Origin of the sequence: Pseudomonas sp. LP_7_YM (genome assembly GCF_004364435.1) — a bacterium.
Lineage (GTDB): Bacteria > Pseudomonadota > Gammaproteobacteria > Pseudomonadales > Pseudomonadaceae > Aquipseudomonas.
Window position 1 is genome coordinate 342,932 of sequence record NZ_SOCT01000004.1, and the last position, 57,671, is coordinate 400,602.

The following is a 57,671-nucleotide window of genomic DNA, read 5'->3' on the forward strand; positions in this document are numbered from 1 at the left end:
CCGGCGCGCCATGCGGCCGGCGACGAAGCTACTACGATTGCAGCGCAATCCGTCGAGATGGCGGCATCATCAGCCTTTTATACCGGGAGGCGGCGTCTGACACCGACTCACTCTTGTCCACCAGCGCCGCGTCTGAAACTAAGCGCTCAGAGGCGCTGCCCAGAGAAGAAAACCCACTGGTTTCGACACTTTTTTCCGCTCAGGCACTCGAAAAGCGGTCGCCGGGCGGGTAAAAAAGCTGTAAGCGACGTCACTGACACTGGATGCGACCCCCTCTGTACTGGTTACGACGCACCCTGTAGGCGTTTGTTTTTGCCTGTTACATGATCGTCGTCGACTCAATCGCCAGACGCAGTGATAGAGCTGTTTTCCCACTTGACTCGCCGACACCAAAAACGCGTCAGCCGCGGCTGATGACGAGAAGAAAACACCTAAGGAGTCCAACCATGAAAGGTTCACAAAAGCTGTTGCTGGGCGTTGCGCTGAGTCTGCCAATGCTGGCACAGGCCGCAGAGCCCGCAGCTTGCCAAACGGTCAATTTTTCCGATGTAGGCTGGACCGATATCACCGCGACCACCGCCGTCACCAGCGTCGTGCTGCAGTCACTGGGTTATAAAACCAAGACGACCATGATTTCCGTGCCCGTGACCTATAAGTCGCTGGCCGATGGCAAGAACATGGACGTGTTCCTCGGCAACTGGATGCCGACCATGGAAAACGACATCAAAGCCTATCGCGACGCCGGCACTGTCGAGACCGTGCGCGCCAACCTTGAAAACGCCAAATACACCCTCGCCGTGCCTCAAGAGCTGTACGACAAAGGCCTTCATGACTTCGCCGATATCGTCAAATTCAAGAAAGAGCTCGACGGCAAGATCTACGGCATCGAACCCGGCAACGACGGCAACCGCCTGATCCAGAGCATGATCGACAAGAACGCCTTCGGCCTGAAAGACGCAGGCTTTAAGGTCGTCGAATCCAGCGAAGCGGGCATGCTGTCCCAGGTCGATCGCGCAACCAGGCGCCACACCGATGTGGTGTTCCTGGGCTGGGAACCGCACCCGATGAACACTCGCTTCAAGATCCAGTACCTGACTGGCGGCGACGACTTTTTCGGTCCGAACTTCGGTCAGGCCACCGTTTATACCAACGCACGCAAGGGCTACACCAGCGAGTGCAGCAACGTGGGTCAGCTGTTGAAAAACCTGTCGTTCACCTTGCCGATGGAAAGCTCGCTGATGGGCAATATCCTCGACGACAAGATGAAGCCTGATGCCGCGGCCAAGGCATGGCTGAAGAAAAACCCGCAAGTACTCGACACCTGGCTGGCGGGTGTCAGCACCGTGGACGGTAAACCTGGCCTGGAAGCCGCAAAAGCCGAGCTGACGAAGTAACTCGACAGGCAGGCGGGCAAGCCCGCCTGTTGTCCTCTTTTCATCCCGCACGCGGACACCCGATATCATGCTGACTGATCATAAAATCCCTCTAGGCCAGTACATTGCAGGCTTTGTCGACTGGCTGACGCAACACGGCGCCAGCACGTTCGACGCCATTGCCTCGTCACTGGAAACCATGATCCACGGACTTACCTGGGGTCTGACCTGGTTCAATCCTTTTGTGCTGATCGGCCTGATTGCTCTGCTTGCTCACTACATCCAGCGTAAATGGGGGCTGACGGCATTCGTCGTGATCTCCTTTCTGCTGATCCTGAACCTGGGCTACTGGCAGGAAACCATGGAGACGCTGGCCCAAGTGCTGTTCGCCACTCTGGTCTGCGTGGTGATCGGCGTGCCGCTGGGGATCGTCGCCGCGCACAAACCGATGTTCTACACCTGCATGCGCCCGGTCCTGGACCTGATGCAGACCGTCCCGACTTTCGTTTACCTGATTCCAACCCTGACCCTCTTCGGTCTGGGCGTAGTACCGGGTCTGATTTCCACGGTGGTGTTTGCGATTGCCGCGCCTATTCGTCTGACCTATCTGGGCATCTGCGATGTCCCGCAAGAACTGCTCGACGCCGGCAAGGCCTTCGGTTGCTCCCGCCGTCAACTGCTGTCGCGGATTGAACTGCCCCACGCCATGCCCAGCATTGCGGCTGGTATCACCCAGTGCATCATGCTGTCGTTGTCGATGGTGGTGATCGCTGCCCTGGTGGGCGCCGACGGCCTGGGCAAACCCGTGGTCAACGCACTGAACACTGCTGATATCGCACTGGGCTTCGAAGCAGGCCTTGCGATCGTATTGCTGGCGATCATGCTCGACCGTATCTGCAAACAACCCGACGCTAAAGTGAGGGCTGACGCATGAGCATCATCAAATTCGATCAGGTCGACGTCGTCTTCTCCAAAGACCCGCGTGAGGCTCTCAAGCTGCTGGATCAGGGCCTGACGCGACCAGAAATCCTGAAAAAAACCGGCCAGATCGTCGGCGTCGAAAAAGCCAGCCTGGACGTCAACAAAGGCGAAATCTGTGTACTGATGGGGCTGTCCGGTTCGGGCAAGTCCAGCCTGCTGCGCTGCATCAACGGCTTGAACACCGTCAGCCGTGGCTCGCTGTTCGTCGAGCACGAAGGCAAACAGATCAACATCGCCAACTGCACCCCCGCCGAACTGAAAATGATGCGCACCAAGCGCATCGCCATGGTCTTCCAGAAATTCGCCCTGATGCCCTGGCTGACCGTTCGCGAGAACATCAGCTTCGGGCTGGAAATGCAGGGCCGCCCTGAGAAGGAGCGTCGCCAACTGGTCGACGAAAAACTCGAACTGGTCGGCCTGACCCAATGGCGCAACAAGAAGCCAGACGAACTCTCCGGCGGTATGCAGCAACGGGTGGGCCTGGCCCGCGCACTGGCGATGGACGCCGACATCCTGCTGATGGACGAACCCTTTTCCGCGCTCGACCCATTGATCCGTCAAGGTCTGCAGGATGAGTTGCTGGCGCTGCAGAAAAAACTCAGCAAGACCATTGTGTTCGTCAGTCACGACCTGGACGAAGCCCTCAAGCTCGGCACCCGTATCGCGATCATGAAAGACGGCCGGATCATCCAGCACAGCGTGCCGGAAGAGATCGTCCTCAACCCGGCGGACGAATACGTACGAACCTTCGTTGCGCACACCAACCCGCTGAACGTCCTGTGCGGCCGCAGCCTGATGCGCCCGATCAACGACTGCACACGCATCAACGGTTCGCAGGTGTGCCTGGATCCGGGCGATGATTCGTGGATCGATCTGGTTGACGGCAACACCATCAAAGGCGCCCGCCAGCACGGCGCGACACTGGATCTGCAAAGCTGGGAGCCGGGTCAGGCAGTAGAGAATCTGGGGCGCAAGCCAACCGTGGTGCACTCGGACATCGGCATGCGCGAAGCCTTGCAGATCCGTTATCACACCGGCAACAAACTGGTGTTGCAAGAGAACAATCAGTTGGTCGGCATTCTGGGTGACAGCGAGCTGTATCACGCTTTGCTCGGAAAAAACCACGGGTAAACAGCCGCCATAAGCTGCGAGTCCAAGCTGCAAGAGAAGGCGGTAGCGCCCCTTATCTTGCGGCTTGGAGCTCAAAGCTTATGGCTGTTTTTGCTCGTGCATCTTTTTTTGTTGATTGAACGTTCAATTAAAAAGCATTAGAGTGAAGGCCGTTTTCAGTCTTTCACCACACGCAGGCGAGCCAAGGAGACTCAAAGATGCCCAAGGTCGGTATGCAACCCATTCGGCGTCAACAACTGATTCAGGCCACGCTGTCGGCGGTCGATCAGGTCGGGATGGGCGATGCCAGCATTGCATTGATCGCCAAACTGGCAGGGGTCTCCAACGGCATCATCAGTCACTACTTTCAGGACAAGAACGGCCTGATCGCAGCGACCATGCGCCACCTGATGAATGCACTGATCATTAACGTTGCCGAACGACGTCAGGCGTTGACCGATGACAGCCCGAGGGCGCATCTGAAAGTGATCATCGAGGGCAACTTCGATGCCAGCCAGGTCAACGGACCGGCGATGAAAACCTGGCTGGCCTTCTGGGCCACCAGTATGCATTCGCCCACGCTGCACCGCCTGCAGCGGATCAACGATCACCGCCTGTACTCGAACTTGTGCTGCCAGTTTCGCCGCGTGCTGACGCTGGATCAGGCGCGCTCCGCCGCGCGGGGTCTGGCAGCGCTGATTGATGGCTTGTGGCTACGCGGCGCGCTCTCGGGCGATGACTTCGATACCGAACAGGCGCAACAGATCGCCTACGAATACATGGATTTCCAACTGGCAAAAGCGCCGCGCTGAAACAGCGGCCGCAAAAGGGTCGAGCAGCGCACGGCGCGCCCGATCAACGCCCATCACAGACAACTGCGAGGACACTATGGCCCGTTTCGAATTGCAAAAACTCTACATTGACGGCGGTTATGTCGACGCCAGCAGCGACGCGACCTTCGAAGCCATCAACCCGGCCAATGGCGAAGTACTCGCCAACATCCAGCGCGCCACCGAAGCAGACGTCGAACGTGCCGTGGTCAGCGCTGAAAAAGGTCAGAAAATCTGGGCAGCGATGACCGCCATGGAGCGTTCGCGCATCCTGCGTCGCGCCGTGGACATCTTGCGTGAACGCAACGATGAGCTGGCTGAACTGGAAACCCTGGACACCGGCAAGGCGATTTCCGAAACCAGGTACGTGGACATCGTCACTGGCGCCGACGTACTGGAGTATTACGCAGGCCTGGTGCCCGCCATCGAAGGCGAACAGATCCCGCTGCGCACCTCCTCGTTCGTCTACACCCGTCGTGAACCGCTGGGCGTGACCGTTGGCATCGGCGCCTGGAACTACCCGATCCAGATTGCCCTGTGGAAATCCGCGCCAGCGCTCGCAGCGGGTAACGCGATGATTTTCAAGCCAAGCGAAGTCACCTCGTTGACCACCCTGAAACTGGCCGAGATCTACACCGAAGCGGGCTTGCCTGATGGCGTGTTCAACGTGCTGACCGGCAGCGGTCGTGAAGTCGGCAGCTGGCTGACCGAGCACCCGCGCATCGAAAAAATCTCGTTCACCGGCGGTGTCGATACCGGCAAGAAAGTCATGGCCAGCGCCTCGAGCTCGTCGCTCAAGGAAGTGACCATGGAACTGGGCGGCAAGTCGCCGCTGATCATCTTCGATGACGCCGACCTGGATCGCGCCGCCGATATCGCCATGATGGCCAATTTTTACAGTTCCGGTCAGGTCTGCACCAACGGCACTCGGGTGTTCGTGCCGAGCGCCTTGAAGGCTGCGTTCGAGGCTAAGATCGTCGAGCGCGTCAAACGCATTCGTGTGGGTAACCCACAGATCGACGACACCAACTTCGGCCCGCTGGTCAGCTTCGCCCACATGGACAGCGTGCTGAGCTACATCGCCAAGGGCAAGGAAGAAGGTGCCCGCCTGTTGATCGGCGGCGAGCGTCTGACCGAAGGTGAATTCGCCAAAGGCGCATTTGTGGCCGCGACCGTTTTCACCGACTGCCGCGACGACATGACCATCGTCAAGGAAGAAATCTTTGGCCCGGTCATGAGCATACTCAGCTATGAAACCGAGGAAGAAGTGATCCGCCGTGCCAACGACACCGAAATGGGTCTGGCAGCGGGTGTCGTGACTCGCGACCTGAACCGCGCTCACCGCGTGATTCATCAGCTGGACGCCGGTATCTGCTGGATCAACGCCTGGGGCGAATCCGACGCGAAGATGCCGGTGGGTGGTTACAAGCAATCGGGCGTCGGTCGCGAGAACGGCATCAGCTCGTTGGCGCAGTACACGCGCATCAAGTCCGTCCAGGTTGAGCTGGGTGACTACGCTTCGGTGTTTTGACCCACTGCCTTGGTAAACACCGGCTGACGCCATCGTTGGAATGCCGCCCGGAATGAATCCGCTCCCACAGAGGGGAGGCGATCCCACAGGGAGAACACGTCCCCTGTGGGAGCGAATTCATTAGCCAGAGGCCAGTTCGGCTAGCGCACCAGCATGGGGTGCCCGGGGGTCGAACGGCCAACGTTCCCCCTCACTTCCCCCGCCAAAAACTTCTGAACGGAGGATGTCATGTCCCAAGAATTTGATTACATCATCATCGGCGCCGGTTCGGCCGGTAATACCCTGGCGACCCGTCTTACCGAAGACGCAGGCGTCACTGTTCTGCTGCTCGAAGCTGGCGGCCCGGACTACCGCGCCGACTTCCGCACCCAGATGCCAGCCGCGCTGGCGTTCCCGCTCCAGGGTCGCCGCTACAACTGGGCATACGAAACCGAGCCAGAGCCTCACATGAACAACCGCCGCATGGAATGCGGTCGCGGCAAGGGCTTGGGCGGTTCGTCGCTGATCAACGGCATGTGCTACATCCGCGGCAATGCGATGGACTATGACGGCTGGGCAAAACTGCCAGGCCTTGAGAACTGGGCCTACCTCGACTGCCTTCCGTACTTCCGCAAAGCCGAAACACGCGATATCGGTCCCAACGACTATCACGGCGGCGAAGGCCCGGTCAGCGTGACCACGCCGAAGGCGGGCAACAATCCGCTGTTCCACGCGATGGTTGAAGCCGGGGTACAGGCGGGCTATCCCCGCACCGACGACCTCAACGGTTATCAGCAGGAGGGCTTCGGCCCGATGGACCGCACTGTGACGCCCAATGGCCGTCGCGCCAGCACCGCACGCGGCTATCTGGATGAGGCCAAGAAGCGCTCGACCCTGACCATTGTCACTCACGCGCTGACTGACCGGATTGTGTTCGAGAACAAGCGGGCCGTTGGTGTCGCCTATATGGTCGGTGACAGCGACACCCGCATCGAAGCCCGCGCGCGCAAGGAAGTTCTATTGTGCAGCGGCGCGATCGCGTCGCCTCAGGTCCTGCAACGTTCCGGCGTCGGCCCTGCCGAACTGCTGAAAAAGCTCGATATCCCCGTGGTCCACGATCTGCCCGGTGTCGGTGAGAACCTTCAGGATCACCTGGAGATGTACCTGCAATACGCTTGCAAAGAGCCAGTCTCGCTCTACCCTTCCCTACTCTGGTGGAACCAGCCGGCCATTGGCGCCGAGTGGATGTTCCTCGGCAAAGGCATTGGCGCAAGCAATCAGTTCGAAGCCGGTGGTTTCATCCGTTCACGCGAAGAGTTCGAGTGGCCGAACATTCAGTACCACTTCCTACCGGTGGCAATTAATTACAACGGCAGCAAGGGCGTGAAAGAACATGGTTTCCAGGCCCACGTGGGGTCGATGCGCTCGCCGAGCCGAGGCCGCGTGCAGCTCAAATCCAAGAACCCGCGCGAGTACCCGAGCATCCTCTTCAACTACATGGCCACCGAGCAGGACTGGCAGGAATTCCGCGACGGCATCCGCCTGACTCGCGAAATCATGCAGCAACCCGCGCTGGACAAGTACCGTGGTCGCGAGATCAGCCCCGGCATCGAAGTGCAGAGCGACGAGCAACTGGATAAATTCGTGCGCGAGCATGCCGAGACCGCGTATCACCCTTCCTGCTCGTGCAAGATGGGCAATGACGAAATGGCGGTGGTCGACGGAGAGGGTCGTGTGCATGGCCTGCAAAGCCTGCGTGTGGTCGATGCGTCGATCATGCCGATCATCACCACCGGCAACCTCAACGCACCGACGATCATGATCGCCGAGAAAATCGCCGACAAGATCCGCGGCCGCGCCCCACTGCCGCGCAGCACGGCTCAATATTTCGTGGCTGGTGATGCACCGGTGCGTGGCAAACCGATGCGGGAAGTGAGTTCCACATAACCGCTGTGTAAGCCCCGAAGGTCAGGTCAGGTCAGGCGATGCATCTTCATCGCCTGAAACCTCCTGTTCGTCACGTCGTAACACCTGCGCAAGCTCCCACAGGGTTTGTGCTCGCTGATCAATCAGCGTCAGCACCCGGCCACTGTGAGAGCAACCGCAGGTTAGGACGGTCGCGCAGGGGCCAGGTCAGGCGATGCATTTCTTTGCCAGTCCCCCGCAGTAGAGCTCCCCGCGCTATGATCTGGACCGTTGCCCGTCCGATTGCCAAGGAGACATCCTGCATGTTCGACTTCTCCGCTCAACTCAAGCAGCGGTTCGCAGCCCTGCAGAGCAGTGCCCAGTTCTTCTCCCTGCGCTACGTCAAACAGACCAGCCAGCACCTCTCGGTGCGCAAGAACGTTCCCGAACCACCGCAATTGAGCACCGACGAAGGCGCCATGCTGACCGTTCGCGTCAACGGCGTGGAAGCCTATGCCGCGACCAACGATATTTCGCAACGCGGCCTGCAAGCGGCGCTGGAACGTGCCCAAGCCCAGGCGCGCCAGCTCGCTCCACATTCACTGCTCGACCTGCTCGACCACGCCGTCGCCACCAGTCGCGCGGATTATCTTTCGCCGAATCTGGGCATTCCCTTTCCTTCCCTCAGCGAATGCTACGCCTTGCTGGGTAGCGAATCGGCCTCCGTGCCCAAGGATGACCGCCTGGTCAACTGGCAAGTCAGCCTGGGCCTGGAGAATGTCGAGCAGATTTACCTCAACAACGCCGGTGCCGAGATTCGCCAAGCCCAGCGCTTTGTCTTTCCCGGCCTGAGCGTCACCGCTTACGACGGTCAAGGCAGCCAGACCCGCAGCCTGGGCCGCGAAAACTTCGGCCAGCAAGGCAGCGCAGAAGTCATCGCTGCCTGCGGCATCATTGGCGCCGCCGCCAAGGTCGCCGACCAGGCGCTGCAATTGATCATGGCGCCCAACACACCCACCGGCCCACGCGATCTGTTGCTGACCCCCGATCAGATGACGCTGCAGATCCACGAGTCCATCGGACATCCACTGGAACTGGACCGCATCCTCGGTGACGAGCGCAACTACGCGGGTACCAGCTTCGTCAAAACCAGCGACTTCGGCAGCCTGCAATATGGCTCGAAGCTGCTCAACGTAACTTTCGACCCGCAGATCCCTGAGCAACTGGCGAGCTACGGCTACGACGACGATGGCACGCAGGCCAGCAAACAGTTTCTGATCAGGGAAGGTGTGTTGGAGCGGCCTTTGGGCGGCGCGCTCTCGCAGTACCGTAGCGGCATGGAAGGCGTTGCCAATAGCCGCGCCAGCAGCTGGAACCGCGCGCCGATCGACCGCATGGCCAACCTCAATATCGAGCCGGGCGACAAGACCCTGCCGCAACTGATCGGCGGCATCGAGCGCGGCATTCTGATGAGCACCAACCGCTCATGGTCGATCGACGATGCACGCAACAAATTCCAGTTCGGTTGCGAGTGGGGTCAGTTGATCGAAAACGGCGAGCTCAAGGGCGTGGTCAAGAACCCGAACTACCGGGCCATCTCGGCTCAGTTCTGGCGCAACCTCAGCGCGGTGGGCGACCTCAGCACGTTCAAGGTGCTGGGCACGCCGAACTGCGGCAAGGGCGAACCCAATCAGGTGATACGCGTAGGTCATGCTTCGCCCTCATGCGTATTTGCCAATGTCGACGTTTTCGGAGGTGACGCCTGATGTCCCATCAAACCCAGTTCAAAGCGTTGGTCGAGTCACTGCAAAGTGCGATCACCGGACAGGAACGCTTCACCCTCAGTTACAACGCCGAGGCGTCGGACTTCATTCGCTTCAACCACGCCAAGGTCCGTCAGGCCGGTCACGTTCAGCAGGCCAGTCTGCACTTCAAACTGATCGAGGACGGCCGCCACGCTAACCTCAACCTGACGCTGTCGGGCGATGAAACCGTGGACCGGCAGCGTCTGGACGATGCCCTGCATCAGCTGCGCGAGACCCTTGAACTGGTGCCGGCCGATCCCTATCTGCTGCTCAACGATGAGGCCTGGCAGAGCAGCAACGTTCAGGATGTGCCGCTGCCCGACAGCGCGCATGTGGTCGATCGCATCGCGCAGTTGAGTGAAGGCCTGGATCTGGTGGGGATTTACGCCGCTGGCCCGATCTATCGCGGGTTCGCCAGTTCCCACGGCGCGCTGGGCTGGCATCAGGCGAACAGTTTCAACTTCGACTGGAGTCTGTTCCACGAAAACGGTCAGGCCGTGAAGGCCAGCTATGCCGGTCACGCGTGGAGCGATGAGGCATTCTCCAAACGTTTCGCCCTGGCTCGGGAACAGCTGGTGTTCCTCGGTCATCCAGCACACCCCCTCGCGCCCGGCCAATATCGCGCCTACCTGGCACCCGCGGCGCTGGAAGAAGTGGTGGGCATTATGTGCTGGGGTGGTTTCTCGGCGCAGTCCCTGGCGGACAAGACCAGCCCGTTGCAGCGGCTATACGATGGTCAAGCCGGGCTCAATCGGCTGGTGAGCCTTGATGAACAAGTCACCGGTTCACTGTCTCCGGCATTTTCAGACGAGGGTTACCCACGCTCGGATCTGTCCTTGGTAACGGCCGGCGCTGCCAAGGATCGACTGATCGGCTCGCGCAGCGCTGCCGAATATGGCCTGACGGCCAACGGCGCCGGCTGGGGCGAATCGCCGACTGCGCTGAGCATGAAAAATGGTTCACTGCCACTGGAAGAAGTGCTCAAGGAACTGGGCACCGGGCTGTACATCAGCAACCTGTGGTACCTGAACTTCTCCGACCGCGCAGCAGGACGTATTACCGGGATGACCCGGTTTGCAACGTTCTGGGTCGAGAACGGCCAGATCAAGGCGCCGGTCAGCACCATGCGTTTCGATGACAGCATTTTCAGCCTGCTGGGCGACTCGCTGGAACAATTGACCAGAGAAAGGGAACTCATCCTGTCGGCAAGTACCTACAGTCAACGTCAGACAGCGTCGAATCAGCTGCCGGGAGCATTGCTGAGCAAGTTGACGCTTACTCTCTGAAGCGAAGCCGCCTCCTTTGCAGTCGCGCGGCTCAGGCGCGCTCCTGCACAGATATCAGACAAGGCAACAAGACGGCACACGCGCTCAACGACCGAACGAGCACCCACAAATAAGGACCCCGACCCTCCCATGCCGACCACCACGCCGCCACTGGACGCCAGGACCCTGCGCTGGATGCCCTGGGTCATTGCCATCGCTTTTTTCATGCAAAGTCTGGACGGCACGATCCTCAACACGGCGCTGCCCTCCATGGCCGGCTCGTTGTCAGAAGATCCGTTGCGTATGCAGTCGGTGATCATCGCCTACATGCTGACCATCGCCCTGCTGATTCCGGCGTCTGGCTGGATTTCCGACCGCTTTGGCATCAAACGGATTTTCTTCAGCGCCATCCTGCTGTTCAGCTTCGGCTCGTTGCTCTGCGCGGCGGCCAACTCCTTGGGCATGCTGGTTGGGGCGCGTGTTGTGCAGGGCTTGGGCGGTGCGCTGATGATGCCGGTGGGCAGACTGATCGTGTTGCGGGCTTATCCGCGTACCGAACTGGTACGTACCCTCAGTTTCATCACCATGCCTGCCCTCCTCGGTCCGTTAATGGGACCGACGGTTGGCGGCTGGTTGGTGGAATACCTGAGCTGGCACTGGATCTTCCTGATCAACATACCGGTCGGCATCCTTGGCTGCTTCGCCGTGCGCAAGTTCATCCCCGATCTGCAAGGCGGCGGGCGCACACGCTTCGACATGGTCGGTTTTGCCCTGTTTGGCGCGTCGATGGTGCTGATCACCATTGCGCTCGAAGGCCTGGGCGAGCTGCATCTGCCCCACCTGCGTGTCGTGATGCTGCTGTTTGGCGGCATGGCCTGCCTGGCCGCGTACTGGCTACGCGCCGGGCATGTTGAGGCGCCGTTGTTTTCGGCATCGCTGTTCCGCACCCGCAGTTTTGCGGTCGGCATCATGGGTAACCTGTTCGCCCGTCTGGGCAGCGGCGCGTTGCCGTTTCTGGTGCCGTTGATGCTGCAAGTGGCGCTGGGTTATTCACCGTCGCATGCAGGCATGAGCATGATCCCGCTGGCGCTGGCGGCGATGTTCGCCAAACCACTGGCGACGCGCGCCATCGAGCGTCTGGGTTATCGCATTGTGCTGACGGGCAACACCCTGCTGCTTGGCGTACTGCTGGCAAGCATGGCGCTGGTGGATGCCGACACGCCTTACTGGATGCTGCTGATCCACCTGGCGTTCCTCGGCGGCGTGAACTCGCTGCAGTTTTCGGCCATGAATGCCGTGACCTTGATCGATCTGGACGACGCCAGTGCGGCCAGCGGTAACAGCTTGCTGTCGGTAGTCGCGCAGCTGTCCCTGAGTCTTGGGGTGGCCTGCGCGGCGGCGTTGCTGGGCGGTTTTACCGACGATGTTTCGACCGGCGATGTCAGCAGCGTGCTGGGGGCCTTTCAACTGACGTTTCTGTGTGTAGGCGTGCTGGCGATGTTTGCGGCGTCGATCTTCCTGCAACTGTCGCCGCGCATGCCCCCGGCAAATCCGCCACGCAAGCCGCAGACCGAACCTGAGATAGAGGCTTGATCTTGAAGCTCATACCGGCCAGTACGGGAGCAACTGGAGGCACGACGGTCGCGAAGAGGCCAAGGCAGGCGCCACATTTCAGCGTCTTACCCGTCGTATTCGCCACCGTCGTAACCTCCGCAAGCTCCCACAGGTTTGAGGCAGGCGACGTATCGGCGCCGGCTCACGGTTGCGCCCACAGGGGACCATCGTTTATCCGGGATTTTTAACGCCTGCTGCCATTTATCGCCCCCGCCCCCAAGGCAGGGGTCGTGACCTGATACACTGCGCGACATTTTGTTTTGCAGGCCCGTCCCGTGACTAACACCGCTTTTAACTCACTGCCCCTATCCGCCGCCATGCTGGCTAACCTGGAGTCCCTTGGTTATGCCCAGATGACGCCGATTCAGGCGCAGAGCCTGCCGGTGATGCTCAAGGGCATGGACCTGATCGCCCAAGCCAAGACCGGCTCCGGCAAGACCGCCGCGTTCGGCATCGGCCTGCTCAACCCGATCAACCCGCGCTATTTCGGTTGCCAAGCGCTGGTGCTGTGCCCGACCCGGGAGCTGGCTGACCAGGTGGCGAAAGAGATTCGTCGCCTGGCGCGCGCTGAAGACAACATCAAGGTGCTGACCCTGTGCGGCGGCGTCTCCTTTGGTCCGCAGATCGGCTCGCTGGAGCACGGCGCGCACATCATCGTCGGCACGCCGGGGCGCATCCAGCAGCACTTGCGCAAGGGTTCGCTGGTGCTCGACGGCCTGAACACCCTGGTTCTCGATGAAGCCGACCGCATGCTGGACATGGGTTTCTACGACGCCATTGCCGACATCATCGAGCAAACGCCCGAGCGCCGTCAGACCCTGCTGTTCTCAGCCACTTACCCGGTCGGCATCAAGCAACTGTCGTCCAAGTTCATGCGCGACCCGCAGACCGTGAAAGTCGAAGCGCTGCATGCCGACAGCCAGATCGAACAGATCTTCTACGAAATAGCCCCTGAGCAGCGTCTTGAAGCCGTGGTGAAAGTGCTTGACCACTTCCGCCCGCAGTCCTGCGTGGCCTTCTGTTTCACCAAGCAGCAGGTTCAGGAAGTGGTCGATCACCTGATCGCCAAGGGCATGTCTGCGGTCGGTCTGCACGGCGATCTGGAACAGCGCGACCGTGATCAGGTGTTGGCGATGTTCGCCAACCGCAGCACGTCGGTACTGGTGGCGACCGATGTGGCAGCGCGGGGTCTGGATATCGATGCGCTGGACATGGTGATCAACGTCGAACTGGCGCGCGATTCGGAAATCCACATTCACCGCGTCGGTCGTACAGGCCGTGCAGGCGAAACCGGTATTGCCGTCAGCCTCGTCGCGCCGTCGGAAAGCCAGCGTGCCCGCGCCGTCGAAGAGTTGCAGAAAGCGCCATTGAACTGGCAGCAGTACGACAGCCTGACGCGCAAGGAAGGCGGCAAGTTGCTCCCACCGATGACCACCCTGTGCATCGGCTCGGGCCGCAAGGACAAACTGCGTCCGGGCGATATCCTGGGTGCGCTGACTGGCGAAGCGGGCGTTCCCGGCACTCAGGTGGGCAAGATCGCGATCTTCGATTTCCAGGCCTACGTGGCCGTGGAACGCAGCATCGCCCAACAGGCGCTGGAACGCTTGAACAACGGCAAGATCAAAGGCAAGTCGTTGCGTGTGCGGATTCTCTAAGAACTCCTCATGATCGTTCCCACGCTCTGCACCGGAACATGATCGTTCCCGCACTCCGCACCGAGACATGATCGTTCCCGCGCTCCGCACCGAGACATGATCGTTCCCGCGCTCCGCGTGGGAATGCCGTGTTGGACGCTCCGCGTCCCGGGGGCGCAGGGCGTCACGCAATCCGTTCCCACGCAGCGCGTGGGCACGATCACCATCCAGTTTCTGTAAGAACCCCGAGGACACCGCTTTGCCCGTTACTGACGTTGTGATCATCGGCGCCGGCGCCGCAGGTTTGATGTGTGCAATCACCGCCGCCAACCGTGGACGCAAGGTGATGCTGATCGATCACGCGAACAAGCCGGGCAAGAAAATCCTCATGTCGGGCGGCGGACGCTGCAACTTCACCAACCTGTACACCGAGCCTGCCAACTTCCTCTCGCAAAACCCGCACTTCTGCAAATCCGCGCTGGCCCGCTACACCCAGTGGGATTTCATTGCGCTGGTGAGCAAGCACGGCGTGCCTTACCACGAGAAAAAACTCGGCCAGCTGTTCTGTGACAACAAGTCCAGCGACATCCTCGGGCTGCTGCTCAGCGAATGCGAAGAGGCCGGTGTGAGCCTGCACATGGACACCTCGATAGAGACCATCGGCAAGACTGAAAGCGGCTACGCGCTGCACACCACCCTGGGCGAGATCACCTGCGAGTCGTTGGTGATTGCCACCGGCGGGTTGTCGATCCCCACCCTGGGCGCCACCGGATTCGGCTATCAGGTCGGCAAACAATTCGGCCATACCCTGCTGCCTACACGAGCGGGGCTGGTGCCGTTCACCATCACCGACCAGCTCAAGGACCTGTGCACCGAGCTTTCCGGCACATCGGTGGATTGCCTGGTCAGCTGCAACGACACCAGCTTTCGCGAGAACATCCTGTTCACTCACCGAGGTTTGAGCGGCCCGGCGATTCTGCAGATTTCTTCGTTCTGGCAACCGGGCGATACGGTGGAGATCAACCTGCTGCCCGACCATGACGCGCACAGTTGGCTGACCGAGCAACAGGCCGAACGTCCCAATAGCGAACTCAAGACTCTGCTGGGCGAAATCTTCACAAAAAAAATGGCCAACCTGATCGCTGAGCAGTGGTTCGTTTCCAAACCGATGAAGCAATACACCCATGCCGAACTGGGCGGCATCGCTGACAAACTGGCAAGCTGGCAGTTGGTTCCCGCCGGTACAGAAGGCTATCGCACGGCCGAAGTAACGCTGGGCGGCATTGATACCAAGCAAGTGTCGTCCAAGACCATGGAATCCCTGAAATCGCCAGGGCTGTATTTTGTTGGCGAGGTGCTGGATGTCAGCGGGCATCTGGGGGGGTTCAACTTTCAGTGGGCCTGGGCCTCGGCGTATGCGGCTGCGCAGTACGTGTGACGCTCCCACAGCGATCTGAGCGGCCCGTCCCCGGAATAAATTTTGCTAACCGGATGTACAGCGCGCATCCGGCGCTGTACATATCCCTCAGCAAAATCAATCGCGAACAAGGCCGTCAGCGTTCATGGCATCGAAATCGTTGCGCAATACCTTCCGCCGCCTGTGGGCGCTGGACAAGTTTTCCTACAGCGTGCGGGTCTTCATCGCACTGACCGGCAGCATGGCGCTGTGCTGGTACCAAAACGAGATGTCGCAGCTTATCCCACTGTTTCTGGGGATTATCGCCAGCGCCCTGTCCGAAACCGATGACAGCTGGCAAGGCCGCCTCAATGCGCTGGCCGTGACGCTGGTGTGTTTCAGCATCGCAGCACTGTCCGTCGAACTGCTGTTCCCCTACCCGGTTCTGTTGATCAGCGCGTTCGCACTGGCCGCGTTCTGCCTGACCATGCTCGGCGCCCTGGGCGAGCGTTATGGCGCGATTGCCTATGCGACGCTGATTCTTTCGGTCTACACCATGATCGGCGTGGATCAGCGCGGCGGCGAGGTGACCGATTTCTGGCACGAACCGATGCTGCTGGTAGCCGGCGCAGCGTGGTACGGCCTGCTCTCGGTGTTGTGGCAGATGCTGTTCTCCAACCAGCCGGTGCAACAAGCGTTGGCGCGGTTGTTCCGCGAACTGGGCCTGTACCTGAAAATCAAATCCGAACTGTTCGAGCCGATTCGCACATTGGATGTCGAAGCCCGGCGTCTGGATCTGGCGAAACAGAACGGCAAGGTGGTCGCCGCGCTGAACGTGACCAAGGAAATCATCCTTAACCGGGTCGGCAGCGGCCGCCCCGGCTCGAAGGTCAGTCGCTACCTAAAACTGTACTTTCTGGCGCAAGACATTCACGAGCGCGCCAGTTCATCGCACTACCCCTACAATTCACTGGCCGAAGCGTTTTTCCACAGCGACGTGCTGTTCCGCTGCCAACGCCTGTTACGTCAACAGGGCAATGCCTGTCTGGCGCTTTCCGTGTCGATCCAGCTGCGTCAGCCGTTCATCTACGACGCCAGCTTCGCCCATGCTCTGGACGACCTGCGGGCCTCCCTTGAGCACTTGCGCATTCAGAGCAATCCCGCCTGGCGCGGCTTGTTGCGCTCTTTGCGCGCGCTGGCCAACAACCTGGGCACGCTCGATCGCCTGCTCAGCGATGCGAGTAACCCCGATGCCCTGGCAGATGCCTCCGACAGCAGCCTGCTGGACCGGTCGCCGCGCACGCTCAAGGACGTCTGGACACGCCTGCGGCTGCAACTGACGCCGACCTCGCTGCTGTTCCGGCATGCCCTGCGTCTGCCATTGGCGTTGACCATCGGTTGTCTCATGGTTCATCTGATTCACCCCTCACAGGGCTACTGGATCATCCTGACCACGGTGTTCGTCTGCCAGCCAAGCTATGGCGCCACACGGCGCAAGCTGGTGCAGCGAATCATCGGCACGGCCATCGGCCTGACAGCGGGATGGGTTCTGTTCGACCTGATCACCACGCCGGTGCTGCAATCGATGTGCGCGGTACTGGCGGGCGTGGCGTTTTTCGTCAACCGCACCACACGCTACACACTGTCCACCGCGGCGATTACGGTGATGATCCTGTTCTGCTTCAACCAGGTGGGCAACGGCCACGGGCTGTTCCTGCCGCGTCTGATGGACACCCTGCTCGGCAGCCTGATCGCTGGGCTTGCGGTGTTTCTGTTCCTGCCGGACTGGCAGGGCCGTCGCTTGAACAAGGTGCTGGCCAATACGCTGTCCTGCAACAGCATCTATCTGCGCCAGATCATGCAGCAGTATGCGCAGGGCAAGAGCGACGACCTCGCTTACCGGCTGGCGCGACGCAATGCCCACAACGCCGACGCCGCGCTGTCGACCACGCTGGCGAACATGCTCATGGAGCCAGGACACTTCCGTAAGGAAGCGGATGTGGGGTTCCGCTTCCTGGTGCTGTCGCACACGTTGCTCAGTTACCTGTCGGGCCTTGGCGCGCATCGCGAAACCCCGCTGCCGAGCGAGGCTCGTGAGCATCTGATCGAAGGCGCGGGCGCCAGTCTGTCGTCGAGCATTGATGAGATAGCCCAGAGCCTGGCCACCCGCCACCCGGTTGCCGTGCAAAGTGACGCAGAGGAAGCACTGGCGGCCGAACTTGAGCAGATGCCCGAAGAGTTCGATGAAGGACAGCGTCTGGTCCAGACACAACTGGCCCTGATCTGTCGTCAGCTCGGACCCTTGCGCACGCTGGCGGCGCACCTGATCAAGGAGCCTTCAAAGGACGCGCAAGTCACCGACCATGCAGCTTGAATAACGCGTCATAACTGCCATCGGCCTTCATGGCAGCAATGGCGCTATCGAAGTCGGCGACGATCTTTTGGTGATCGGGATTCTTCAGGCTGACCAGTATGTGCAGGCTGTTTTCGCTGAGTGCGCTGGGTAGAAATTCGACGCTGTCGCGCACCTCGTCAGGTTCGTGACGTAGGGCAAAGCGTGCAGCGTACTCGTCCTCTACCGTCAGCTCCACCCTCCCGGCGGCCAGCATGCGCACGGCGGTCGAGAAGTTCGCCACCGGCACTTTTTTAAACTCCGTGTCACTCTCGAACGCCGGGGAATAGGCGTAGCCACGGACTACGGCAATCGAATAGGCATGCAGCTGCTGCAGATTCCGATACTCGATATTCGTCGATTTACGCTTGAGAAAGCACAGGCGATTGCGCAGATACCCCTCTGAAAACTGCCCGATATGCGTGCGATCCACGCTGTACCAGGCATTGATCAATACGTCGTAACGCCCTTCGCTCAACCCATGGATCGCGCGTGCCCAAGGGACCTGTTCATATTCAGTGGTGTAGCCGGCGCGGCCCAGAGCGGTGCGGATCAGGTCGGTGGACAGGCCGCCGTTGAGCAACGAAAGGTCCGAATAAGGTGCCCATGCATCGCCGGCAATGCGCAGTATTTGCGCCGACGCGCCTTGCGTTATCAGCAGCATTACCAGCAAAGCCATGGCTCGAAGCAAACGCGGCATGCTCAAGATCCTTAGACAGGTTGATGCCTGCAACTTTTCAGCGGCAATCAAATGACACTGGGACTTAACGGGTTCGAGCGATAGCAGCCTGGGCGGCCTTGAGTGGAGGCGACGTTCGGCGGTAGCGAGTAGTCTTCATTGAAGCGCTGTTACAGGGTTTGTACAACTCATCAGCGGTCCAGGTTTGTGCCGCAGTTCAAGAAAGTCGCGCAATGTCCTGATGGTTGTCACAACTGTTATCACGTACTGGCTTTGGGCTTACCGCCATATGCGTTTAGTATCCGGAATCGATTTCTTCTCGCAGGCCGGCTCATGTCTATCAACTGGATTTGCAAACACCATACCGCCCTCGGCAAAGAACAGTTGTACGCCATTTTGCAACTGCGTGCGCAGGTGTTCGTGGTGGAACAGAAATGCTGGTATCAGGACGTCGATGGCCAGGATCTGCTAGGCGACACGCGCCATTTGATGGCTTGGCAAGGTAACGAACTGGTGGCCTACCTACGCTTGCTGGACCCTATTCAGCAGGACGGAGATGTGACGATTGGCCGCGTGGTCACTGCCCCATCGATGCGCAACAAGGGCATGGGCCATGAATTGATGGTGCAGGCGTTGGAGCATGCCGAGCGCAACTGGCCCGATCAACCGATTTACCTGTCAGCCCAGGCGCATTTGCAAGGCTATTACAGCCGCTATGGTTTCAACCCGGTGGGCGAGGTTTACGTCGAGGACGGCATTCCACATATCGGCATGCGCCGGGATCTGGATTGATCTGCTGGCTTTGCAGCTGAAGGTGTAATCGCAAAACTGTGGGGGCGAATGACTTCGCGCCCAACCACCAAGAATCGTCCACCACCCGGATTTCACGGATACCCTAATACCGCCTTGATCTGCGCCAGATGGTCGGCAACCCATTGCCGATTGATCACGCCCCACTCGCGAATCCGATAACTGCCTGCGTGGTTGCGTCCCCCGTCCAGTTGTTCGAATTCGCAGACGATGTCCAGATCGGCCAGTGCCGCAATGGTGTCCTGAGCCGTTCGACGAGGCATACCCGTGACGTCGGTCAAGGCCGGCACGCTGCTGGCCATTTCACTGTCGATCAGATACGCCACATACAGACGGCGGTAAAAGCTGCTCTTGGTCTTGCTGACATCCATCGTCAAATCCTTATGAGTCAATTAGAAGGGGCTGCGACGCTCGCGGCGCATCAGCCGGGTCTGGTCACGCGTCGCCTATGGCAATCTTGCGGCTCCAGCGAAACCCGGATCAGTCAGGCAAGACCCATGACTTCACAGCGCAATGAGAGATTCGAACGATTTGCGCACCCAAGCCACAGTTGCGCTGTCGCAGGCGTGTGCGCTGCTGTTTCTGTGACTTGTGCAATAGCAGTCGCAAACGCCTACTTCGCCCATTTCGCTCATTTCGCTCATCAGCAAGCGTCTGCCTGCATATCGCGCCAGGTCAGGTAAACGCGCAGGTCGAATTCCAGCTGATGATAGCCAGGCTGCATGTGGTCGCAGAGTTTGTAGAAGGCCTTGTTGTGTTCGGTTTCCTTAAAGTGCGCCAGCTCGTGCACGACGATCATCTTGAGGAACTCCGGCGCCGCGTCCTTGAACAGAGAGGCCACGCGGATTTCCTTCTTGGCCTTGAGCTTGCCGCCCTGCACCCGTGAAACGGTAGTGTGCAACCCCAATGCACGGTGTGTGAGGTCCAGGCGACTGTCGAACAGCACTTTGTCGATGTTGGGGGCGTTGCGCAGGTGTTCCTGCTTGAGAGCCAACGCATAGGCATACAGTGCCTTATCGCTCTGCACCGCATGACGCGCCGGATAGCGCTGTTCCAGATATGTACCCAGCTTGTCCTGGGTGATCAGCTGGCGGACCTGATCCTGCAATGACGGCGGATACGCCTGCAGGTACTTGAGCTGTGTGAGGCCTATGGATGTCATGGTCAGATCAATGGCTCGAAAGGCGCCAGTCTACCCCGTCAGTCACGTTCGAGCAGCGGGTGCGTGGTCGGCAGGGCAATCGGCTCGACGAAACCCAGCGCCTCATCGGGCGTTAACGGGTGGGCCAGCAGAAACCCCTGAATGACCTGACAGCCATTGGCAACCAGCCACTGGTATTGCTCCAGCGTTTCAACCCCTTCGGCAATCACTTCAATATTCAACATCCGGCACAGATCGATGATGCTACGGGCCACCGCCAGATCCCGGGGCGAACTCATCATGCCGCCGATGAAATGGCGATCAATCTTGAGGGTGTCCAGATCAAGATTACGCAGATGCGCCAGAGAGCTGTCACCTGCACCAAAATCGTCCAGCGAAACCCGCACGCCAATCTCGTGCAGACTCTGCAGCTGTTTGCGGCTGTGAACGAGGTTATGCACCAGCGAGGGCTCGGTGATTTCCACCTCCAACTGCCGGGGCTGAAGGCCATGAATATGAATCGCCCGCTGCAACTCGGCGGCCAGATTGGGCATGCTGAACTGCGCGGGACTGACGCTGACGCTGATCACCAGATCATCGGGGAACACGCCTTTCCACCGCTGGCGCTGGGCTGCGCCCTGCTCATAGATCCAGCCGCCAAGTTTGTTGATCAGGCGCGTCTCTTCCAGCAGCGGGATAAACAGACTCGACGGTACATCGCCAGCGTCGGGATGGTTCCAGCGCAGCAAGGCTTCGAAACCTCGGGTCCGACCGGTCGTCACATTGATCTGTGGCTGATAGACGATTGTGAAATCTTTGCCTTCAATGGCGGTGCGTACGCTTTCTTCCAGCATCAATCGTGAGCGTGCACGGCCGTTCATGTATTGGTCGTAGAAACGATACTGCTGGCGGCCGGCGCGTTTGGCTTCGTACATGGCGATATCCGCGGCGCGTAGCAAACCGTCCAGATTGGTTCCGCAGTCCGGGTAGATAGCGATACCAATGCTCACGCCCAGCGTCGCTTCGACGCCGTCGACGTGACGGCGGACGGACACCCGATCGATGAGTTTTTCCGCGACCTTGGCGGCATGCTCGGGAAAATCCAGGCCGTCGATGACCACGACGAATTCGTCTCCGCCCATTCGCGCCAGCACGTCGTAAGGTCGCAGACAATCCTTCAGTTGCTCGGCGACCCAGACCAGTACCTGGTCTCCGGCGTCATGCCCCAACGAATCATTGACGTGCTTGAAGCCATCCAGGTCCAGGTAGAGCACCACCAGATACTTGCCTGCGTGCTCATTGCGCAGCAGCATGCCTTCGACAGTCTGGTAGAACCCGCGGCGATTGAGCAGGCCGGTCAATGAGTCGGTGACGGCCTGATGTTCGAGCTGGCGATAGAGATCAAGCACCACCGACATGTCGAGTACGCTCAGCACCATTGCCCTCTGCTCTTCCGGCAGCGGCGCACAAGACAGCGCGACAGGCACCTGGCGCCCTTGCGGCGTACGCAGAATGGCATCATGCACGCGATACGTGTCGGCGCGACGGTAGTGATGATAGAAGCCCGAATCGGCCCAGTCATCGACCACGGGCTCCTGCAGATACCGACACAACGCGGTGCCGCGCAGTTCGCCATCCGTCATGCCCAGCAATCGACAGATGGCCGGATTGGCGAAGCTGATGATGCCGTCCTCACTGACCACCAGAATGCCTTCTGCCACGTTGGCCAGCACCGAGGCATTGAACGCCCGCGCTAACTCAAGTTCACGGCTGAGTTTCTGCAGGGCACGGCGATTACGCTGTTGCTCCAGCAGCGCCTGAACCTTGGGCCTGAGCACGTTGGGGTCGAACGGTTTGAACAAATAGTCGATCGCGCCGCTGGCATAGCCTTTATGGACAGAGTCGCGAGACTGCTCGTTGGCCGTCAGAAAGATGATTGGCGTCAGACGCGTTCGGTGGCTACCGCGCATCAATCGCGCGACTTCGAAGCCGTCCATGTCCGGCATCTGCACATCAAGCAAAACGATATCGACATCGACATCCAGAAGCAGGCCCAAGGCCTCCATCCCTGAACTGGCGGTAATGATCTCCCAGTCCTGTCTTTGCAGGACCGCACGCATCGTGACCAGGTTTTCCGGATAGTCATCGACGACCAATAGCACTGACTTGCCATCAGGTGACAGGGGTTGCGCGCATTCCATGCTGCTACTACTCATTACTTCACTGCCCGGTGAGGGCTCCGCCCATGATCCGAATGGCGTTTACTCTAGTCTCGAATAGCAAAATGTGAAGAAAGCCAGTGTTGTGCCATGTGAAATGTTGATTCCACCCGACTAACGGTCAAGCCCCTGAAGGCCCAAGTAGCGCTGTCCTGCGCGAAAGCGTGGGCAAATTGACGCCATCCGTTCGACAGATTCTCGTTAACAAACAGATACACGAAACGTATAACTAAAGCCCCCTCAACCCCTTGAGCCAGACGCGTTTGCTGGCAATGAGACATATCGGACCAAGACAAGATGATTGATTTAGGATCGTGGAATTTAAGCATTCCCGTGGGCTCGCCACCCGCGACTATCGAAACGCACCAGTTGCTCCAGGGTTACGACGGCAAATACTTCACCTCCAGCCAATCCAACCTGACCTTCTGGGCTCCAGTCACCGGCACCAAGACCGAAAACGCCAAGTATCCACGCAGCGAGTTGCGCGAAACCTGGTCGGACGGCACCCTGCACAACTGGTTTTATCCTGATGCCGACAACTTTCTGAGCGCCAAGCTCAAGATCATCCAGGTTCCCTCTTCGGGGCGCGTCGTTATCGGCCAAATTCACGTCTACGAGAGCACGCAACCGCTGCTCAAAGTTGAATACCAGTATCAGGACGCCACCAAGGACGGCATCATCGTCGCCAAGGTCCGCTTCCACCCCGACGACAAGAAGCCGCGCATCTTCACGGTCGCCGAGGGCATCCCGCTCAATGAGACGTTCAATTACGTCATCCATCTGAATAAAGCCGGCCTGCTCAGTGTCAAGGCCGACAACATGTTCTGGAGCGACCGCATCAGCGCCACCTGGAGCAATCAGCAGCTGTATTTCAAGGCGGGGGTCTATACACAGGACAACACCGGTTATACCAGCGAAGGCGGCAAGGTGATGTTCTTCAATCTGGATCCGGATCACAACCAAGATTGATTGGGCTATCGAAAGCCCGCGCCCTTACGGCATGGGCTTTCGACAGGGCGGGATTATCCGGCCTTGTAGGCTTTCTCGGCCGCATCGAACCGCGTCAGCATGCCCGGCGTCGGGCCTTTGCCTGCAAGGCTGACAAGCACGATCGCAACGCTGGCAAAAATGAACCCCGGGATAATTTCGTAAAGCCCCAGCAGGCCACTGTCGAACATCACCCCTTCCTTGATGGAATTCCCCAACAGCTTCCAGGCCACCACAGTAACGGCACCGACGAGGATGCCGGCCAACGCCCCATTACGTGTCATGCCTTTCCACATCACGGAAATCAGCACCACCGGGCCGAACGCTGCACCAAAGCCTGCCCAGGCGTAACTCACCAGACCCAGCACTCTGTTTTCAGGATTGGCAGCGATGGCAATCGCGATCAACGCCACCAGCAAAACCATCGCGCGGCCCACCCAGACGAGTTCCCGCTGCGAAGCGCCCTTGCGCAGGAAAGTTTTGTAGAAGTCTTCGGTCAGTGCACTGGAGCAGACGAGCAATTGGCAGCTCAGCGTACTCATGACCGCAGCGAGAATCGCAGACAGCAGTATCCCGGCGACCCATGGGTTAAACAGGATCTTCGCCAGTTCGATGAACACGCGTTCGGGGTTCTCGGTAACAGGACCTGCAACGTCTGGATGCGCCGAGAAGTAGGCGATGCCGAAGAACCCTACCGCCACCGTGCCAGTCAGGCAAAGAATCATCCAGGTCATGGAAATGCGCCGCGCTTTGGCGATCGACTTCACCGAGTCTGCGGCCATGAATCGCGCCAGGATATGGGGTTGTCCGAAGTAACCCAATCCCCAGCCAAGCAACGAGACGATACCGATGAAAGTGGTGTTCTTGAGCATGTCGAAGTTGGCGGGATCCTGAGCCTCAATGGCAAGGAGCGTCGTATCGACGCCGCCGGTGGCCAACAGGACGATGATCGGCGTGAGTATCAGCGCGAAGATCATCAGCGTGGCCTGCACCGTGTCGGTCCAGCTCACCGCCAGAAAACCTCCGATGAAGGTATAGGCAATGGTCGCTGCGGCGCCGGCCCACAATGCGGTTTCGTAAGGCATGCCAAAGGTACTTTCGAACAGGCGCGCGCCCGCGACGATGCCCGAGGCGCAATAGATGGTGAAGAACACCAGAATCACAATCGCGGAAATCACCCGCAGCAGCCCGCTGGCATCTTCGAATCGGCTGGAAAAATAATCCGGCAGGGTCAGGGCGTCGCCATTGTGTTCGGTCTGAATGCGCAACCGACCCGCCACCAACAGCCAGTTGAGGTAAGCCCCCACAATCAGGCCAATGGCGATCCAGCTTTCCGAAAGACCCGACATATAGATGGCACCGGGCAGCCCCATGAGCAGCCAGCCGCTCATGTCGGATGCTCCTGCGGACAAAGCGGTCACTACGCTGCCCAGACTGCGGCCACCGAGGATGTAGTCCGACAGGTTAGTGGTGGAGCGATAGGCCATAAGCCCGATAAGGACCATCACAGCGATGTAGATCACGAATGTGATCAGAGTAGGGTTACTGACGCTCATTTCTGTCCACTCTTTTATGAAGGCGCAACAGGGCCGCACCAAAGGAGCGCATCCTAAGTAACGGCTGGAGCCGGGCGCAACCTCGAGAGGCCGAGAAGTTGCACCTTTTCTTGGTCAAAATGTAACCATTTGGTTTTGATTTTCTTTTTTCCGTCGAAACAAAACACCTGTTCTTTATCCGTCACAGGGTCTTTGAGGTTTAAAAACCGCACGCCGGACAATTCCGAAATATCTCGCAAAAACGGGTTGCACCCGGTTGCACCCAAGCCCTGTACGCAGCTAATCTTGGCGCCAGCTCAGCCACACCCGACGTGGCTCTCTATGAGGATAAGACATGGCGACCACCACTTTGGGTGTCAAGCTCGACGACCCAACCCGCGAGCGGTTGAAAGCGGCTGCGCAGTCGATTGACCGGACTCCGCACTGGCTGATCAAACAGGCAATTTTCAATTACCTGGAAAAGCTCGAGGGCGGTGCAACCCTTAACGACCTCAATGGCTTGAACAACAAAGACGCTGACGACCATGGCGAAGTACCGATAGACAGTACTCACCAGGCGTTCCTGGAATTCGCTGAAAGCATCCTGCCGCAGTCGGTCTTACGCGCAGCCATCACCTCCGCCTATCGTCGTCCTGAGCCCGAAGTCGTGCCGATGCTCCTGGAGCAGGCGCGCCTCACTGCGCCAATGGCCGAAGCCACTCACAAGCTGGCCGCTTCGATTGCCGAAAAGCTGCGCAACCAGAAGAGCGCCAGCGGCCGTGCGGGCATCGTGCAAGGCCTGTTGCAGGAGTTCTCGCTGTCGTCTCAGGAAGGCGTGGCGCTGATGTGCCTGGCCGAAGCCTTGCTGCGCATCCCGGACAAAGGCACGCGTGACGCGCTGATCCGCGACAAGATCAGCACCGGCAACTGGCATCCTCATCTGGGCAACAGCCCTTCGCTGTTCGTTAACGCCGCGACCTGGGGTCTACTGCTGACGGGCAAACTGGTCAGCACTCACAACGAAGCAGGGCTGACGTCTTCCCTGAGCCGCATCATCGGCAAGTCCGGCGAGCCGATGATCCGCAAGGGCGTCGACATGGCCATGCGCCTGATGGGTGAGCAGTTCGTTACCGGTGAAACCATCGCCGAAGCGCTTGCCAACGCCAGTCGCTTCGAATCCAAAGGTTTCCGCTATTCCTACGACATGCTCGGTGAGGCTGCTCTGACCGAGCACGACGCACAGCGATACCTGGCTTCGTATGAGCAGGCAATCCATTCCATCGGGAAGGCTTCCCACGGTCGCGGCATTTATGAAGGGCCTGGCATTTCCATCAAACTGTCGGCCCTGCACCCGCGCTACAGCCGTGCGCAGTACGAACGCGTCATGGAAGAGTTGTATCCACGCTTGCTGTCGCTGACCCTACTGGCCAAGCAGTACGACATCGGCCTTAACATCGACGCCGAGGAGGCAGACCGCCTGGAACTGTCGCTGGATCTACTCGAGCGCCTCTGTTTCGAACCGCAACTGACCGGATGGAACGGCATCGGATTTGTAATTCAGGCTTATCAGAAACGCTGCCCATATGTGATCGACTATGTAATTGACCTGGCCCGTCGCAGCCGCCATCGCCTGATGATTCGTCTGGTCAAGGGCGCCTACTGGGACAGCGAAATCAAACGTGCTCAGGTCGAAGGGCTGGAAGGCTATCCGGTCTACACGCGCAAGGTGTACACCGACGTTTCCTACATTGCATGCGCCCGCAAACTGCTGTCGGTGCCGGAAGTCATCTACCCGCAATTCGCTACCCACAACGCTCATACGCTGTCGGCTATCTACCACATCGCAGGTCAGAACTATTACCCCGGCCAGTACGAATTCCAGTGCCTCCACGGCATGGGTGAGCCTCTGTACGAGCAGGTTGTGGGCAAAGTCGCCGATGGCAAACTGAATCGGCCATGCCGAGTCTATGCCCCCGTCGGGACTCACGAAACACTGTTGGCGTATCTGGTCCGTCGCCTGCTTGAAAACGGCGCCAACACCTCCTTCGTCAACCGTATTGCCGATCAGGCGATTTCGATTCAGGAACTGGTGGCCGATCCAGTGTCCAGCATCGAGCGCATGGCCACTCAGGAGGGCGGTTTCGGGCTGCCGCATCCACGGATTCCGCTACCGCGTGACCTTTATGGCAGCGAGCGCGCCAACTCGGCGGGCATCGACATGGCCAACGAACACCGTCTGGGCTCGCTGTCTTCGGCATTGCTGGCGACTGCGCATAACGACTGGAAAGCGTTGCCGATGCTGGGCTGCACGGTCAGTGCAGGCGCCGTAACCCCGGTCCTCAATCCATCCGACCTGCGCGATGTGGTGGGCCACGTTCAGGAAGCGAGCCTCGAAGATGTCGACAACGCCCTGCTCAGCGCCTTGAGCGCAGGCCCTATCTGGCAAGCGACGCCGCCTGCGGAACGGGCAACCATTCTTGAACGCGCCGCAGACCTGATGGAAGCCGAAATCCAGCCGTTGATGGGGCTGCTGGCCCGTGAAGCGGGCAAGACCTACGCCAACGCCATCGCCGAGGTACGCGAGGCGGTGGATTTCCTGCGCTACTACGCGGTGCAGGCGCGCAATGATTTCAGCAACGACGCTCATCGCCCGCTGGGACCTGTGGTATGCATCAGCCCGTGGAACTTCCCGCTGGCGATTTTCAGTGGTCAGGTTGCCGCCGCACTGGCTGCCGGGAACCCGGTGCTGGCCAAGCCTGCGGAGCAAACCCCGCTGGTCGCCGCTCAGGCCGTACGTATCCTGCTGGAAGCAGGCATCCCTGAGGGCGTGGTGCAACTGCTGCCCGGCCGTGGCGAGACCGTAGGCGCGCGTCTGGTCGGTGATGATCGCGTCAAAGGCGTGATGTTCACTGGCTCCACTGACGTCGCACGTCTGCTGCAGCGCAATATCGCCGGACGTCTTGACTCCCAGGGCCGTCCGATCCCGCTGATCGCCGAAACCGGTGGTCAGAACGCGATGATCGTCGACTCCTCCGCGCTGACCGAACAAGTGGTCATCGACGTGGTGTCTTCGGCGTTCGACAGCGCTGGTCAGCGTTGCTCGGCACTGCGCGTGTTGTGCCTGCAGGAAGACTCTGCCGACCGCGTCATCGAAATGCTCAAGGGCGCCATGGCTGAAAACCGTCTGGGCAACCCGGAGCGTCTGTCGGTGGACATTGGCCCGGTCATCGATGCTGAAGCCAAGGCGGGTATCGAGAAGCACATCCAGGGCATGCGCGACAAGGGCCGCAACGTGTACCAGGTGGCCATTGCCGACAGCGAAGAAATCAAGCGCGGCACCTATGTGATGCCCACCATGATCGAGCTGGAAAGCTTCGATGAGCTGCAACGCGAAATTTTCGGCCCGGTTCTGCACGTGGTCCGCTACAAGCGCAAAGAGCTGGATCAACTGATCGGTCAGATCAACGCGTCCGGCTACGGTCTGACCCTGGGCGTGCACACGCGCATCGACGAAACCATCGCCAAGGTGATCGACTCGGTCAACGCCGGCAACATGTACGTCAACCGCAACATCGTAGGTGCGGTGGTTGGGGTGCAACCCTTTGGTGGAGAAGGTCTGTCGGGGACCGGTCCGAAAGCCGGTGGGCCACTGTACCTGTATCGCCTGCTTTCGACCCGTCCGGCCGATGCGGTGCAGAAGTCCTTCGCCCAGCGTGACGGCGCAACCCTGCCGGACACTCGCCTGCGCGACAACCTGCTAAAACCGCTGACCGCTCTGAAAGCCTGGGCCGCGAGCCAGCAACCAGAACTGGAAGCGGTGTGTACGCAGTTCGCCGAGCAATCCCAGAGCGGCATCACTCGCCTGCTGGCGGGCCCAACCGGCGAGCGCAACAGCTATAGCATCCTGCCGCGTGAACACGTGCTGTGTCTGGCCGAAGACGAAGCCGACTTGCTGACGCAGCTGGCTGCTGTGCTGGCGGTGGGCAGCACAGCAATCATCCCGGATAACGAGCTGAGCAAGTCGCTGTACAAGCGTCTGCCAAAGGAGGTCCAGGTGCGGATCAAGCGGGTGGCTGACTGGAGCAAGGACGACGTCGTTATAGAGGCCGTCCTGCACCACGGCGATTCCGACCAGTTGCGTGCGGTTTGTGAACAGGTCGCACAACGCGCGGGCGCTATCGTCGGCGTTCATGGCCTGTCCAAAGGCGAAACCGGCATCGCGCTGGAGCGTCTGGTGATCGAACGCGCGCTGAGCGTGAACACTGCGGCTGCGGGTGGTAATGCGAGCTTGATGACCATCGGGTAAAGCCCCTATCGCTGGGGCGTAGCTTGGCGGATTCATCCGCGATGCGGTGGTGCAACTGATGATTCTGTCGGATGTACCAGCCTCTCGCGATTGAATTCGCCCTCACAGTTCGTTGGCATGCATGCTGGAACCCTCCGCGAACGTTCACTGGTATCCCGCAGCATTGATGCCCGGCTTACGAAGCCGTGGCACGGGGCTGTCTTGAAAATCGCCATTTCCTGCAACAAATCTCCTCTCTTGTAGGCCCTTTCTTACAGCCTCATCTCTTTCTCACGAAGGACATTTCCTAGAAACTCTCACCCTCTTGTGCCGTGGAATTTCGATCTCTAGGCTGCGTCGGTCGCTGAACATCAGCGTCCGGGTTTAGCAGCCTGAAATTGTTTCCAATGGCCAGCAAACCGCTTTATGGCGGCTTTGCGCGGGGCACGTTCGCGTGCACTGGTTTTTGGCCTTTGGGACCAGTCTGCTAACCCGTGTCAAAGCCGCCACCTTTTTTCGTTTAGCAGCGAAGCTACGGTGGCCTTACCCATCCAAAGGTCTACGAAATGGTCAAAGTCACCCCTGATCCACCCGACAAATCCCTCGAAGAATCCCTCGCCCATGCGTCAGGCCTGCTGCGGTGCGCCCACGCTTCGGCCTGCGAAAGCGCGGAAAACCTCACCGGTGTGAAACGTGATCTGGCATTCTCCGTGGTCCATCTGATCGACATGGCAAAAGCCGTTGTCGATCGTTCGCTGGATGCAATAGAGGTGCCTTAAAGCTCGGCCCAGAGCGCTGCTGGAGGGGCGATTCAATCTGTGGGAGTGGGCTCATTCCCACAGGTCCAATTGCTTGCTCGAACTGCATTTGGCCCTGGGGTTCTACCTCTGCATCACCCAAATCAATCTTGCTGTTCACCCCCGCAGCGCCCACCTAGACTCCACGGCACTCCAACCACAGGTAATGCCGCCATGTCCGAGACGCTGCTCAGTTCGCGCAACCTGGCTTTCGAGCTGTATGAAGTGCTGGACGCCGAAGCCCTGACCCAGCGTGAACGTTTCGCCGAGCACAGCCGGGAGACCTTCGATGCGGCGATTACCACGGCGCGTACTCTTGCCGAGAAATATTTCGCTCCGCACAACCGCAAGAACGACGAAAACGAGCCGCGCTACGAGAACGGCGAAGCGGTGCTGATTCCCGAAGTGAAGCCGGCGGTGGATGCATTTCTCAAGGCCGGCTTTCTCAATGCCGCGCGCGACTTCGGGGCAGGCGGCATGCAACTGCCCACGCTCTTGTCGCTGGCCTGTTTTGCGCACTTTCAGGCGGCGAATGCGGCTTCGACCTCGTACCCGTTCCTGACCATGGGTGCGGCAAATCTGATCGAGCAATTTGGCAGCGAAGAACAGAAGCGACGCTTTCTACAGCCCATGATCGAGGGGCGCTTCTTCGGCACCATGGCGTTGACCGAACCCCACGCGGGCTCGTCACTGTCGGACATCCGCACGCGCGCAGAGCTGACGCAAGATGGCAGCTACCGCCTGCGTGGCAACAAGATATTTATCTCCGGTGGCGATCATCCGCTGTCGGAAAACATCGTCCATCTGGTGCTGGCGAAGCTGACCGATGCGCCGCCCGGTGTGAAAGGCATCTCGCTGTTCATCGTGCCGAAGTTTCTGGTCAACGATGACACCAGTCTTGGCCCGCGCAATGATGTGTTGCTCGCCGGACTATTTCACAAAATGGGTTGGCGCGGCACCACGTCGACCGCCTTGAATTTCGGCGACAACGGAAATTGTGTGGGCTACCTGATCGGCAAGCCGCATCAGGGCCTCAGCTACATGTTTCAGATGATGAACGAGGCGCGAATCGGTGTCGGCATGGGTGCCGTGATGCTGGGTTACGCCGGGTATCTGTACTCGCTGGAATACGCTCGCCAGCGTCCGCAAGGTCGTCTACCCGACAGCAAGGATCCTGAAAGCGCGCCGGTTTCGATCATTCAGCACGCTGATGTGAAGCGCATGCTCCTGACCCAAAAGGCCTACGTCGAAGGCGCGTTCGATTTGGGGCTGTATGCGGCGCGCCTGTTTGACGACACCCAGACTGGCGAAACCGAAGAGCAGCGCCAACTGGCCCACGAACTGCTGGATCTGCTGACCCCTGTCGTCAAATCCTGGCCTTCGGCGTTTTGTTTGAAGGCCAATGAATTGGCAATCCAGATCCTTGGCGGCCATGGCTACACCCGCGAATATCCGGTCGAACAGTACTACCGCGACAACCGCCTGAACGCGATTCATGAGGGCACTCACGGCATCCAGTCTCTGGATCTGCTGGGCCGCAAGCTGCGCCAAAACGGCGGCGCAGGACTCAAACAACTGGTCCGGCTGATTGCCGATACCTGTCAACGCGCTCAGGAGTACGCCTCATTGAGCCCACTGCGTCAGCCCCTGGAGAAGCTCGTCACCAACTTGCAGGCTGTGACGCTGGAACTGTTGATGGACATGGCTCAAGGCAAGGTCACCGCAACATTGGCCAACTCGGCGTTGTACCTCAAGGCCTTCGGTCATACGGTCATCGGCTGGCGCTGGCTGGAACAGGCGATACGTGCGGAGAAAGGCTTGAGCAAGGGCGATGCCGCAGACGCCGGGTTCTATCAGGGCAAGCTGCAGGCGGCACGGTATTTCCTTACATGGGAAATACCGGCCTGTCATCATGAACTGGCGTTGCTGCAAGCTCGTGATGACGTGTGCTTGTCAATGCTGGATGAGTGGTTCTGAATCCGCTTTCCTGGCGCAACGAAATGCTTGACCGCAGGCACAACGAACCTTCCGTCAGCCTGGCCAGCGTGCGTCTAAGGTGACGCTCATCAGAACATTCGGAATTCACCGTCTCCAGGAGTTTTCTGCGCCTGCCGTTATCTTCAATCGCGAACCGAAAGGGGCATAGAACGCAGTCACTTCATGGTAAAGGTCTTCGTAAGCAGTTGCCCTTATGCCGGGAGTCGGTCTGAGCTGACCATCCAGTAGACCTGCATAGTCCGGACGTACCTGCTTCAACGTGTCGAGAAGAAGCCGCGGCCCCGTCACATCGAAGATCCTGGACATATACGGGTCGACCCCGTCGACTTTCACCGAACCCACCTTCGACAACTCGTCGAGGGCCTCGCGCTCAGTCATGAACCGCGAATAGAGTTCCTCTTCCACCGCCCTCAAGACGGGATTACCCGGTTGGCTGGCAAAATGGCTGTTTCCCGGGCCGAAATAAGACATATGCGGAGATGAAACGGGGGCACCCATCAACACATCGCTTGGCCCCGCATCAAGCGCCGCACCCGCAAAGGGCATCACGATTACATCATCGCAATCCATGTAGATGCCTCCGTACTCACGAATCAGGCGGTATCTCAAAACGTCCGACGCCGCGGCCAGATTCTGTCCGTCGCCTTCACGGAAGTACCGAAAAGGCACACCGGTATGTTCTTCATCGAGAAAGCGCGTAAAGAACGACTCTTCCGCGAGCGGCGAAACCTTCATGTTCGGATGCTCAGCAAACGCTGTCTGTAGCCACCGCAAATTCCCGTCGGCGGCAGCATGGTCGATATCGATGTGAAGGACGAACTTAAGCTCGGGGTTATTTTCGATGTTTGCCTTGATCGTATCGATCAACCCCTCGCGAGGCGCCTTGGCCCCCAGCCAGATCTGGTGGACTGTCCTCTCCACGGCTTGCGGATTTTTTGGATAACCCGGCAAGCGCGGGAACTGGTAGCTGTACCATTTGACCGGGCTGTTAAGGCCGGGCCTGGCTTTGGCGAATGCCTTGAGGCTGCCTCGCTTCCAGACGCCCTTGTTGTTGAGCCACATCACTTCTTTGACATTGACCCTCCAGCAACCGACATCCGCGTCATACGAGACCGGAGTGCCATTGGCGAAATGCCGATCAACCAGATTGCCCCAGCCATCCCCTGCGCTGCGTATCTCGATACCATCCATGGCGATGTCGGTGAGCAGTTGAGGCTGTGGCTTCGCCAGCACGATATCCGGCTTGCTGACCTCAGGCATGATCCCGATGCCAGGTGCCACTTCGATGTAACTGTCACCGCCACGCAGCCCGGGCTTTACGTCGATATCCGAGTAATAACCCTTGATCTGCTTGATGTAGGGACCTTTGATAGCCGTATCGTCCATAGAGACAATCCGGTACTGCTTGTAACTGGCAACTCTCTGGACCGGGTAGATTTTGGAATGCACGCGCGCGAAGTAACGGGTGACCCCTGATGCCCGGCTCTTGACAGTATAGACAGCGCCGAAATCATCGACCTTCCAGACGCCACCCGATTCGAGGGGCGCGTTGTATTCAAACTGAGCAAGTTCGGCCCGCAGGTCAGGCCGCAGCGAGCGCAGCCCTTCCGGTTCGACGCCAAACGCGGCAATGCTGTCATAGGCCGCCTCACGATGGGCTTTAAGGGCTTGGCGCTGCAGCTCCTGTGCATGAAGACGCAACGCACTTTCCTTCGCTGACTCGCCAGCCTGCTCCCGCGCTTCGGCTGCCAACTGCGCCTCAAGCCGTTGCTGCTTGCCGAGCGCCGCAGCTTGCTCGCCGGTACTGCGGCCCTGAATCATCTGCCCGACCTCATCCGCCGCGCCCGGCGCGATTTCATTCCCCGCCCGGATTGCTGCGCCTGCCAGTCGGCTGACCGCTGCTACGCCCTCGATAGCTGCCGGCACCGCGTTGAATAAGCCAAAAACGATACGCCCCGCTCCCTGCTGTTTTTCCTCATGGGTTCGGCCGTGCACCATTTCATCAATACCCAGGCCCGTCAGCGCCAGAGACATCGCCGCCAGCGGCGCCCAAAGGTAGGGTGCCACCATGGCGACTGCGCCCGTCACCGCGATGGCATTGCTCAGGGCCAGTGTGGCGATCTCCTTGTTATAGTCCCCGCGACTGCGGATCAGCTGCAGGCCGTCCGACGCGAGCCGGTCATGCAGGCTCTTGCGAAAGTGCGAGAACGGATAGGGCCAGAGCGCGGGACCCAGGGTGATTTCCCTGGAAGGCCACCAATGCCCGGTCGCATCGTTGAGTCGGTGTGGATGGGCGGCCAGCCCCGCCAGCGTCGTAGCAAGACCGCTCAGAAAGGAACCGTCAGGCTCATCTTCTGCCTTGAAGTGAGCCTCCAGCGCTTTGCGTCGACGCACGTCCTTGCATTGTCGGACAATCCAGTCGCGCAACTGCGATATGTCCTTGAAACCATGAAGTGGCGAAGAGTTGCCAGGGATATACAGGACGAACCGACCGGTTTTCTCATGTTCGATGACGATGATGTCAGTCGAGGCATATCGGTATAGAACCAGCTCCCGGAACGTAACCGTCGAGGGCAAAGGCGCATGTTTGAATACATCGAAAGTAAGGGTCTCCCATCGCTGCCCTTCATTGAGCCCTATCGCCTGGAGTACCAGCACCTTGTCTTCGGTACTCAACGAACCCTCGGCGTGCTGCACATAGGCCGACTTCAGCAGTGCCGCCTTCAGCAGCAGGTGATAATCAGCGCCGTGTTTGCTCCAGAACTGTTTCAGCGAGGCTTGGTAAAGCGATTGCAGGTCAGCCTCCCAGACAAAACGCTTGAATACCTTGGGATCGATAGCGACCTGGGTCGATGAGTCGAATCGCTGAGGGTCGGTCTTGCGGTAGATGGCTTCGTAGGCGAAGCAGTCCGCCAGATACAGTGGGGCCTGGGAAATGCGCACCGGATAGCCGCCGTCTCTGTAGTCACGCAGATGACCCAAGTGCTCGAAAAACTGGCCGTTGCCTTCCTGCTGCCAGTTGCGCATCAGTGCATCGGTCAGCGTCATGGAGTAAGCAATATTTGCTCGCTTGGGCTCCCCGCCTGGTTCCTGGATGTACAGGGTAGCGATCAACAGGTGATCGGGGTTTGTGTCGTCTCCAAGATGCTGTGCGACAAACTCTCTGGCCTTGAGAAAGGCGAACCCGTGGGGGGCGTAGTAACGCACTTTCTGGCGAGCAATGAAGTCTTGCAGGAGAAGGGGAGCTGGCGCCCCGACTGCGACGTTCGGGTTGAAAGCCTCTGCGCCGGAAAAACCGTCTGCCACGCGCGGTCTGACAGCGCCATCGTGGTGGTGGTCAATGCTGGTGGCATGCAGGCCCTGCGCAAGGTCCATCCTGCGCATTAACCCTTCGCGCGCGTGACTGCCTGTCGCGGCACCGATCAATTGGTGAGTGAGTCCATTCTTCATTTTTGACATCCATGTCAGTTGTAGGAGATGCGCAGCTTGAACCCATCGGCGATACGGTGTGCATTAATTAATTACTCATCTGGCACACCGGGTTTGTACGGCGGGCAGAGAAGCTTGTATCTCCGATAAGCGGGATTAAGCTTTGACAGTGAACCAATTCAACGGGTTAAATCCGTTGGCACGCGGGCTGCATGGTCAGCTTGCCGGATGTATCTGATCTTTCTTTGTCTGGAGTACCGCCCTTGGATGCAACGACCATCAACAGCCTGTTCCTGATCGGCGCGTTGCTGGTGGGCGCAAGTATTCTGGTTAGCTCGCTGTCGTCACGTCTCGGCATCCCGATTCTGGTCATCATCCTTGCGGTCGGCATGGCCGCAGGTGTCGATGGTGGCGGAATCATTTTCGACAATTACCCCACGGCGTATCTGGTCGGCAACCTCGCGCTGGCGGTCATCCTGCTGGACGGCGGCCTGCGAACGCGGGTGGCAAGTTTCCGTGTGGCGCTCTGGCCCGCACTTTCGCTGGCGACGGTCGGCGTTCTGATCACCACCGGCCTGACCGGCATGGTCGCGGCCTGGCTGTTCGACCTGAACATCGTTCAGGGCTTGCTGATCGGCGCCATCGTCGGCTCCACCGACGCTGCAGCGGTGTTCTCGCTGTTGGGCGGCAAGGGCCTGAACGAGCGGGTGACGGCGAGCCTGGAAATCGAATCCGGCAGTAACGACCCGATGGCGGTGTTCCTCACGGTAACGCTGATCGACATGATTTCCAGCGGCCAGACCGGGCTGCACTGGAGCTTGCTAGGGCACCTGATTCAGGAGTTCGGCATCGGCGGCATCATCGGCCTGGGTGGCGGCTGGCTGATGCTGCAACTGGTCAACCGCATCAATCTGGCCAACGGCCTTTACCCGATTCTGGTCATCGCCGGTGGTCTGGCGGTGTTTGCGCTAACCAACGCCATTCACGGCAGCGGCTTCCTGGCTGTGTATCTGTGCGGCCTGGTGCTGGGCAACAAGCCCATCCGCAGCCGCCACGGCATTCTGCACATGCTCGACGGCATGGCGTGGCTGGCACAGATTGGCATGTTTCTGGTGCTGGGGCTTCTCGTCACGCCTCATGACCTGCTGCCGATCGCGCTGCCTGCGCTGGGTCTGGCGCTATGGATGATTCTGGTGGCACGGCCGCTCTCGGTGCTGGTCGGCCTGATGCCGTTCCGGGTGTTTCACGGCCGTGAGAAGGCTTTCATCGCGTGGGTTGGCCTGCGCGGGGCGGTGCCGATCATTCTGGCGGTGTTCCCGTTGATGGCGGGCCTGCCCCAGGCGCAGTTGTTCTTCAATCTGGCGTTCTTCATCGTGCTGGTCTCACTGCTGGTTCAGGGCACGAGCCTGCCGTGGATGGCCAAATGGCTGAAAGTGACGGTTCCGCCTGATCCTGCGCCGATCTCCCGCGCCGCCCTGGAAGTTCATGTGACCAGTGAATGGGAGCTGTTCGTTTATCGCCTCGGTGCGGAGAAATGGTGCATCGGTGCAGCCCTGCGCGAGCTGAAAATGCCTGAGGGCACGCGGATCGCAGCGCTGTTTCGGGGTGAGCAATTGCTCCATCCGTCGGGCAGCACGGTGCTGGAGACCGGCGACTTGCTCTGCGTGATCGGCCACGAGCATGATCTACCGGCCCTCGGCAAGCTGTTCAGTCAGGCTCCGCAACGGGGTCTGGACCTGCGCTTCTTTGGCGACTTCGTCCTCGAGGGAGACGCGCAACTCGGCGCCATCGCAGCCTTGTACGGGCTCAAGCTCGACGGTCTGGATCAGAACATGCCGCTGAGCCAGTTCATCATCCAGAAGAATCGCGGCGCCCCGATCGTGGGCGACCAGATCGAATGGAACGGAACTATTTGGACAGTTGCAGTGATGGAGGGGAACAAGATCCTCAAAGTGGGCGTCAGATTCCCGGAAGGCAGCCGCCCGGGTCCCGGGTTGTTCCTCTAAACTGCCCACCTCTCTCCTGATTGTTCGACCCGGTGTCTATGTTCACGCTGCGTACCTTTTTTGCCTCAGCCTTGCTGGGGCTTTGCCTATCGAACGTTCCGGCGTTTGCCGCCGACACCCCTCTGCCTTCCAGTGACGCCGTCCAGCAGAATCTGGACAGAATCGCCGACCGCAAGCTGTCGCCTGATGACCAGAAGGCTCTGCAGCAGGTGCTGGAGCAGACCCTGGGGTTCCTGTCCAGCCAGAAGGACAATCAACAAAAGCTGGAAAATCTGAAGAAGCAATTGGCGGATGCACCACGGCAAACCAGCGAGAATCAGCGCGACCTGGCCAAGCTCAAAGCCAGCAGGATCATCCCCGTTGCCCAGCGCTACGCCAATGTGGACGTGCCGCAGCTCGAAAATATGCTCAGCCAGCGCAGCACCCAGCAGGCCGATCTGCAAAAAGCGCTGAACGATGCGAACAGCCTGACCATCACCGCCCAGACCCGTCCGGAGCGCGCGCAGGCCGAGATCAGCAGCAGCCAGACACGCATCCAGGCCATCAATGGCATCCTCAAGTCCGGCAAGGACGCAGGCAAGGCCATCAACGCCGACCAGCGTATTCAGCTGAATGCCGAGTTGGCCTCAATCAATGCGCTGATTGCCTTACGTCGCCAGGAACTGGCTGGCAATAGCCCGCTGCAAGACCTGGGCGGCAGTCAGCATGACCTGTTGACCGAGAAAGTCGCCCGTCAGGACCAGGAAATCCAGGACCTGCAAACGCTGATCAACGACAAGCGCCGCGCCCAGTCTCAGGAAACCGTGGCGCAGTTGTCCATCGAAGCGCAAAAAGCCGGCGGCAGCAGCCTGCCGGCAACCGAAAGCGCCGCCAACCTGAAGCTTTCCGACTACCTGCTGCGCGGTACCGATCGGCTCAACGAACTGACCCAGCAGAACCTCAAGACCAAGACTCAGCTCGACGCCATCACCCAGACCGATCAGGCGCTGGACGAGCAGATCAACGTGCTGAGCGGCAGCCTGCTGCTGTCCAAGATTCTCTATAAACAGAAACAGTCGCTGCCCAAACTCAAACTCGACAGCGGCCTGGCCGATGAAATCGCCGACATCCGTCTGTATCAGTTCGAGGTCAACCAGCAACGCGAACAGATGAGCAACCCGACCAACTATGTCGACACCCTGCTCGCCACTCAAAAATCCGAAGATGTCACCCCGGCATTGCGCAAGACGCTGCTGGATCTGGCAACCACCCGTACCGATCTGCTGGAACGGCTGAATCGGGAGTTGAGCGCATTGCTCAATGAGTCCATCACCTTGCAGCTCAACCAGAAGCAATTGGTGAGCACGGCCATCAGCCTGCGCCAGACCCTGGACGAGCAGATGTTCTGGATCCCGAGCAACAAACCGCTGGATCTTGAATGGTTCGAGCGCATCAAACCGCGTCTGACCAAACAGCTCACCACCCTGCCCTGGACCTCGACCGTCAGCGAATTGAGCGACGGCCTGACCAGGCGTCCACTGATCTTTCTACCGCTGCTGCTGGTGATCGGTGTGCTGATGTGGAAGCGCAAGGCGCTGTACGAGAAGCTCAACCGCCTGCATGCCGACATCGGACACTTCAAGCGCGACCGCCAGTGGCAGACACCGCTGGCAATCATCATCAACATCCTGCTGGCAATGCCTCTTTCGCTGGCTCTGGCGTCCTGCGCCCTGGCGTTGCAGATCGATGCGCGGGAACAGAACGTCAATCTTGGATCTGCCCTGCTGCAACTATCGCTGGCATGGCTGGTGTTCTACACCGCATACCGCATCCTTGCGCCAGGTGGCGTGGCGCAGCTGCATTTCCGTTGGGAAAAGGTCCAGGTCGAATTCCTGCGTGGCTGGATTCGCCGTTTGGGCTTGGTCGTGCTGGCGCTGGTCACGGTGGTGGCCGTCGCTGAGCACGAGCCGTCCGCGCTGGCCGAGGACGTTATCGGCATCGCGGTGGTGCTGACCTGCTACGCGCTGATGACCTGGATGCTCGGGCGCCTTTTATTGACCAGTCCAACCCACCAGAACGCTTCGCTCTTTCGCCGCACACTGGGCCTGGCATTCACCGCGCTGCCGGTGGCATTGTTCCTGGCTGTGTGCTTTGGCTACTACTACACCGCGTTGAAACTCAGCGACCGACTGATCGACACGCTTTATCTGCTGATGCTCTGGCTGGTCATTGAAGCGGCGTTTGTCAGGGGACTGAGCGTGGCGGCGCGGCGCCTGGCTTACCAACGCGCCCTGAGCAAGCGTCAGGCAGCCAAGGAAGCCGGCGAAGGTGAAACGCTGGTGGAAGAGCCGACGCTCGATATCGAGCAGGTCAACCAACAATCACTGCGATTGATCCGTCTGGCCTTGATCGGTGGCTTTATCGGCGCGCTGTATCTGGTCTGGGCGGACCTGATCACGGTGTTCTCGTATCTGGACAACATCACCCTGTACGAATACACCAGCGGCACCGGTGCGACGATGAGCATGGTGCCGATCAGCCTCGGCGACCTGATTGGGGCGCTGCTGATCATCGGCATCACGTTCGTGCTGGCAGTCAACCTGCCCGGGCTGCTGGAAGTGCTGGTGCTGTCGAAGCTGAACCTCAAACAGGGCAGTTCCTATGCCACGACGACGCTGCTGTCCTACATCATCGTGGGCGTGGGCTTCGTTTCGACCTTGTCGGCACTGGGTGTGAGCTGGGACAAGTTGCAGTGGCTGGTGGCAGCGCTGTCACTGGGGCTGGGGTTCGGCATGCAGGAAATCTTCGCCAACTTCATCTCCGGCATCATGATTCTGTTCGAACGTCCGGTGCGGATTGGCGACACCATCACCATCGGCAACCTGTCGGGCACAGTCAGCAAAATCCGCATCCGAGCGACCACCATCACCGACTTCGACCGCAAAGACATCATTGTTCCGAACAAGACGTTTATTACCGGGCAACTGATCAACTGGTCGCTGACCGACACCATCACCCGCGTTACCCTGAAGCTGGGCGTGGATTACGGCTCCGACCTGGATCTGGTGCGCAGTCTGCTGATCAAGGCGGCCAACGACAATCCTCGCGTGCTCAAGGAGCCGGCGCCCATCGTCTACTTCCTGAATTTCGGTGAAAGCACGCTGGATCACGAACTGCGCATGCATGTGCGTGATCTGGGCGACCGCAACCCGGTGCTGGATGAAATCAACCGGTTCATCAACAAGGAATTCAAGAAGCAGCACATCAACATCTCGTTCCGGCAGATGGAGGTTTACCTCAAAAACATGCAGGGGCAGGAATACAAGATGGTGCCGATCGAGCAGGAGCAGAAGACCGTCACCGACGCGCCGCCTGTATCTGCGGCAGCGAAGGATGTACCCGAGCCGCCGGACATCAGGCTCGACTGACACCCGAAATCCCAGCAGAATAGTCGGACATTTTGCTGGAGGCATCCTTTGAAAGCCCTCGACGAGCTGACCTTCGATAATCGCTTCGCCCGCCTGGGCGACGCGTTCTCCACCTCCGTGCTGCCAGAGCCCATCGCCGAACCGCGGCTCGTAGTCGCAAGCGATGCAGCGCTGGCGTTGCTGGACCTGGACCCCGAGCAAGCCCAAGACCCGGTTTTTGCCGAGCTGTTCAGCGGCCATAAGCTGTGGGCTGAAGCAGAACCGAGGGCGATGGTGTATTCAGGTCATCAGTTCGGCGCCTATAACCCGCGTCTGGGCGATGGTCGTGGGCTGCTGCTGGGCGAGGTCTATAACCAGGCCGGTGAGCATTGGGACCTGCACCTCAAGGGTGCCGGGCAGACGCCGTACTCACGCATGGGCGATGGTCGCGCAGTTCTGCGCTCGTCGATTCGCGAATTCCTCGCCTCCGAAGCGCTGCATGCGCTGGGCATTCCAACGAGCCGTGCAGGCTGTGTGATCGGTTCGACCACGCCGGTCTGGCGCGAAACCGAGGAACGTGCAGCGATGGTGCTGCGCCTGGCACACAGCCATGTGCGCTTCGGCAGCCTCGAATATTTTTTCTATACCCAACAGCACGAGCAGCTTAAGGAACTGGCTGATCACGTGCTGTCCTCGCACTACGCCGAATGTCTGGAGCAGCCCGAGCCGTATCTGGCGATGTTTCGAGTGATCGTCGAGCGGCAGGCCGAACTGATCGCCAAATGGCAGGCGTATGGCTTCTGTCATGGCGTGATGAACACTGACAATATGTCGATTCTGGGGATCACGTTTGACTTCGGTCCTTTCGCCTTCCTCGACGACTTCGACCAGCATTTCATCTGCAACCACTCCGACAACGAAGGCCGCTACTCCTTCAGCAATCAGGTGCCCATTGGCCAGTGGAACCTCAGCGCGCTGGCCCAGGCCCTCACCCCCTTCATCAGCGTCGAGTCTCTGCGCCAGGCACTGGGGATGTTCTTGCCGCTGTATCAGGCCCACTATCTGGATCTGATGCGCCGCCGGCTAGGGCTGACCACTGCCGAAGACGACGACGCCGACCTCATCGCCCGCTTGCTGCAACTGATGCAGAACAGCGGCGTCGACTACAGCCTGTTTTTCCGTCGTCTGGGCGAGGACTGCGCCGACGTTGCCGTCAGCCATCTGCGCGACGACTTCGTCGACATGCTTGGCTTCGACGCGTGGGGCGATACGTACAAAGCCCGCATCGCCCGCGACCCGGAATCCAGCCAGGACGAGCGCCGCACCCGCATGCACGCAGTCAACCCGCTGTACATCCTGCGCAACTACCTGGCCCAACGCGCTATCGAAGCTGCCGAACAAGGTGACTACAGCGAAGTCCGCCGCCTGCATCAGGTACTGTGCAAACCGTTCGAGGAGCAGGCCGGGATGGAAAGTTATGCACAGCGGCCACCGGATTGGGGTAAGCATCTGGAGATCAGCTGTTCGTCGTGATGGTGTGGGAGTCAGATCAGGCAAAGGTTGCGACGGCGTTGTGTGGGAAGCTGCCTGAATGACCTCTGGCCTGCTCTCGACTTGATAAAACCACGATCAAGCTCCACTTATCGTCATCAGCCTTTTTCCAGGTAGCCGAAATGTCCGAGCCTCTTCATATTCCCTGCCCCCACTGCAATGGTCTGAACCGCATACCTGCCGAGCGACTGGCGGATCAGCCTAAATGCGGACGCTGCAAACAGCCGGTGTTGCTGAACAAGCCGTTCAACCTGACTCAAGGCGACTACGCCAGCCAGATCAAGGGTGATCTGCCGCTGTTGGTGGACGTCTGGGCGGGGTGGTGCGGGCCGTGCAAATCCTTTGCGCCGACGTTCGAGCAGGCGGCAGCTCAACTGAGTGGGCGCGTACGCCTGGCCAAACTGGACAGCGAAGCCAATCAGCAGTTGTCGGCGCAACTGGGGATTCGCTCGATTCCGAGCCTGATCCTGTTCAAGAACGCCCGCGAAGTAGCGCGGCAGAGTGGTGCGCTACCGCTTCAGCAATTGACGGCATGGCTGGCGAGCCAGGGAATTTGAAGGCGCTTTCTTCCGGCATTGAAGCACTTGCCTGCTTTTCCGGTAGGACACGTCTGAATGCGCATCCTGGCCCTACGAAACACGCATTCATTGCCTAGGGTTAGCCGTTCTCACGGATGACGCAGGGGCGGCAAACGATGACATCGGTAATCAGGGAAGGCGACTCGACCACTACGGCAGGCGTGGTTCTGCAAACCTCCGGCACGCAGACCTGGGAGGAGCGCAGGCTGGCGCGCATGGGCGATCCGGTGTGGTGTGCAGCCTGTGAGCAGGTCGGGTACATCGCCCAAGGCAATCCAACGTACATTGATCAGGTCCTGGCAGTAGCGACAGAGGGGCAGCTGGTGCATTGCGATTGTCCGCTCGGCGATCATCGATTGATCGCCAGCCAGGATGAATTAAGGGCCGACATGGATGCCACCATCGACATCCCCAAGGATCTGGCGGCGACGGCGCGCAAGCGGGCCAAGCGCCTGGGCAAAGCCATGCGCGAAGAAGGACCGCCCTGAAAGCACTCACTGCGCTGCGTTGGTTTCCAGCAAATGGTGCAATTCCACGAACTGCTGGCTTAGCTTGTGACGCGGATCGAGATAAATCAGCGGCATGTTGGCCTGATGCGACTCGCGCATTTTCACCGAGCTATTGAGGTAGACCGGCAGTACGGGCAGACCTTCAGCGATCAATTCATCGAGAATCTGCTGCGGCAGGCTCGCGCGCGACTGGAACTGATTAACGATGATGCCCTCCACTTGCAGATCCTCGTTGTGATCCTCCTTTAACTCTTCGATTTCCTTGAGCAGGCCATACAGCGCCTGTCGCGAAAAGCTGTCGCAATCAAAGGGAATCAACACCCGGTCCGCAGCGATCAGGGCCGACACTGCATAAAAATTCAGGGCAGGCGGTGTATCCAGATAGATACGCTCGTAATCCTCATCCAGATCGTCGAGCAACTTACGCAGTTTATTGATCTTGTGTTTGGCCTCAAGTTTGGGCTGCAAATCCGCCAGTTCGGCAGTCGCGGTAATGACATGCAGGTTATCGAATGGGGTTTCATAGATGTCGACTTGATTCTTTTTGAAGAACGGCCCGGAAGGCAGGGTTTGTTTAAAGAAATCGGCAATGCCCATGGGAATATCCTTGCCGGTCAGGCCCGTGAGGTATTGCGTAGAATTGGCCTGGGCATCGAGGTCGATCAAGAGTGTCCGGTAACCCTCGTGGGCGCTGACCGCTGCGAGATTGCAGGCGATGCTCGATTTGCCGACGCCGCCCTTCTGATTGAACACCACACGCCGCATTGAAACCTCCTGTTGCTGTGTTGCATTGACGGATCGTCCCGCGATCCGATGAATGGTATCAAGCCTAGGCAAGCGATACCGTCAGGGACCAGCGTCTCGGAAAATTCCGATAGGCAGAGCGAAACCTGCGTTCTTATCGCGTCGAGCCATCCTACAGACCCTCGCCAGCTAATTCCGCCATACCAGTAGGAAATACCTCCCGTAAACAAACTATTTGTTTCAGCGTTTGCCTCTGTGCATTCGCATCGGGATAATGCCCGCCACTCGGTGATAGCGCCGCGCCATGGTTGGTGTCACTTCGGATACTCGAAGCCTGGAAGTAAGCCCGCATATGGGCGGGAAAATAATTCGTGATCATGTTCAACATCGCACAATGGCGCGCTTGGGCTCCAGGGCTTACTTCGTTCGAAGACTGGTTGCAATGGAGCCAAAACCCGACTGTTTCCTGCAATACGGACGAGTCGCCCGACGTGTCGTTCCTGCCCGCGATGCAGCGAAGACGCTTGAGCCGTCTGGCGCGAATGGCCTTCAGCGTTGGCTGGCCATTGGCCGAAGGGCATGAGCAACTGCCACTGGTGTATGTCTCGCGACACGGGGAAACACCCCGGACCTTCGACATTCTCAGCGATCTGGCCGCTGAACAGCCGTTGTCACCGACCCAGTTCAGCCTGTCGGTGCATAACTCTGTGATCGGTCTCTGGTCGATCATGCGCGGTGAAACGAGTGAGATGACAGCCCTGGCAGCGGCTGGCGACGGTCTGGAGCATGGCGTCATGGAGGCGGCGAGCCTGCTTGCCGAAGGCGCCAATGCGGTTTTGCTGGTGATTGCCGAAGAGCTTCCGCCGACCGCTTATGCCCCCTGGATCAATGACGTGCCGTTTCCCTACGCACTTGGCTTGCTCCTGACGCCCGGCGACGAATGGCAACTGACCCTCAGCGCTAACTCGACTGGGGACAGCGTGAAAAGCCACAGCGAATGGCCACACGCGCTCAACCTATTACGCGCCCTGTCGACACAGCAGAGTGCCCTGCAACATCCCTGGATCAATCGGCTATGGAACTGGCAACACAACCACTGAGTAAAAGTCGCGATGCCTACTATTGGCGGCTGCTGACCACTGCCCTGAGCTTCGCCCTATTTGGGTTGGGCGGGTTGTGCCTGCGCCTTTTCATTTTTCCGGTACTTGGGTTGTTACCAGGCGATCCGTGCAGCCACCAGCGTCGCGCTCGCCGTACCATTGGCCGACTGTTCTGGACGTTCATCCGTTTCATGGCCACGGCGGGCGTACTGACTTACGAAGTCGAAGGCGCCGAACGCCTAGGACGCCCCGGGCAAATGATCATCGCCAACCATCCATCGCTGATCGACGTGGTTTTCCTTATTGGCCTGGTGAGAGACGCCAACTGCGTGGTCAAACAGAGCCTGTGGCAGAACCCGTTTACCCGTGGGCCAGTACGGGCCACCGGCTATGTCAGCAACGATGGCAGCGCCGACATGCTGGATGACGCTGCCCGGCTGCTGCAGTCCGGACAGACCCTGATCATCTTTCCCGAGGGCACCCGTACCCAACCGGGCAAAGCGCCGGCGTTCCATCGCGGCGGCGCGGCAATCGCCCTGCGTGGTGCGAAGACCATCACCCCGGTCACGATCCATGTCTCGCCGACGACGTTAACGAAGGCCGAGCCCTGGTATCGCATTCCTCAGCGCCGCCCGCACTTTCACCTGCGCGTGGGCCACGATATCGACCCTGCGGCATTCGCCGCGCTTGGCCCGGCCCCTTTGGCGTCGCGCAAGCTCAATGACCATCTGCATCACTACTTCATCAAGGAGCTCACTACAGATGAGCGATCTGCACCTGGAAATTAAACAGTTGATCATCGATGCCCTGGGCCTCGAAGACATCAGCACCCATGACATAGGCAACGACCAGACGCTGTTTGGCGAAGGTCTCGGACTGGACTCGGTCGACGCGCTGGAGCTGGGGCTGGCCATTCAGAAACGCTACGGCATCAGAATCGACGCCGACGCCAAAGATACCCGTAACCACTTCACCAGCGTTGACAGCCTTGCGGCCTTCGTCAGCGCTCGCCAAGTGGCCTGAGGACTGAACATGCAATCCCGTGAAGAGATCTTCGAAACCTTGCGCACTGCGTTGGTCGAGCTGTTCGAACTTGAACCTGAACGCGTCACACCGGACGCCAACCTGTATCAGGATCTGGAAATCGACAGCATCGACGCGGTCGACCTGATCGACCACATCAAGCGCAAGACCGGCAAGAAAATCGCCGCCGAAGAGTTCAAGTCCGTTCGCACCGTCAATGATGTGGTCGAAGCGGTCTTCCGACTGGGCCATGCCGCCGCATGAGTCGTCTGATCGGCGTGATGCTGGTGCTGGCGGGCGTGCTGTACCCGTTTGCCGTGTATTTCGGCATGGCGCACGTCGCCCCCTGGCAATTTGCGCTGCTGCTGGGAGCGCTCTGGGCTGCCCGTGCGCTGACGGGCGAGCGGCGCCCCGGCAGCCTTGCGATGGCCTTGGTCGCGATAGGCTTCTGCCTGATGCTGGGTGTCTTCGACAGCCCGCAGTTGCTGCGCTGGTACCCGGTGCTGATCAGCGGCTTCATGCTGACCTTATTCGGCCTTAGCCTGATGCGCGGCATGCCGATGGTCGAGCGTCTGGCGCGCCTGGCCGACCCGGAACTGCCGGAAGTCGCCATTCGCTACACCCGTCACGTGACACAGGTCTGGTGCGTGTTTTTCCTGTTGAACGGGACCATGGCCGCTGCCTTGACGCTTTGGGCGCCGCTGAGTTGGTGGGCGCTGTACACCGGGCTCATCGCCTACGGCCTGATGGGCATTCTGTTTGCTGGCGAGTGGGTCATTCGCCAGCGCGTTCGGGGTCGTACATGAGCTGGATAATGCCCGAGCAGCTCTTGCTGGCCGCTTACCCTGGCCGCAGGATCACTCACGCACCGGACATGAGTCAGGCGCAATGGCGCGAGCACGTATTGATGATCGCCGCTGCGCTGCAGCAGCGGGGCGTGAACTGCGTGGCTATTCATCTTGAAGACGCAGCCGAACTTGCTATCGCGTTGTTCGGCGCATGGCGCGCTGGCATCCGCGTGTTGCTGCCCGCCGATTTGCAAGAGCAGACACGGCATCGCTGGGCGCCTCAGGTCGACATGTGGCTGACGGATGTGGCGGGCGACATACGCCTGAGCGAACTGACTGCCGCTCCTCTGGATCCGGCGCTGCTTGATCTGGACACCTGCGTACTGAGCCTGTGCACCTCAGGCTCCAGCGGCGAACCCAAGCTGATCGAGAAGACACTTAGACAACTGGCCAATGAAGTCTCAGCCCTGGAGCATCTCTGGGGTGTCGATCTGGGCAACGCCTGCATTATCGGCAGCGTGGCTGCCCAGCATATTTACGGACTGTTGTTTCGCGTTCTGTGGCCTCTGAGTGCAGGGCGCAGCTTTGTCCGCAGACAATTGCCATTCCCGGAAGATCTCCAACGTGCCAGTGGCGAGCATGACGCATTCGCCTGGGTCGCGAGCCCAGCATTGCTCAAACGCATGGGCGACAACCTGAACTGGGAAAGCCTGAGCGCAGTGCGCCGAGTGTTTTCCTCCGGCGGCGCCCTGCCCAGCGACGCAGCGCAGAGCCTGCATCAACGGCTCGGCCAATGGCCGACGGAAATTCTTGGCAGCTCGGAAACCGGTGGCATCGCCTGGCGCCAGGGGAACCCTTTGTGGCGTGCATTCGACGGCGTGCAACTGAGCCAGGATGAAGACGGCGCGCTGCGTATCCAATCACCCTATCTTCGCCCGGGGCACATCGAACAGACCGCCGACGCTGCGCGCTTTGTCGATGACGGCCGTTTCGAGTTGCTCGGCCGCCTGGACCGCATCGTCAAGCTCGAAGAGAAACGCATTTCCCTGCCGCTGCTGGAACAGGCCTTGGCGACTCATGAATGGGTCAGCGAGGTGCGCTTTGGCGTGATCCGGGCAAACCGCGCTTCACTGGGTGCATTGGTCGTGCTGAGCACAAGCGGTGTGCATGCTTTGCGCAATCAGGGACGTCGCGCGGTCACCACTGCACTGCGTCAGCATCTGATACCCCATTGTGAAACCCTGGCCCTGCCCCGTCGCTGGAGATTGTTGAGCCAGTTGCCCCTGAACACTCAAGGCAAGTTGCCCCAGGCACAGGTTGAAGCGCTGTTGATCGCGCCACGGGCGCAGGAACCCGAACTGACGAGCCAGCAGAAGGAGGGTGAAGAGCTGTTGCTGGAGTTGCAGGTACCGCTGGATCTGGCCTATTTCACCGGTCACTTCCCCGGCACGCCGATCCTTCCCGGTGTCGTGCAGGTCGACTGGGCCATCGCGCTCGGCCAAAGGCTGTTGAACCTGCCCCCCCGCTTCGCAGGCATGGAAGTCCTGAAGTTTCAGCAACTGGTTCGCCCGGGGGATCGCATCACGCTCGCGCTGCGTTTCGATCAGGCGCGAGGCAAGCTGTATTTTGCCTACCGTAACGGCGATGCAGCATGCTCCAGTGGAAGGATTCTGTGGGTGGCCGCGGATGCTTGAAACGTACCGGTTTCCCGCAGCAATGCGCTTACCCGCGATGGCGTCGGTACACCCGACCTATTTCTCGCACCGGCCATATCGCCTTCCTGAGCAGGCTCACGAATGCGCCCATGGGCGCAATGCAAACACCAAGGACGGACACCATGCATAACCCCTGCGCCGTCATCCCGGTTTACGATCACGAGCTGGCTGTGCCCGCCGTGGTTCAGGGGTTGCTGGACGCAGGCCTGGCCTGCGTTTTGGTCGATGATGCCAGCAGCCCGGCCTGCGCCGCTGTGCTCCAGACACTGGCCGGGCATGACCAGGTGTTTCTGGTTCAGCTGCCCGTGAACCAAGGTAAAGGCGGCGCGGTCGTGGCCGGCCTTCGCGAAGCCTCAAGGCTGGGATTCAGTCACGCGTTGCAAGTGGACGCCGATGGTCAGCACGATCTGAAAGACATAAAGGCTTTCCTCGACAGCTCTTTGGAATACCCGGCCGCGCTGATATGCGGCTATCCACAATACGACGCCAGCGTGCCAAAAGGCCGTCTGTACGCACGCTACCTGACCCACGTATGGGTCTGGATCAACAGCCTGTCGCTGCAGATTCCCGATTCGATGTGCGGCTTCCGGGTCTATCCACTCAAACCCGTGCTGCACCTGATCGAGAGCGTGAACCTGGGCAAGCGCATGGATTTCGACCCCGAAATCCTCGTGCGTCTGTCGTGGCGCAATCAGCCGATGCGCTGGTTGCCGACCAAAGTCCACTACCCGCAGGACGGCCTCTCGCATTTCCGTCTGTTTCACGACAACGCCCTGATCTCGAAAATGCACACCAAGCTGTTCTTCGGCATGCTCGCGCGCTTTCCGCTGATCCTCTGGCGACGGTGGTTGCCATGAGCGAGAGCGAACACAAACAGCACTGGGCTGAGCACCAAGAGCGCGGCAGTTTCCTGCTGATGAAGCTCACGGCCTGGGGCGTAAAAATCCTCGGCCGCCGCGTACTCAGTCCGGTTCTGCACGGCATCGTTCTGTACTTTTTCCTGTTCGGGCGCAGTGCCCGACACAGCGCCTGGCAATATCAGCAACGGCTGGCGGACTGGAGCCAGCGCCCAGGGCTGCGCCCCACCGGCTGGCGCGTGTTCAGGCAGTTCATGGCCTTCGCCGATGCACTTCTGGACAAGCTCGACGTGTGGGACGGCAAGCTGGGCCTGGACCAAATTGAAATCGTCGACGATGCGCTCCTGCGCGACCAGTTTCGCGGCGAGCGGGGGCAGATGCTGGTTGGTGCCCATTTGGGCAACCTTGAAGTCTGCCGGGCACTGGCCGAGCTGGGCGAGAAAGTCACGATGAACGTTCTGGTTCACACCAAACATGCCGAACGTTTCAACAGGCTGCTCGGTGAGGCCGGCGCCACCAATCTGCGGCTGGTACAGGTCAGCGAGCTGGACCCTGCAATCATGCTGCAACTGAGCCAGCGTCTTGATCGCGGCGAGTGGCTGGCGATTGCCGGGGACCGCGTCCCCCTGCATGGCGGGCGCAATGTAAGGGTCGATTTCCTCGGTCACTCGGCGGCATTCCCGCAGGGTCCATGGCTCTTGGCCGGCCTGCTGAAATGCCCCATCAACCTGATTTTCTGCCTTAAGGGCGCAGGCGGCTATCGGGTGATCCTGGAGCCGTTCGCTGCCGCCATCGAGTGGCGACGCAGCGATCGCCAGCAAGTGATCGCCCAATGGACCCAACGTTATGCCGACCGACTGGCGTACTACTGCCTGCAAGCGCCGCAGCAGTGGTTCAACTTCTACCCGTTCTGGAAATCCGATGACGAACCACGCACCTGAGCCGATCATCTTCGGCGAGCGCCACCTGAGCATCGAGGACCTCCTGGCGTTGTCTAACCGCCAACGTCCGACCGTGCTGCAAAGTGACAGCGAATATCGCCAGCGCATCGCCAAAGGTGCGCAATTCCTCGACTCGTTGCTGGACAGGGAAGGCGTCATCTATGGTGTGACCACCGGCTACGGCGATTCCTGCGTGGTGGCCGTGCCGTTGCAACACGTCGAAGCGTTACCCCGTCATCTGTACACCTTTCATGGCTGTGGCCTCGGCAAACTGCTGGACGCTCAGGCGACTCGTGCGGTACTGGCCGCGCGGCTGCGTTCGCTGTGTCACGGCGTGTCCGGGGTGCGCGTGGAACTGCTGGAGCGGCTGCACGCATTTCTCGAACACGACATCCTGCCGCTGATCCCGGAAGAGGGCTCCGTGGGGGCCAGCGGCGATCTGACGCCACTGTCCTATGTTGCAGCAACCCTGTCGGGTGAGCGCGAAGTGATGTTCAACGGCGAACGCCGACTGTCCGCAGACGTGCACCGCCAGCTGGGCTGGGCGCCATTGGTCCTGCGGCCCAAAGAAGCCCTGGCGTTGATGAACGGAACGGCAGTGATGACCGGTCTGGCGTGTCTTGCATTCGCCCGCGCCGACTACCTGCTGAAGCTGGCGACGCGTATAACCGCGCTGAACGTCGTGGCACTGCAAGGCAACCCGGAGCACTTCGACGAGCGCCTGTTCGCCGCCAAACCTCATCCCGGTCAAATGCAAGTCGCTGCGTGGTTACGGGAAGATTTGGCCATCGATGCACCGACTGCCCCCTTGCATCGTCTGCAGGACCGCTATTCCCTGCGCTGTGCTCCCCATGTGCTGGGCGTACTGGCGGACAGCCTGGGCTGGCTGCGCGGGTTCATCGAGATCGAATTCAACAGCGCCAACGACAACCCGATCATCGACGCCGAAGCAGAACGGGTGCTGCACGGCGGGCACTTCTACGGCGGGCACATCGCCTTCGCCATGGACAGCCTGAAAAACCTGATCGCCAACGTCGCCGACTTGCTGGATCGCCAATTGGCACTTCTGGTGGACGAACGCTACAACCACGGCCTGCCCAGCAACCTGTCGGGTTCGCCAGCTGAACGGGCGATGATCAATCATGGATTCAAGGCGGTGCAGATCGGCACCAGCGCATGGACCGCCGAAGCCCTGAAAAACACCATGCCCGCCAGCGTATTTTCCCGTTCCACCGAATGCCACAACCAGGACAAGGTGAGCATGGGCACCATCGCCGCGCGGGACGCCATTCGCGTTCTGGAACTGACTGAACAAGTCGCTGCCGCCACGCTGATCGCCGCCAACCAGGGCGTCTGGTTGCGCAGTCGCGATGCCCAGAGCCGACCGCTGCCCCCGGCGCTGGCCGCCATGCATGCAGAACTGGGCAAGGATTTCCCGCCCCTCATCGAGGATCGCGCGCTCGAAGGTGAATTGCGTTTATGCCTGCAGCGCATCGCCAGCCAACACTGGAGGCTGCATGCGCAGTAAAGGCGTTATCCACGAAGACACTGAAGTGCTGGTCCCGTTTTTCGACGTCGATACCATGCACGTGGTCTGGCACGGGCACTACGTGAAATACCTCGAAGTGGCGCGTTGCGCGCTGCTCGACAAGCTCGGTCACAACTACACCCAGATGCTTGACTCAGGTTACGGGTGGCCGGTCATCGACCTGCAACTGCGCTACGTGCGCGGCGCAGTGTTTGGCCAACGGATCAATGTACGTGCCAGCCTCGTGGAATGGGAAAACCGCCTGAAGATCGATTACCTGATCACTGACATTGACACAGGCGAGCGCCTCACGCGTGCCAGCACGGTACAGGTCGCAGTCGCCATCGAGAGCCGGGAAATGCAGCTGGTCTCCCCTTCAGTCTTCGTCGAAGCGGTTGAGAAGGCATTGAAATGCTGAGGCTCGTCTTTCTGATAACGGCAATGTCGCTGAGCGCTTTCGCCCACGCCTTCGACCTGCAACAGCTGAGCGATCAACTGGCCAGGCCGAGCGTGGTGCATGGCGCTTTCATTCAAGAGAAACACCTGCGTTCACTGCCTCAGCCGCTGACCAGCCAGGGCAACTTCGTACTGGCCAAGGATTTCGGCCTGCTGTGGCTGCTGGACACGCCGCTCAAACAGGATTACCGCATCACCTCCGCCGGCATAGCGCGCCGAAACATCGACGGTAGCTGGCAGATGATCCCTGGGAAAACCGCAGGCGCTGAGCAAAACAGGTTATTCCTGGCAGTACTGCAAGGCGACAGCAGCGGCCTGCAACGTGATTTCGAGTTGCAGCTGAGCGGCGACGCACAGGCTTGGCAGCTGACGTTGGTCCCGCGCTCGTTGATGCTTCAACAAGTGTTCAGGCAGATCAACATCAATGGCGGCGCTTTGGTACAGCGCATCGAACTGCAGGAAACCCAAGGCGACAGCACGCTGCTGAAGATGATTGACAGCACAGGCTCGCAGCCACTGAGCGATTCGGAGCACGCTGATTTTGTCCACTGAGCGCTTGCTGCCTCGCCTGTTCCTGATCATCCTGCTCGCGGTTCTCACGCTGGCGGGCTGGCAGTGGCGTTCAGGTGCGCCGCTATCGGCGAACCTCATGGAGCTGGTGCCCGGCAGCAGCCCGGATGCTCTGGAACTGCGCGCCGAGCAACGCATTCAGGAACCGCTGAATCGCGAGATGCTGGTGCTGGTTGGCCATGCGGATAAACAGCAGGCCATTGAGTTGGCGCATCGCATCAGCGATACGTGGCAAACCAGCGGGGTGTTCGAAAAGGTTCAGTGGAACTTGCAGGCCGATCTTCCTGCACTGCGTGAGCAGCTGTTGCAAGGGCGTCTGGCGATGCTGTCGAACAATGACCGGTCAGAACTGCTCGAACATCCCGAAGCTTTCATTCAAAAGCGCGTACAGAATCTGTTCGATCCCTTCGGCGGTTTCAGTCTGGTGCCGAGTCAGGATGACTGGCTCGGCCTGACCGGACGCATCCAGAACAGCCAGCCGGTGCAGGGTTCGGTACAGCTGGATATCGGCAGCGGGGCGCTGATCGCCAGCGCCGACGGCAAGAGCTGGGTGCTGCTCAGGGCGCGGACCAGAGCCGATGCCTTCGACATGAGCCTGCCCCTGAAAGTCTCGGCACTGCTGGATCAGGCTCGCGCTCAGGCGGCAACGTCTGAAGGCCAGCTGCTGGCGGCCAGTGGTCTGCTGTACGCCGCACATGGACAGCAGCAGGCCACCCGGGAAATCACCTGGGTCGGCGGCGGGGCGACGCTGGGCATTCTTCTGTTGCTGCTATTGGCGTTCAAGCGCTGGCGGGTGTTACTCGCCTTTGTGCCAGTCGTGGTCGGCATGCTGTTTGGCGCTACCGCATGCATCGCGCTGTTCGGCAAGATGCATGTCATGACGCTGGTCCTGGGGTCGAGTCTGATCGGAGTGGCGGTGGACTATCCATTGCATTACCTCTCCAAAGGCTGGAGCCTGAAACCATGGCACAGCTGGTCAGCGCTGCGCCTGACCTTGTCGGGCCTCAGCCTGAGCCTGCTCACCAGTTGCATTGGCTATCTGGCATTGGCCTGGACGCCTTTCCCGGCCCTGACCCAGATTGCCGTGTTCTCCGCAGCCGGTCTGATCGGCGCCTACCTGTGCGCAGTGTGTCTGCTGCCCGCCCTGCTCAATGGCGTAGATTTGCGTCCCGCGCAATGGCCGCTACGGTTGGCTGAGCAACTGATAGCCCTGCGTTCAAAATTGCTTATTCGCGTGGGCACCCCTGTTTTGCTGGTGCTGCTGCTAGCGTTCTGTGCGGCTGGCCTCTGGCAACTGACGACCAAAAACGACATCCGTCAATGGATTGCTGCACCACCGGAGCTTACTGACGAAGCCCATGCGGTGGCGCGTATCACAGGCTACCAGCCCACCAGTCAGTTCTTTCTGGTGCGCGGGGCCGATCAGCAACAGTTGCTTGAGCGCCAGGGCGCGCTCAGTCAGCGTCTCGATCAACTGGTCAAGCAGAACAAGCTGCAGGGCTATCTGTCGTTGAATCAGCTGGTGGCAACGCCTGGCGCGCAAGCCGCCACCCGCCAGGCACTTGCAGAACTGCCCGGGCATTGGCAACCACTGCTTGACCTGGGCGTACCGGTCGAAGCATTGAACAACGAACTTGTCAGCCTTCGCGCTCTGCCGGATCAAGACATCGACAGCGTGTTGGCCGGACCTCTGGGAGAGCCCTGGCGTTTGCTTTGGCTGGGCGCCGACAAGGAGGGCGCAGCCGGTATCGTCAGCTTGCAAGGTTTGAATGATGCAGCGCTGCTGCGCGCTCAGGCTCAGGACCTGCCCGGGGTGCAACTGGTGGATCGCCTGGGCGACCTGAATAAGGTATTTGCCGCCACGCAGGTCAGCGCTGCCGAACTGAAACTGCTGTCCTGTGTGCTGATTGTCCTGTTGCTGGTGCTGCCCTTCGGCTTGCGCGGCGCATTGCGGGTCGTCGCGCTGCCATTGCTGGCGGCCTTGTGCAGCCTGGCGAGCCTGGGATGGCTCGGTCAGCCGCTGACGCTGTTCAGTCTCTTCGGCCTGCTGCTGGTCACCGCCATCAGTGTCGATTACGCCATCCTCATGCGCGAGCAGATCGGTGGTGCAGCGGTGAGTCTGCTGGGCACATTGCTTGCTGCGGCGACCACCTGGCTTTCATTCGGACTACTGGCGATTTCCAGCACGCCTGCGGTGAGCAACTTCGGTCTGTCAGTGAGTCTCGGTTTGGCGTTCAGTTTCTTGCTCGCGCCTTGGGCGGGCAGCCAGGGGCATGCCGAAGACCCGCCTGCGAGCACACACGGGCAGGAGGCGTCGCCATGATGCTCGTCGTGTTCTGGATATCGGTGTTGTCACTGTTTGCGTTGGCAGCGCGCCTGGGTCGCCAACTGAACCTGATTCCAATCGTCAGCCAGCTACTTCTGGCAACCTTTGGCCTGCCTCTGCTGATGCTGTTCTGGGTCGAGCCGCACTGGCACCTGACTGGCGCGCAACTGGTTACGCCGGTCTGGTTGAAAACCCTCTACGGCCTGAGCTTCGCTGTGGTGCTGGGGCATATTCTCAGTGATGTGATCGACGTTCGACTGGATCGCCAGAGCCTGAAAGTGGCGCTGCCCAGTTTCGGCGTACCGTTCCTTTGCGGCGTCGCCTGCGCAATGTGGCTGCTGCCGCCTCAAGGCTGGCTCGGCTCATTGGCGACAGGGCTGGTGTTCGCGATCACCGCCATACCCGTGCTGTACCTGTATCTGCATCACATCGGTTATCCGCCCGAAGCGACACGACGACTGGTGCAGACCGCAATCCTCATCGACCTGACATGCTGGAGCCTGTTCGGCCTGGCGCAAGGTAGCCTGCAATGGAGCAGCCTCGCCCTGCCCCTGCTGGGCGCCTGCGTGCCGGTAGTGCTGCTCGCTTTGAAAGTGCGTCAGGCGCGGTTTTACGGTCTGATTTTTTTCGCGATGCTGATGCTCGCCGAACATTACAGAATCAACGCGCTGATCCTCGGGATTGGCTATCTGCTGTGCATGAACATGCTCAAGCAGCCTTTTGCTCTGCCTTTGAACGCCGCGTGGTTAAAGGCGCTGCAAGGGTATCTGGCAATCCCGCTGATCCTTACCTACGGCATCGTGCAGATCAATGTACACAGTGCCATGGGTGATCTGGGCAGGTTCAATCTGCTGATGCTGATCATCCTGCCCATTGCCAGCAAGCTGTTGGGAAACTGGATCGGCGTGCGCTGGGCGACCCCGTCATTTGCCGGTGCCGTGCGCTGGAAGGAAGCGTTGCTGCTGAACATTCGCGGACTGAGTGAAATCGTTTTCCTCAATCTGTTGCTGCAACAGGGTCTGGTCAGCCCAGCCGTGTATTTCGCGCTGATGACGATGAGTCTGATCGCCACCCTGCTGCCAGCCCTCGCGGGCATGAATCGCCCAACTTCCCCGCAAGACGCCAAAGCCGTCACACACTCGAAAAGGAAAACCTGTGCCCATAGCTGATAGGGAATGTCGTCAAATCGTCGTGATCGGTGCCGGTCCCGCCGGAGCCATCGCCGCCGCCCTGCTTAAACGCCACGGTCATGACGTGCTGATCATCGAACGCCAACAGTTTCCGCGCTTTTCCATCGGTGAAAGCCTGCTGTCGCACTGCCTGGACTTCGTCGAAGAAGCGGGCATGCTCGGTGCAGTCCAGGCGGCAGGCTTCCAACTGAAAAACGGCGCAGCCTTCGCTTGCGGTGAGCAGTACAGCGCTTTCGATTTCGGTGACACGTTCAGCAACGGCAAGCCCACCACCTTTCAAGTGCAACGCGCCGATTTCGACAAGCTGCTGGCCGACGAAGCGGTGCGTCAGGGCGTGGAAATCCGCTATCGGGAAACCCTCACCGCCGTCGACTTCGCAGGTGAGAATCCGGTGCTCGACGTGCAGCGCGAGGACGGCAGCCACTACAGCGTGCAGGCCGGGTTCATCCTCGACGCCAGCGGATATGGCCGCGTGCTGCCGCGTCTTCTGGACCTGGAAGCGCCGTCTGATTTTCCGCTGCGCCAAGCCGTGTTCACTCATGTCGAAGATCACATCGACGCGCCGGGCTTTGATCGCGAGAAGATTCTGGTCACCGTTCATCCGACGTTGCGGGATGTATGGTTCTGGTCGATCCCGTTCAGCAATGGCCGCTGCTCGGTAGGCGTGGTCGCCTCGCAGGAGCGTTTCAAGGACAAACCCGCTGATCT

43 protein-coding genes (1 of these 43 cut by a window edge) are annotated in these 57,671 nt (G+C 59.7%); 36 read left to right on the plus strand and 7 right to left on the minus strand.

Annotation, left to right across the window (positions count from 1 at the left end; all coding sequences use genetic code 11):
• Nucleotides 1–446 precede the first annotated feature (446 nt).
• From EC915_RS13235 to yccS, 12 genes are all read left to right on the plus strand, one after another.
• Nucleotides 447–1,394, plus strand: coding sequence for a choline ABC transporter substrate-binding protein (locus tag EC915_RS13235; RefSeq protein WP_133750982.1), 948 nt, complete (start codon nucleotides 447–449; stop codon nucleotides 1,392–1,394).
• Nucleotides 1,395–1,458: 64 nt separating this feature from the next.
• On the plus strand, nucleotides 1,459–2,307 hold the full coding sequence (choW, locus tag EC915_RS13240) for a choline ABC transporter permease subunit (RefSeq protein WP_177413375.1): 849 nt from the start codon (nucleotides 1,459–1,461) through the stop codon (nucleotides 2,305–2,307).
• Nucleotides 2,304–3,485 (plus strand): choline ABC transporter ATP-binding protein, encoded by a 1,182-nt coding sequence (gene choV, locus EC915_RS13245; RefSeq protein WP_133750984.1) that lies wholly within the window; start codon nucleotides 2,304–2,306, stop codon nucleotides 3,483–3,485. The genes choW and choV overlap by 4 nt, the downstream gene beginning before the upstream one ends.
• Nucleotides 3,486–3,682: 197 nt before the next feature.
• Nucleotides 3,683–4,276: a transcriptional regulator BetI gene (betI, locus tag EC915_RS13250; RefSeq protein ID WP_133750985.1), complete on the plus strand. Its 594-nt coding sequence runs from the start codon at nucleotides 3,683–3,685 to the stop codon at nucleotides 4,274–4,276.
• Between the two features lie 76 nt (nucleotides 4,277–4,352).
• Nucleotides 4,353–5,825 (plus strand): betaine-aldehyde dehydrogenase, encoded by a 1,473-nt coding sequence (gene betB, locus EC915_RS13255; protein WP_133750986.1) that lies wholly within the window; start codon nucleotides 4,353–4,355, stop codon nucleotides 5,823–5,825.
• 228 nt (nucleotides 5,826–6,053) lie between these two features.
• Complete coding sequence (gene betA / locus EC915_RS13260) at nucleotides 6,054–7,751, plus strand: choline dehydrogenase (RefSeq protein WP_133750987.1); 1,698 nt, start codon at nucleotides 6,054–6,056, stop codon at nucleotides 7,749–7,751.
• 281 nt (nucleotides 7,752–8,032) lie between these two features.
• Nucleotides 8,033–9,475: a TldD/PmbA family protein gene (locus EC915_RS13265; RefSeq protein ID WP_133750988.1), complete on the plus strand. Its 1,443-nt coding sequence runs from the start codon at nucleotides 8,033–8,035 to the stop codon at nucleotides 9,473–9,475.
• Nucleotides 9,475–10,800 (plus strand): TldD/PmbA family protein, encoded by a 1,326-nt coding sequence (locus EC915_RS13270; protein WP_133750989.1) that lies wholly within the window; start codon nucleotides 9,475–9,477, stop codon nucleotides 10,798–10,800. The genes EC915_RS13265 and EC915_RS13270 overlap by 1 nt, the downstream gene beginning before the upstream one ends.
• Before the next feature lie 129 nt (nucleotides 10,801–10,929).
• Nucleotides 10,930–12,372 carry a multidrug transporter subunit MdtD gene (gene mdtD, locus EC915_RS13275; RefSeq protein WP_133750990.1) on the plus strand — a complete coding sequence of 481 codons (1,443 nt, stop codon included), beginning with the start codon at nucleotides 10,930–10,932 and terminating at the stop codon, nucleotides 12,370–12,372.
• A gap of 296 nt (nucleotides 12,373–12,668) precedes the next feature.
• Nucleotides 12,669–14,048 (plus strand): ATP-dependent RNA helicase DbpA, encoded by a 1,380-nt coding sequence (gene dbpA / locus EC915_RS13280; RefSeq protein WP_133750991.1) that lies wholly within the window; start codon nucleotides 12,669–12,671, stop codon nucleotides 14,046–14,048.
• 238 nt (nucleotides 14,049–14,286) lie between these two features.
• Nucleotides 14,287–15,465, plus strand: a complete 1,179-nt coding sequence (locus EC915_RS13285) for an NAD(P)/FAD-dependent oxidoreductase (RefSeq protein ID WP_133750992.1) — start codon at nucleotides 14,287–14,289, stop codon at nucleotides 15,463–15,465.
• A gap of 124 nt (nucleotides 15,466–15,589) precedes the next feature.
• Nucleotides 15,590–17,797 (plus strand): YccS family putative transporter, encoded by a 2,208-nt coding sequence (gene yccS / locus EC915_RS13290; protein ID WP_133750993.1) that lies wholly within the window; start codon nucleotides 15,590–15,592, stop codon nucleotides 17,795–17,797.
• Here yccS and EC915_RS13295 read toward each other — a convergent pair.
• Nucleotides 17,778–18,515, minus strand: a complete 738-nt coding sequence (locus tag EC915_RS13295) for an ABC transporter substrate-binding protein (RefSeq protein ID WP_133750994.1) — start codon at nucleotides 18,513–18,515, stop codon at nucleotides 17,778–17,780. The genes yccS and EC915_RS13295 overlap by 20 nt on opposite strands.
• 312 nt (nucleotides 18,516–18,827) lie before the next feature.
• On the opposite strand from EC915_RS13295, the gene EC915_RS13300 reads away from it, so the two are divergent.
• Nucleotides 18,828–19,286, plus strand: a complete 459-nt coding sequence (locus EC915_RS13300; protein WP_133750995.1) for a GNAT family N-acetyltransferase — start codon at nucleotides 18,828–18,830, stop codon at nucleotides 19,284–19,286.
• A 92-nt stretch (nucleotides 19,287–19,378) separates the two neighbouring features.
• Here the strand turns inward: EC915_RS13300 and EC915_RS13305 are convergent, their stop codons facing one another.
• From EC915_RS13305 to EC915_RS13315, 3 genes are all read right to left on the minus strand, one after another.
• Nucleotides 19,379–19,675 carry a helix-turn-helix domain-containing protein gene (locus EC915_RS13305; RefSeq protein WP_133750996.1) on the minus strand — a complete coding sequence of 99 codons (297 nt, stop codon included), beginning with the start codon at nucleotides 19,673–19,675 and terminating at the stop codon, nucleotides 19,379–19,381.
• 272 nt (nucleotides 19,676–19,947) lie between these two features.
• Nucleotides 19,948–20,466 (minus strand): YgjP-like metallopeptidase domain-containing protein, encoded by a 519-nt coding sequence (locus EC915_RS13310; protein WP_133750997.1) that lies wholly within the window; start codon nucleotides 20,464–20,466, stop codon nucleotides 19,948–19,950.
• 38 nt (nucleotides 20,467–20,504) lie between these two features.
• Nucleotides 20,505–22,661 carry a putative bifunctional diguanylate cyclase/phosphodiesterase gene (locus tag EC915_RS13315; protein ID WP_372237891.1) on the minus strand — a complete coding sequence of 719 codons (2,157 nt, stop codon included), beginning with the start codon at nucleotides 22,659–22,661 and terminating at the stop codon, nucleotides 20,505–20,507.
• A 300-nt stretch (nucleotides 22,662–22,961) separates the two neighbouring features.
• Here EC915_RS13315 and EC915_RS13320 point away from each other — a divergent pair, with 300 nt between their 5' ends.
• Nucleotides 22,962–23,633 (plus strand): polysaccharide lyase family 7 protein, encoded by a 672-nt coding sequence (locus EC915_RS13320; RefSeq protein WP_133750998.1) that lies wholly within the window; start codon nucleotides 22,962–22,964, stop codon nucleotides 23,631–23,633.
• A gap of 53 nt (nucleotides 23,634–23,686) precedes the next feature.
• On the opposite strand, the gene putP is transcribed toward EC915_RS13320, so the two are convergent.
• Nucleotides 23,687–25,207, minus strand: a complete 1,521-nt coding sequence (gene putP / locus EC915_RS13325) for a sodium/proline symporter PutP (RefSeq protein ID WP_133750999.1) — start codon at nucleotides 25,205–25,207, stop codon at nucleotides 23,687–23,689.
• A gap of 334 nt (nucleotides 25,208–25,541) precedes the next feature.
• On the opposite strand from putP, the gene putA reads away from it, so the two are divergent.
• The 3 genes from putA to EC915_RS13340 all read left to right on the plus strand — a co-directional run bounded on the left by putA (nucleotide 25,542) and on the right by EC915_RS13340 (nucleotide 32,245).
• On the plus strand, nucleotides 25,542–29,492 hold the full coding sequence (gene putA, locus EC915_RS13330; RefSeq protein WP_133751000.1) for a trifunctional transcriptional regulator/proline dehydrogenase/L-glutamate gamma-semialdehyde dehydrogenase: 3,951 nt from the start codon (nucleotides 25,542–25,544) through the stop codon (nucleotides 29,490–29,492).
• A 545-nt stretch (nucleotides 29,493–30,037) separates the two neighbouring features.
• Nucleotides 30,038–30,250, plus strand: coding sequence for a DUF6124 family protein (locus tag EC915_RS13335; RefSeq protein ID WP_133751001.1), 213 nt, complete (start codon nucleotides 30,038–30,040; stop codon nucleotides 30,248–30,250).
• Between the two features lie 192 nt (nucleotides 30,251–30,442).
• Entirely contained in the window at nucleotides 30,443–32,245 is a 1,803-nt protein-coding gene (locus EC915_RS13340; RefSeq protein WP_133751002.1) for an acyl-CoA dehydrogenase, read from the plus strand.
• 105 nt (nucleotides 32,246–32,350) lie between these two features.
• Here EC915_RS13340 and EC915_RS13345 read toward each other — a convergent pair whose 3' ends face one another.
• Nucleotides 32,351–35,716: a dermonecrotic toxin domain-containing protein gene (locus tag EC915_RS13345; RefSeq protein WP_166650982.1), complete on the minus strand. Its 3,366-nt coding sequence runs from the start codon at nucleotides 35,714–35,716 to the stop codon at nucleotides 32,351–32,353.
• Between the two features lie 242 nt (nucleotides 35,717–35,958).
• Here EC915_RS13345 and EC915_RS13350 point away from each other — a divergent pair, with 242 nt between their 5' ends.
• The 5 genes from EC915_RS13350 (at nucleotide 35,959) to EC915_RS13370 (ending at nucleotide 43,704) form a co-directional block, all read left to right on the plus strand.
• Nucleotides 35,959–37,701, plus strand: a complete 1,743-nt coding sequence (locus EC915_RS13350) for a potassium/proton antiporter (RefSeq protein WP_133751004.1) — start codon at nucleotides 35,959–35,961, stop codon at nucleotides 37,699–37,701.
• A 38-nt stretch (nucleotides 37,702–37,739) separates the two neighbouring features.
• The gene (mscK, locus tag EC915_RS13355; protein ID WP_133751005.1) at nucleotides 37,740–41,108 is read left to right on the plus strand and encodes a mechanosensitive channel MscK; all 3,369 of its coding nucleotides are present in this window, start codon (nucleotides 37,740–37,742) and stop codon (nucleotides 41,106–41,108) included.
• Between the two features lie 48 nt (nucleotides 41,109–41,156).
• Nucleotides 41,157–42,620: a protein adenylyltransferase SelO gene (gene selO / locus EC915_RS13360; RefSeq protein WP_133751006.1), complete on the plus strand. Its 1,464-nt coding sequence runs from the start codon at nucleotides 41,157–41,159 to the stop codon at nucleotides 42,618–42,620.
• 140 nt (nucleotides 42,621–42,760) lie between these two features.
• Nucleotides 42,761–43,195 (plus strand): thioredoxin TrxC, encoded by a 435-nt coding sequence (trxC, locus tag EC915_RS13365; protein ID WP_133751007.1) that lies wholly within the window; start codon nucleotides 42,761–42,763, stop codon nucleotides 43,193–43,195.
• A 137-nt stretch (nucleotides 43,196–43,332) separates the two neighbouring features.
• Nucleotides 43,333–43,704, plus strand: coding sequence for a PAAR domain-containing protein (locus tag EC915_RS13370; protein ID WP_133751008.1), 372 nt, complete (start codon nucleotides 43,333–43,335; stop codon nucleotides 43,702–43,704).
• Nucleotides 43,705–43,710: 6 nt separating this feature from the next.
• On the opposite strand, the gene EC915_RS13375 is transcribed toward EC915_RS13370, so the two are convergent.
• On the minus strand, nucleotides 43,711–44,490 hold the full coding sequence (locus tag EC915_RS13375) for a ParA family protein (RefSeq protein WP_133751009.1): 780 nt from the start codon (nucleotides 44,488–44,490) through the stop codon (nucleotides 43,711–43,713).
• A gap of 350 nt (nucleotides 44,491–44,840) precedes the next feature.
• Here EC915_RS13375 and EC915_RS13380 point away from each other — a divergent pair, with 350 nt between their 5' ends.
• The 14 genes from EC915_RS13380 to EC915_RS13445 all read left to right on the plus strand — a co-directional run.
• Nucleotides 44,841–45,569: a beta-ketoacyl synthase chain length factor gene (locus tag EC915_RS13380; RefSeq protein WP_133751010.1), complete on the plus strand. Its 729-nt coding sequence runs from the start codon at nucleotides 44,841–44,843 to the stop codon at nucleotides 45,567–45,569.
• A complete protein-coding gene (locus EC915_RS13385) occupies nucleotides 45,545–46,357 on the plus strand; it encodes a 1-acyl-sn-glycerol-3-phosphate acyltransferase (protein ID WP_133751011.1) in 813 nt (270 codons plus the stop codon). The genes EC915_RS13380 and EC915_RS13385 overlap by 25 nt, the downstream gene beginning before the upstream one ends.
• Nucleotides 46,332–46,592, plus strand: a complete 261-nt coding sequence (locus EC915_RS13390; RefSeq protein ID WP_133751012.1) for a phosphopantetheine-binding protein — start codon at nucleotides 46,332–46,334, stop codon at nucleotides 46,590–46,592. The genes EC915_RS13385 and EC915_RS13390 overlap by 26 nt, the downstream gene beginning before the upstream one ends.
• 9 nt (nucleotides 46,593–46,601) lie before the next feature.
• Nucleotides 46,602–46,856 carry an acyl carrier protein gene (locus EC915_RS13395; protein WP_166650983.1) on the plus strand — a complete coding sequence of 85 codons (255 nt, stop codon included), beginning with the start codon at nucleotides 46,602–46,604 and terminating at the stop codon, nucleotides 46,854–46,856.
• On the plus strand, nucleotides 46,853–47,398 hold the full coding sequence (locus tag EC915_RS13400; protein ID WP_133751014.1) for a hypothetical protein: 546 nt from the start codon (nucleotides 46,853–46,855) through the stop codon (nucleotides 47,396–47,398). Before EC915_RS13395 ends, EC915_RS13400 begins: the two co-directional genes overlap by 4 nt.
• The gene (locus EC915_RS13405) at nucleotides 47,395–49,074 is read left to right on the plus strand and encodes an acyl-CoA synthetase family protein (RefSeq protein ID WP_133751015.1); all 1,680 of its coding nucleotides are present in this window, start codon (nucleotides 47,395–47,397) and stop codon (nucleotides 49,072–49,074) included. The genes EC915_RS13400 and EC915_RS13405 overlap by 4 nt, the downstream gene beginning before the upstream one ends.
• Before the next feature lie 143 nt (nucleotides 49,075–49,217).
• Nucleotides 49,218–49,952 carry a glycosyltransferase family 2 protein gene (locus EC915_RS13410; protein WP_133751016.1) on the plus strand — a complete coding sequence of 245 codons (735 nt, stop codon included), beginning with the start codon at nucleotides 49,218–49,220 and terminating at the stop codon, nucleotides 49,950–49,952.
• Nucleotides 49,949–50,893, plus strand: coding sequence for a glycosyl transferase (locus EC915_RS13415; RefSeq protein ID WP_133751017.1), 945 nt, complete (start codon nucleotides 49,949–49,951; stop codon nucleotides 50,891–50,893). The genes EC915_RS13410 and EC915_RS13415 overlap by 4 nt, the downstream gene beginning before the upstream one ends.
• Entirely contained in the window at nucleotides 50,874–52,421 is a 1,548-nt protein-coding gene (gene hutH, locus EC915_RS13420; RefSeq protein WP_133751018.1) for a histidine ammonia-lyase, read from the plus strand. Before EC915_RS13415 ends, hutH begins: the two co-directional genes overlap by 20 nt.
• Nucleotides 52,411–52,839, plus strand: a complete 429-nt coding sequence (locus EC915_RS13425) for a thioesterase family protein (RefSeq protein ID WP_133751019.1) — start codon at nucleotides 52,411–52,413, stop codon at nucleotides 52,837–52,839. Before hutH ends, EC915_RS13425 begins: the two co-directional genes overlap by 11 nt.
• Complete coding sequence (locus EC915_RS13430; protein ID WP_133751020.1) at nucleotides 52,833–53,429, plus strand: outer membrane lipoprotein carrier protein LolA; 597 nt, start codon at nucleotides 52,833–52,835, stop codon at nucleotides 53,427–53,429. The genes EC915_RS13425 and EC915_RS13430 overlap by 7 nt, the downstream gene beginning before the upstream one ends.
• The gene (locus EC915_RS13435) at nucleotides 53,413–55,770 is read left to right on the plus strand and encodes an MMPL family transporter (protein ID WP_133751021.1); all 2,358 of its coding nucleotides are present in this window, start codon (nucleotides 53,413–53,415) and stop codon (nucleotides 55,768–55,770) included. Before EC915_RS13430 ends, EC915_RS13435 begins: the two co-directional genes overlap by 17 nt.
• Nucleotides 55,767–56,942 (plus strand): sodium:proton antiporter, encoded by a 1,176-nt coding sequence (locus tag EC915_RS13440; protein ID WP_133751022.1) that lies wholly within the window; start codon nucleotides 55,767–55,769, stop codon nucleotides 56,940–56,942. The genes EC915_RS13435 and EC915_RS13440 overlap by 4 nt, the downstream gene beginning before the upstream one ends.
• On the plus strand, nucleotides 56,929–57,671 hold the 5' portion of the coding sequence (locus EC915_RS13445; RefSeq protein ID WP_133751023.1) for an NAD(P)/FAD-dependent oxidoreductase. Its footprint extends 505 nt past the window's final position; 743 of the gene's 1,248 nt are visible here — the first part of the coding sequence; the start codon lies at nucleotides 56,929–56,931; its stop codon lies beyond the right edge, outside the window. The genes EC915_RS13440 and EC915_RS13445 overlap by 14 nt, the downstream gene beginning before the upstream one ends.

Excerpts from the sequence above, each read along its gene's own strand:
- EC915_RS13235 (WP_133750982.1), top strand. The coding sequence starts at position 447 with ATGAAAGGTTCACAAAAGCTGTTGCTGGGCGTTGCGCTGAGTCTGCCA.
- choV (WP_133750984.1), top strand. The coding sequence starts at position 2,304 with ATGAGCATCATCAAATTCGATCAGGTCGACGTCGTCTTCTCCAAAGAC.
- betI (WP_133750985.1), top strand. The coding sequence starts at position 3,683 with ATGCCCAAGGTCGGTATGCAACCCATTCGGCGTCAACAACTGATTCAG.
- betB (WP_133750986.1), top strand. The coding sequence starts at position 4,353 with ATGGCCCGTTTCGAATTGCAAAAACTCTACATTGACGGCGGTTATGTC.
- betA (WP_133750987.1), top strand. The coding sequence starts at position 6,054 with ATGTCCCAAGAATTTGATTACATCATCATCGGCGCCGGTTCGGCCGGT.
- EC915_RS13265 (WP_133750988.1), top strand. The coding sequence starts at position 8,033 with ATGTTCGACTTCTCCGCTCAACTCAAGCAGCGGTTCGCAGCCCTGCAG.
- EC915_RS13270 (WP_133750989.1), top strand. The coding sequence starts at position 9,475 with ATGTCCCATCAAACCCAGTTCAAAGCGTTGGTCGAGTCACTGCAAAGT.
- mdtD (WP_133750990.1), top strand. The coding sequence starts at position 10,930 with ATGCCGACCACCACGCCGCCACTGGACGCCAGGACCCTGCGCTGGATG.
- yccS (WP_133750993.1), top strand. The coding sequence starts at position 15,590 with ATGGCATCGAAATCGTTGCGCAATACCTTCCGCCGCCTGTGGGCGCTG.
- EC915_RS13295 (WP_133750994.1), bottom strand. The coding sequence starts at position 18,515 with ATGCCGCGTTTGCTTCGAGCCATGGCTTTGCTGGTAATGCTGCTGATA.
- EC915_RS13300 (WP_133750995.1), top strand. The coding sequence starts at position 18,828 with ATGTCTATCAACTGGATTTGCAAACACCATACCGCCCTCGGCAAAGAA.
- EC915_RS13305 (WP_133750996.1), bottom strand. The coding sequence starts at position 19,675 with ATGGATGTCAGCAAGACCAAGAGCAGCTTTTACCGCCGTCTGTATGTG.
- EC915_RS13310 (WP_133750997.1), bottom strand. The coding sequence starts at position 20,466 with ATGACATCCATAGGCCTCACACAGCTCAAGTACCTGCAGGCGTATCCG.
- EC915_RS13315 (WP_372237891.1), bottom strand. The coding sequence starts at position 22,661 with ATGAGTAGTAGCAGCATGGAATGCGCGCAACCCCTGTCACCTGATGGC.
- EC915_RS13320 (WP_133750998.1), top strand. The coding sequence starts at position 22,962 with ATGATTGATTTAGGATCGTGGAATTTAAGCATTCCCGTGGGCTCGCCA.
- putP (WP_133750999.1), bottom strand. The coding sequence starts at position 25,207 with ATGAGCGTCAGTAACCCTACTCTGATCACATTCGTGATCTACATCGCT.
- putA (WP_133751000.1), top strand. The coding sequence starts at position 25,542 with ATGGCGACCACCACTTTGGGTGTCAAGCTCGACGACCCAACCCGCGAG.
- EC915_RS13335 (WP_133751001.1), top strand. The coding sequence starts at position 30,038 with ATGGTCAAAGTCACCCCTGATCCACCCGACAAATCCCTCGAAGAATCC.
- EC915_RS13340 (WP_133751002.1), top strand. The coding sequence starts at position 30,443 with ATGTCCGAGACGCTGCTCAGTTCGCGCAACCTGGCTTTCGAGCTGTAT.
- EC915_RS13345 (WP_166650982.1), bottom strand. The coding sequence starts at position 35,716 with ATGAAGAATGGACTCACTCACCAATTGATCGGTGCCGCGACAGGCAGT.
- mscK (WP_133751005.1), top strand. The coding sequence starts at position 37,740 with ATGTTCACGCTGCGTACCTTTTTTGCCTCAGCCTTGCTGGGGCTTTGC.
- trxC (WP_133751007.1), top strand. The coding sequence starts at position 42,761 with ATGTCCGAGCCTCTTCATATTCCCTGCCCCCACTGCAATGGTCTGAAC.
- EC915_RS13370 (WP_133751008.1), top strand. The coding sequence starts at position 43,333 with ATGACATCGGTAATCAGGGAAGGCGACTCGACCACTACGGCAGGCGTG.
- EC915_RS13375 (WP_133751009.1), bottom strand. The coding sequence starts at position 44,490 with ATGCGGCGTGTGGTGTTCAATCAGAAGGGCGGCGTCGGCAAATCGAGC.
- EC915_RS13385 (WP_133751011.1), top strand. The coding sequence starts at position 45,545 with ATGGAACTGGCAACACAACCACTGAGTAAAAGTCGCGATGCCTACTAT.
- EC915_RS13390 (WP_133751012.1), top strand. The coding sequence starts at position 46,332 with ATGAGCGATCTGCACCTGGAAATTAAACAGTTGATCATCGATGCCCTG.
- EC915_RS13395 (WP_166650983.1), top strand. The coding sequence starts at position 46,602 with ATGCAATCCCGTGAAGAGATCTTCGAAACCTTGCGCACTGCGTTGGTC.
- EC915_RS13400 (WP_133751014.1), top strand. The coding sequence starts at position 46,853 with ATGAGTCGTCTGATCGGCGTGATGCTGGTGCTGGCGGGCGTGCTGTAC.
- EC915_RS13405 (WP_133751015.1), top strand. The coding sequence starts at position 47,395 with ATGAGCTGGATAATGCCCGAGCAGCTCTTGCTGGCCGCTTACCCTGGC.
- EC915_RS13410 (WP_133751016.1), top strand. The coding sequence starts at position 49,218 with ATGCATAACCCCTGCGCCGTCATCCCGGTTTACGATCACGAGCTGGCT.
- EC915_RS13415 (WP_133751017.1), top strand. The coding sequence starts at position 49,949 with ATGAGCGAGAGCGAACACAAACAGCACTGGGCTGAGCACCAAGAGCGC.
- hutH (WP_133751018.1), top strand. The coding sequence starts at position 50,874 with ATGACGAACCACGCACCTGAGCCGATCATCTTCGGCGAGCGCCACCTG.
- EC915_RS13425 (WP_133751019.1), top strand. The coding sequence starts at position 52,411 with ATGCGCAGTAAAGGCGTTATCCACGAAGACACTGAAGTGCTGGTCCCG.
- EC915_RS13430 (WP_133751020.1), top strand. The coding sequence starts at position 52,833 with ATGCTGAGGCTCGTCTTTCTGATAACGGCAATGTCGCTGAGCGCTTTC.
- EC915_RS13440 (WP_133751022.1), top strand. The coding sequence starts at position 55,767 with ATGATGCTCGTCGTGTTCTGGATATCGGTGTTGTCACTGTTTGCGTTG.